56 protein-coding genes and 1 tRNA gene (2 of these 57 only partly in view) are annotated in these 55,528 nt (G+C 71.2%); 21 read left to right on the top strand and 36 right to left on the bottom strand.

What is annotated here, in order from left to right; genetic code table 11:
• The 6 genes in view from MSA03_RS10170 to MSA03_RS10195 are tightly spaced (at most 29 nt apart) and all read left to right on the top strand, a layout consistent with a single transcriptional unit that may run on beyond the window.
• Positions 1-551: the 3' portion of a ThiF family adenylyltransferase gene (locus MSA03_RS10170; protein ID WP_147050899.1), read on the top strand. It extends 550 nt beyond the left edge of the window; the window shows 551 of its 1,101 coding nt (coding positions 551-1,101); its start codon lies off the left edge, out of view; its stop codon occupies positions 549-551.
• Entirely contained in the window at positions 548-1,789 is a 1,242-nt protein-coding gene (locus tag MSA03_RS10175) for a molybdopterin molybdotransferase MoeA (protein ID WP_147050900.1), read from the top strand. Before MSA03_RS10170 ends, MSA03_RS10175 begins: the two co-directional genes overlap by 4 nt.
• Before the next feature lie 29 nt (positions 1,790-1,818).
• Positions 1,819-2,286 carry a cyclic pyranopterin monophosphate synthase MoaC gene (gene moaC, locus MSA03_RS10180; protein WP_147050901.1) on the top strand — a complete coding sequence of 156 codons (468 nt, stop codon included), beginning with the start codon at positions 1,819-1,821 and terminating at the stop codon, positions 2,284-2,286.
• Positions 2,283-2,885: a molybdenum cofactor guanylyltransferase gene (gene mobA / locus MSA03_RS10185; protein WP_147050902.1), complete on the top strand. Its 603-nt coding sequence runs from the start codon at positions 2,283-2,285 to the stop codon at positions 2,883-2,885. Before moaC ends, mobA begins: the two co-directional genes overlap by 4 nt.
• The gene (locus MSA03_RS10190) at positions 2,882-3,148 is read left to right on the top strand and encodes a DUF6457 domain-containing protein (RefSeq protein WP_147050903.1); all 267 of its coding nucleotides are present in this window, start codon (positions 2,882-2,884) and stop codon (positions 3,146-3,148) included. Before mobA ends, MSA03_RS10190 begins: the two co-directional genes overlap by 4 nt.
• The gene (locus MSA03_RS10195; RefSeq protein ID WP_147050904.1) at positions 3,145-3,378 is read left to right on the top strand and encodes a MoaD/ThiS family protein; all 234 of its coding nucleotides are present in this window, start codon (positions 3,145-3,147) and stop codon (positions 3,376-3,378) included. Before MSA03_RS10190 ends, MSA03_RS10195 begins: the two co-directional genes overlap by 4 nt.
• Before the next feature lie 27 nt (positions 3,379-3,405).
• Here the strand turns inward: MSA03_RS10195 and MSA03_RS10200 are convergent, their stop codons facing one another.
• The 7 genes from MSA03_RS10200 to MSA03_RS10230 form a co-directional block, all read right to left on the bottom strand.
• A complete protein-coding gene (locus tag MSA03_RS10200) occupies positions 3,406-3,834 on the bottom strand; it encodes a molybdenum cofactor biosynthesis protein MoaE (RefSeq protein ID WP_147050905.1) in 429 nt (142 codons plus the stop codon).
• Entirely contained in the window at positions 3,831-4,310 is a 480-nt protein-coding gene (locus MSA03_RS10205) for a MogA/MoaB family molybdenum cofactor biosynthesis protein (protein WP_147050906.1), read from the bottom strand. The genes MSA03_RS10200 and MSA03_RS10205 overlap by 4 nt, the downstream gene beginning before the upstream one ends.
• 4 nt (positions 4,311-4,314) lie before the next feature.
• Positions 4,315-5,868, bottom strand: a complete 1,554-nt coding sequence (locus tag MSA03_RS10210; RefSeq protein WP_147050907.1) for an SDR family oxidoreductase — start codon at positions 5,866-5,868, stop codon at positions 4,315-4,317.
• Positions 5,869-5,936: 68 nt separating this feature from the next.
• Positions 5,937-8,243, bottom strand: a complete 2,307-nt coding sequence (locus MSA03_RS10215) for an FdhF/YdeP family oxidoreductase (protein WP_147050908.1) — start codon at positions 8,241-8,243, stop codon at positions 5,937-5,939.
• A 22-nt stretch (positions 8,244-8,265) separates the two neighbouring features.
• Positions 8,266-10,137, bottom strand: a complete 1,872-nt coding sequence (locus MSA03_RS10220) for a helicase HerA-like domain-containing protein (RefSeq protein ID WP_147050909.1) — start codon at positions 10,135-10,137, stop codon at positions 8,266-8,268.
• 5 nt (positions 10,138-10,142) lie between these two features.
• On the bottom strand, positions 10,143-10,832 hold the full coding sequence (locus MSA03_RS10225; protein ID WP_147050910.1) for a phosphatase PAP2 family protein: 690 nt from the start codon (positions 10,830-10,832) through the stop codon (positions 10,143-10,145).
• A 21-nt stretch (positions 10,833-10,853) separates the two neighbouring features.
• Positions 10,854-12,185, bottom strand: coding sequence for a multidrug effflux MFS transporter (locus tag MSA03_RS10230; RefSeq protein ID WP_174799875.1), 1,332 nt, complete (start codon positions 12,183-12,185; stop codon positions 10,854-10,856).
• A gap of 212 nt (positions 12,186-12,397) precedes the next feature.
• Here MSA03_RS10230 and MSA03_RS10235 point away from each other — a divergent pair, with 212 nt between their 5' ends.
• On the top strand, positions 12,398-13,102 hold the full coding sequence (locus MSA03_RS10235; RefSeq protein ID WP_147050912.1) for a thioredoxin-like domain-containing protein: 705 nt from the start codon (positions 12,398-12,400) through the stop codon (positions 13,100-13,102).
• Complete coding sequence (locus MSA03_RS10240) at positions 13,099-13,791, top strand: DUF305 domain-containing protein (protein ID WP_147050913.1); 693 nt, start codon at positions 13,099-13,101, stop codon at positions 13,789-13,791. Before MSA03_RS10235 ends, MSA03_RS10240 begins: the two co-directional genes overlap by 4 nt.
• Before the next feature lie 96 nt (positions 13,792-13,887).
• Here the strand turns inward: MSA03_RS10240 and MSA03_RS10245 are convergent, their stop codons facing one another.
• The 3 genes from MSA03_RS10245 to MSA03_RS10255 form a co-directional block, all read right to left on the bottom strand.
• The gene (locus tag MSA03_RS10245) at positions 13,888-14,859 is read right to left on the bottom strand and encodes a carbohydrate ABC transporter permease (protein WP_147050914.1); all 972 of its coding nucleotides are present in this window, start codon (positions 14,857-14,859) and stop codon (positions 13,888-13,890) included.
• Positions 14,856-16,211 carry a carbohydrate ABC transporter permease gene (locus MSA03_RS10250; protein WP_081782628.1) on the bottom strand — a complete coding sequence of 452 codons (1,356 nt, stop codon included), beginning with the start codon at positions 16,209-16,211 and terminating at the stop codon, positions 14,856-14,858. The genes MSA03_RS10245 and MSA03_RS10250 overlap by 4 nt, the downstream gene beginning before the upstream one ends.
• 117 nt (positions 16,212-16,328) lie before the next feature.
• Entirely contained in the window at positions 16,329-17,636 is a 1,308-nt protein-coding gene (locus tag MSA03_RS10255) for an ABC transporter substrate-binding protein (protein WP_244946399.1), read from the bottom strand.
• 282 nt (positions 17,637-17,918) lie between these two features.
• Here MSA03_RS10255 and MSA03_RS10260 point away from each other — a divergent pair, with 282 nt between their 5' ends.
• The gene (locus MSA03_RS10260; protein WP_147050916.1) at positions 17,919-18,956 is read left to right on the top strand and encodes a LacI family DNA-binding transcriptional regulator; all 1,038 of its coding nucleotides are present in this window, start codon (positions 17,919-17,921) and stop codon (positions 18,954-18,956) included.
• A 63-nt stretch (positions 18,957-19,019) separates the two neighbouring features.
• On the opposite strand, the gene rplL is transcribed toward MSA03_RS10260, so the two are convergent.
• Positions 19,020-19,400, bottom strand: a complete 381-nt coding sequence (gene rplL / locus MSA03_RS10265) for a 50S ribosomal protein L7/L12 (protein WP_028494853.1) — start codon at positions 19,398-19,400, stop codon at positions 19,020-19,022.
• Positions 19,401-19,447: 47 nt separating this feature from the next.
• Complete coding sequence (gene rplJ, locus MSA03_RS10270) at positions 19,448-19,936, bottom strand: 50S ribosomal protein L10 (protein WP_147050917.1); 489 nt, start codon at positions 19,934-19,936, stop codon at positions 19,448-19,450.
• Positions 19,937-20,246: 310 nt separating this feature from the next.
• Here rplJ and MSA03_RS10275 point away from each other — a divergent pair, with 310 nt between their 5' ends.
• The 4 genes from MSA03_RS10275 (at position 20,247) to MSA03_RS10290 (ending at position 24,367) form a co-directional block, all read left to right on the top strand.
• Positions 20,247-20,921, top strand: coding sequence for a YqaJ viral recombinase family protein (locus tag MSA03_RS10275; protein WP_147050918.1), 675 nt, complete (start codon positions 20,247-20,249; stop codon positions 20,919-20,921).
• A gap of 146 nt (positions 20,922-21,067) precedes the next feature.
• The gene (locus tag MSA03_RS10280) at positions 21,068-22,756 is read left to right on the top strand and encodes an MDR family MFS transporter (RefSeq protein WP_147050919.1); all 1,689 of its coding nucleotides are present in this window, start codon (positions 21,068-21,070) and stop codon (positions 22,754-22,756) included.
• Positions 22,749-23,210 (top strand): MarR family winged helix-turn-helix transcriptional regulator, encoded by a 462-nt coding sequence (locus tag MSA03_RS10285; protein WP_028494849.1) that lies wholly within the window; start codon positions 22,749-22,751, stop codon positions 23,208-23,210. Before MSA03_RS10280 ends, MSA03_RS10285 begins: the two co-directional genes overlap by 8 nt.
• 125 nt (positions 23,211-23,335) lie before the next feature.
• Entirely contained in the window at positions 23,336-24,367 is a 1,032-nt protein-coding gene (locus MSA03_RS10290) for an NADP-dependent oxidoreductase (RefSeq protein WP_028494848.1), read from the top strand.
• A gap of 62 nt (positions 24,368-24,429) precedes the next feature.
• Here the strand turns inward: MSA03_RS10290 and MSA03_RS10295 are convergent, their stop codons facing one another.
• A complete protein-coding gene (locus MSA03_RS10295; RefSeq protein WP_028494847.1) occupies positions 24,430-25,314 on the bottom strand; it encodes a LysR family transcriptional regulator ArgP in 885 nt (294 codons plus the stop codon).
• 75 nt (positions 25,315-25,389) lie between these two features.
• On the opposite strand from MSA03_RS10295, the gene MSA03_RS10300 reads away from it, so the two are divergent.
• Complete coding sequence (locus tag MSA03_RS10300; RefSeq protein WP_170245486.1) at positions 25,390-26,031, top strand: LysE/ArgO family amino acid transporter; 642 nt, start codon at positions 25,390-25,392, stop codon at positions 26,029-26,031.
• Positions 26,032-26,037: 6 nt separating this feature from the next.
• Here MSA03_RS10300 and MSA03_RS10305 read toward each other — a convergent pair whose 3' ends face one another.
• On the bottom strand, positions 26,038-26,385 hold the full coding sequence (locus tag MSA03_RS10305; protein WP_147050921.1) for an iron chaperone: 348 nt from the start codon (positions 26,383-26,385) through the stop codon (positions 26,038-26,040).
• A 45-nt stretch (positions 26,386-26,430) separates the two neighbouring features.
• On the opposite strand from MSA03_RS10305, the gene MSA03_RS10310 reads away from it, so the two are divergent.
• The gene (locus tag MSA03_RS10310; RefSeq protein ID WP_147050922.1) at positions 26,431-26,706 is read left to right on the top strand and encodes an acylphosphatase; all 276 of its coding nucleotides are present in this window, start codon (positions 26,431-26,433) and stop codon (positions 26,704-26,706) included.
• 162 nt (positions 26,707-26,868) lie between these two features.
• Here the strand turns inward: MSA03_RS10310 and rplA are convergent, their stop codons facing one another.
• The 12 genes from rplA to gabT form a co-directional block, all read right to left on the bottom strand.
• A complete protein-coding gene (rplA, locus tag MSA03_RS10315) occupies positions 26,869-27,558 on the bottom strand; it encodes a 50S ribosomal protein L1 (RefSeq protein ID WP_028494841.1) in 690 nt (229 codons plus the stop codon).
• A gap of 13 nt (positions 27,559-27,571) precedes the next feature.
• The gene (rplK, locus tag MSA03_RS10320) at positions 27,572-28,003 is read right to left on the bottom strand and encodes a 50S ribosomal protein L11 (protein ID WP_028494840.1); all 432 of its coding nucleotides are present in this window, start codon (positions 28,001-28,003) and stop codon (positions 27,572-27,574) included.
• Between the two features lie 81 nt (positions 28,004-28,084).
• Positions 28,085-29,140 carry a transcription termination/antitermination protein NusG gene (nusG, locus tag MSA03_RS10325; RefSeq protein WP_028494839.1) on the bottom strand — a complete coding sequence of 352 codons (1,056 nt, stop codon included), beginning with the start codon at positions 29,138-29,140 and terminating at the stop codon, positions 28,085-28,087.
• Positions 29,141-29,202: 62 nt separating this feature from the next.
• A complete protein-coding gene (gene secE, locus MSA03_RS10330) occupies positions 29,203-29,466 on the bottom strand; it encodes a preprotein translocase subunit SecE (protein WP_028494838.1) in 264 nt (87 codons plus the stop codon).
• A 48-nt stretch (positions 29,467-29,514) separates the two neighbouring features.
• Positions 29,515-29,587, bottom strand: a tRNA-Trp gene (locus MSA03_RS10335).
• A gap of 136 nt (positions 29,588-29,723) precedes the next feature.
• Positions 29,724-30,161 carry a pyridoxamine 5'-phosphate oxidase family protein gene (locus MSA03_RS10340; protein ID WP_028494837.1) on the bottom strand — a complete coding sequence of 146 codons (438 nt, stop codon included), beginning with the start codon at positions 30,159-30,161 and terminating at the stop codon, positions 29,724-29,726.
• 77 nt (positions 30,162-30,238) lie between these two features.
• Positions 30,239-31,603, bottom strand: coding sequence for an NAD-dependent succinate-semialdehyde dehydrogenase (locus MSA03_RS10345; RefSeq protein ID WP_147050923.1), 1,365 nt, complete (start codon positions 31,601-31,603; stop codon positions 30,239-30,241).
• 19 nt (positions 31,604-31,622) lie between these two features.
• Positions 31,623-33,077 (bottom strand): NAD-dependent succinate-semialdehyde dehydrogenase, encoded by a 1,455-nt coding sequence (locus MSA03_RS10350; protein WP_028494835.1) that lies wholly within the window; start codon positions 33,075-33,077, stop codon positions 31,623-31,625.
• Positions 33,078-33,084: 7 nt separating this feature from the next.
• Entirely contained in the window at positions 33,085-34,635 is a 1,551-nt protein-coding gene (locus tag MSA03_RS10355) for an APC family permease (RefSeq protein WP_147050924.1), read from the bottom strand.
• Positions 34,632-35,519: a universal stress protein gene (locus MSA03_RS10360; protein ID WP_147050925.1), complete on the bottom strand. Its 888-nt coding sequence runs from the start codon at positions 35,517-35,519 to the stop codon at positions 34,632-34,634. Before MSA03_RS10360 ends, MSA03_RS10355 begins: the two co-directional genes overlap by 4 nt.
• On the bottom strand, positions 35,516-36,874 hold the full coding sequence (locus tag MSA03_RS10365; protein WP_028494832.1) for a flavin monoamine oxidase family protein: 1,359 nt from the start codon (positions 36,872-36,874) through the stop codon (positions 35,516-35,518). Before MSA03_RS10365 ends, MSA03_RS10360 begins: the two co-directional genes overlap by 4 nt.
• 28 nt (positions 36,875-36,902) lie before the next feature.
• On the bottom strand, positions 36,903-38,252 hold the full coding sequence (gabT, locus tag MSA03_RS10370) for a 4-aminobutyrate--2-oxoglutarate transaminase (RefSeq protein WP_147050926.1): 1,350 nt from the start codon (positions 38,250-38,252) through the stop codon (positions 36,903-36,905).
• Between the two features lie 92 nt (positions 38,253-38,344).
• Here gabT and MSA03_RS10375 point away from each other — a divergent pair, with 92 nt between their 5' ends.
• Positions 38,345-39,907 carry a PucR family transcriptional regulator gene (locus MSA03_RS10375; RefSeq protein ID WP_147050927.1) on the top strand — a complete coding sequence of 521 codons (1,563 nt, stop codon included), beginning with the start codon at positions 38,345-38,347 and terminating at the stop codon, positions 39,905-39,907.
• 7 nt (positions 39,908-39,914) lie between these two features.
• Here MSA03_RS10375 and MSA03_RS10380 read toward each other — a convergent pair whose 3' ends face one another.
• Positions 39,915-41,381 carry a helix-turn-helix transcriptional regulator gene (locus MSA03_RS10380; RefSeq protein WP_147050928.1) on the bottom strand — a complete coding sequence of 489 codons (1,467 nt, stop codon included), beginning with the start codon at positions 41,379-41,381 and terminating at the stop codon, positions 39,915-39,917.
• A gap of 137 nt (positions 41,382-41,518) precedes the next feature.
• On the opposite strand from MSA03_RS10380, the gene aceA reads away from it, so the two are divergent.
• The 3 genes from aceA to MSA03_RS10395 all read left to right on the top strand — a co-directional run bounded on the left by aceA (position 41,519) and on the right by MSA03_RS10395 (position 45,031).
• On the top strand, positions 41,519-42,835 hold the full coding sequence (gene aceA / locus MSA03_RS10385; RefSeq protein WP_028494829.1) for an isocitrate lyase: 1,317 nt from the start codon (positions 41,519-41,521) through the stop codon (positions 42,833-42,835).
• Positions 42,836-42,896: 61 nt separating this feature from the next.
• A complete protein-coding gene (gene aceB, locus MSA03_RS10390; protein WP_147050929.1) occupies positions 42,897-44,546 on the top strand; it encodes a malate synthase A in 1,650 nt (549 codons plus the stop codon).
• 149 nt (positions 44,547-44,695) lie between these two features.
• Positions 44,696-45,031 carry a YciI family protein gene (locus MSA03_RS10395; RefSeq protein ID WP_028494827.1) on the top strand — a complete coding sequence of 112 codons (336 nt, stop codon included), beginning with the start codon at positions 44,696-44,698 and terminating at the stop codon, positions 45,029-45,031.
• 20 nt (positions 45,032-45,051) lie between these two features.
• Here the strand turns inward: MSA03_RS10395 and MSA03_RS10400 are convergent, their stop codons facing one another.
• Entirely contained in the window at positions 45,052-47,778 is a 2,727-nt protein-coding gene (locus MSA03_RS10400; protein WP_147050930.1) for a helix-turn-helix transcriptional regulator, read from the bottom strand.
• Positions 47,779-47,803: 25 nt separating this feature from the next.
• On the opposite strand from MSA03_RS10400, the gene MSA03_RS10405 reads away from it, so the two are divergent.
• Both MSA03_RS10405 and MSA03_RS10410 read left to right on the top strand, forming a co-directional pair.
• On the top strand, positions 47,804-48,838 hold the full coding sequence (locus MSA03_RS10405) for a class I SAM-dependent methyltransferase (protein WP_147050931.1): 1,035 nt from the start codon (positions 47,804-47,806) through the stop codon (positions 48,836-48,838).
• A 76-nt stretch (positions 48,839-48,914) separates the two neighbouring features.
• Positions 48,915-50,114, top strand: coding sequence for a pyridoxal phosphate-dependent aminotransferase (locus MSA03_RS10410; RefSeq protein WP_028494824.1), 1,200 nt, complete (start codon positions 48,915-48,917; stop codon positions 50,112-50,114).
• Positions 50,115-50,129: 15 nt separating this feature from the next.
• Here MSA03_RS10410 and MSA03_RS10415 read toward each other — a convergent pair whose 3' ends face one another.
• The 8 genes from MSA03_RS10415 to MSA03_RS10450 all read right to left on the bottom strand — a co-directional run.
• On the bottom strand, positions 50,130-51,266 hold the full coding sequence (locus MSA03_RS10415) for a UDP-N-acetylmuramate dehydrogenase (protein WP_028494823.1): 1,137 nt from the start codon (positions 51,264-51,266) through the stop codon (positions 50,130-50,132).
• 5 nt (positions 51,267-51,271) lie between these two features.
• Positions 51,272-51,679, bottom strand: coding sequence for a MaoC/PaaZ C-terminal domain-containing protein (locus MSA03_RS10420; protein WP_147050932.1), 408 nt, complete (start codon positions 51,677-51,679; stop codon positions 51,272-51,274).
• Positions 51,676-52,122 (bottom strand): MaoC family dehydratase N-terminal domain-containing protein, encoded by a 447-nt coding sequence (locus MSA03_RS10425; RefSeq protein ID WP_036272094.1) that lies wholly within the window; start codon positions 52,120-52,122, stop codon positions 51,676-51,678. Before MSA03_RS10425 ends, MSA03_RS10420 begins: the two co-directional genes overlap by 4 nt.
• A 44-nt stretch (positions 52,123-52,166) precedes the next feature.
• A complete protein-coding gene (locus MSA03_RS10430; RefSeq protein WP_036272088.1) occupies positions 52,167-52,958 on the bottom strand; it encodes a sulfite exporter TauE/SafE family protein in 792 nt (263 codons plus the stop codon).
• A gap of 84 nt (positions 52,959-53,042) precedes the next feature.
• Positions 53,043-53,264 carry a hypothetical protein gene (locus MSA03_RS10435; RefSeq protein ID WP_028494819.1) on the bottom strand — a complete coding sequence of 74 codons (222 nt, stop codon included), beginning with the start codon at positions 53,262-53,264 and terminating at the stop codon, positions 53,043-53,045.
• A 116-nt stretch (positions 53,265-53,380) separates the two neighbouring features.
• Positions 53,381-53,872: a hypothetical protein gene (locus MSA03_RS10440; protein WP_147050933.1), complete on the bottom strand. Its 492-nt coding sequence runs from the start codon at positions 53,870-53,872 to the stop codon at positions 53,381-53,383.
• Positions 53,869-55,206 (bottom strand): serine/threonine-protein kinase, encoded by a 1,338-nt coding sequence (locus tag MSA03_RS10445; protein WP_147050934.1) that lies wholly within the window; start codon positions 55,204-55,206, stop codon positions 53,869-53,871. The genes MSA03_RS10440 and MSA03_RS10445 overlap by 4 nt, the downstream gene beginning before the upstream one ends.
• Positions 55,207-55,267: 61 nt before the next feature.
• On the bottom strand, positions 55,268-55,528 hold the 3' portion of the coding sequence (locus MSA03_RS10450; protein ID WP_147050935.1) for a YaeQ family protein. The gene runs 279 nt beyond the window's last position; the window shows 261 of its 540 coding nt (coding positions 280-540); its start codon lies off the right edge, out of view; its stop codon occupies positions 55,268-55,270.

Raw genomic sequence — 55,528 nt, forward strand, 5'->3', positions numbered from 1 at the left:
TGCGCCTCCGCGACCTGCACCGGCCCGACGAGGTCGGCGAGCTGCCGACCTGCTCCGCCGTCGGCGTCCTGGGCGCGCTGTGCCTGCAGGTCGGCGGCCTGCTCGCGGCGGAGGCCGTCAAGCTCGTCTCCGGCATCGGCGAACCCCTCCTCGGCCGGGTCGCCGTGATCGACGCCCTCGCCGGCACGCAGCGCGACGTGCCGCTGCGCGCCGCGACGGGCGCGGCCGCCGATCCGCCGCCGGCGGACCCCGCGCCGGCCCGGGAGGAGATCCCGCAGGTCACGGCCGCCGAGATGCTGGCCGCGCAGGAGGCGGGCGCGACCCTCCTCGACGTGCGGGAGCCCTTCGAGACGGACGCCGGCATCGTGGGCGGATCGGTCCTCATCCCCCTCGCGGACTTCCTCGCCGACCCGGGCCAGATCGACGAGGGCCCCGTCGTCGTGATCTGCGCGCACGGCATCCGCGCCCTGCGGGCCGCCGAGGTCCTGCGGGACCGCGGTGTCGCGGCGTCCGTCCTCGCCGGCGGGCTCGCGGCCTGGACACCGGCATGACGGGCCTCCGCACGGTCGAGGAGCAGCAGGCGGTTGTGCTGGCCGCCGTGCACCCCCTCCCCGCCGAGACCCTGCCGCTCGGCGCCGCCGCCGGTCGCACCCTCGCGGCGCCGGTCCGTGCGGCCGTGGACATCCCCGCGTTCGACAACTCCGCGATGGACGGGTTCGCCGTGCGCGCGGCCGATGTCGTACACGCCCGCGCGGAGCAGCTGGTCCCGCTTCGCGTCGTCGCCGATCTGCCGGCCGGCACCCCCGACGACCCGGCGCTGTCCCCCGGCGAGGCCGCCCGCATCATGACCGGCTCGCCCGTGCCGACCGACGCGGATGCCATCGTCCCTTTCGAGGACACCGTCGGTGGGCTCGCGGACTCCCTCGACACCGTCACCGTCCTCGCGGCACCGCGCGCCGCCGCCCACATCCGGCGCCGCGGCGAGGACGCGCGCACGGGCGACGTCATCCTTCCCGCGGGCGTCGCGCTCGGCGCCTGGCAGCTCTCGGCGGCCGCCGCCGCCGGCGTCCCGGAGGTCGAGGTCGCGCGCGCCCCGCGGGTCGCCGTCGTCTCGACCGGCAGCGAGCTCGTCGAACCCGGCCGCCCGCTCCGGCGCGGGCAGATCCCCGAGTCCAACAGCATCCTGCTCGCCGCGCTCGTCGCCGCCGCGGGCGGCGACGTCGTGGCCAGGGAGAGCGTCGACGACGACGGCGAGGGCCTCCGCACCGTTCTCGCGGCCGTGACCGGCGGACAGTCGCCCGCCGACGTCGTCGTGTTCTCCGGGGGTGTGAGCGCGGGCGCGTACGAAGTGGTCAAGAACGAGCTGGCGGGCACGATGGCGTTCAGCAAGGTCGCGATGCAGCCCGGCAAGCCGCAGGGGTTCGGCGTGCTGCCCGGCGGCACCCTGCTGTTCGGCCTGCCCGGCAATCCCGTGAGCGCCGCGGTGTCGTTCGAGGTGTTCGTCCGTCCCGCGCTCCTGGCCCTGCAGGGACGCACCGACATCGCCCGGCCGGTGCTGCGGCTGCCGGCGGCCGCGGCCTGGCGCACGCCGCCCGCGCGCCGCCAGTACCTCCCCGCCGTCATCGACCGGACCGACCCGTCCCGCTGGACCGTCCGACCCGCGACCGCCGGCGGGTCGGGCTCGCACCTGGCCGGAGGCCTCGGCGCCGCCGAGGCGCTCGCGGTGGTGCCCGCCGAGACGGATGCCGTCGCCGCGGGCGACTTCGTCGACGTGCTGCTGCTCGGCTGACCCTCCGCCGCCGGTGCCATGCTGGGGGCATGGGTTTCACGCATCTGGATGCCGCGGGCCACGCCCGCATGGTCGACGTCACCGCGAAGCAGCCGACGGTGCGCTCCGCGACGGCGCGCGGGTTCGTCCGCTGCGCGCGGGAGGTCGTCGCGGCGCTGCGCGACGGCGCGGTCCCGAAGGGGGATGTGCTCGCGGTGGCACGGATCGCCGGCATCCAGGGGGCGAAGCAGACCCCCGCCCTCCTGCCCCTCGCCCACGTCATCGGCGTGCACGGCGCGACCGTCGATCTCCTGGTGACCGACGACGGCGTCGAGATCGAGGCCACGGTCCGCACAGCCGACCGCACGGGCGTGGAGATGGAGGCGCTCACGGCGGTGTCGGTGGCCGCCCTCGCCGTGGTCGACATGGTCAAGGGCATCGACAAGGCCACGGCGATCGAGAGCGTGCACCTCACCCGCAAGACCGGCGGGAAGAGCGGGGACTGGGAGCGCCCGTGACGCCGTTCGGCGCCATCCTGCTCGCGGGCGGCCGGGCGACGCGGCTGGGCGGGGCGGCGAAGCCGCTGCTGGAGATCGGCGGACGGACCCTCCTGCAGCTCGCGCTCGACGCGACGCGCGGCTGCGCACCCGTGACGATCGTCGGCGACCCGGTCGCCGGCGTGGACGGCGCCCAGTGGGTCCGCGAGGACCCGCCGTTCGGGGGACCGGCGGCCGCCATCGTGGCGGCGCTGCACACCTGGGACGACGACCCGGAGTGGACCTTCGTCCTGGCATGCGACCTGCCGGGCGTCGTCGACGCCGCCGCACGCCTGAGCCGCGACCTGCCGCTGCTCCCGGCCGACACCGACGGCGTCTGCCTCGGCGATGCCGGCTCCCGTCCGCAGTGGCTCACCGGCCTCTACCGCACGGCGCCACTCCGCCGCGCGGCGGCATCCCTCCCCGATCGCGGCGACGGCGCGTCCGTGCGCGCGCTCCTCGACGACCTCGCGATCACCGTCCTCGCGGCGCCCGCGGCCGAGACGGAGGACGTGGACACGTGGGAGGATCTGGAGCGGGCCCGCACCCGGCTGGGCGGGCCGGAAGCGGAGCGATCGTGAGCGAGCGGACACTGCCCTCCGAGGCGCTGGACGAGTGGGCGGCCGCGCTGCGCGACCTGCTCGGGCTCGGCCCCGACGACCTTCCGGTGGCGCTCATCCTGGATCTCGCCCGCGATGTCGCCAACGGCGTCGCGCGCCCGGCGGCGCCGCTGAGCGCCTTCGCCGCCGGTCTCGCCGCCGGCCGCGCGGGCGGCTCCCGCGCCGACACGGAGGCGGCCGTCGCCGCCGTCACGACGCGCGCGCAGGGCTGGGCCGACCGGTGACCCTCGTCCGGTACTTCGCCGCCGCGGAGGAACGCGCCGGGGTGGCGGAGGAAACCCGCGCCGAGGCGACGCTCGGCGCGCTGCGCATCGCGCTGGCCGCCGAGCGACCGGGGCTCGCGGCGATCCTCCCCCGCTGCGCCGTGCTCGTGGACGGGGCACGGGTCGACGACGCGCATCCGCTCGCCACCGACACCACCGTCGACGTGCTGCCGCCGTTCGCAGGCGGCTGATCGCGGGGCACGGCCCCAGGGACGACGTCAGCCGCCGATGCCCTTCCACGCCGTCGTGCCGTCGGCCTCGATCTGCCGCTTCCACACCGGCAGCTCGCGCTTGACGGCCTCGATGACCTCGCGGCACACGGCGAAGGCCTCCGCCCGGTGCGGGGCGGCGACGGCGATGACGACGGCGGCGTCGCCGACGCTCAGCCGCCCGACGCGGTGACTGACGGCGACGATCGCCCCGGTCTCCCCGATCGCGCGCATCGCGATGCCGTGCAGCGTGGCCTCGGCGTCGGGATGGGCGGAGTACTCCAGCGCCACCACGGCGCCCTGCGCGTCGGGGTCGTGGTCGCGGACCCGGCCGAGGAAGGTCGTGACGGCGCCGGCACGGTCATCGTCGACCGCCGCAAGGTGCGCGGCGAGATCGAGGGGCTCGTCGCCGATCCGGGCGAGGCGGACGGGGTTCATGCGTGGTCCTCCCCCGCGAGCTGACCGATCGTGTGCGCGGCGACCTCGACGATAAGGGGCATGCCGGATGCCACGGCCCGGGGCGAGCCCGGCAGGTTGACGATGAGCGCGCCGGATGCCACGCCCGCAAGGCCCCGGGACAGCAGGGCGGTCGCCTTCTCCGTCGCGCCGCGACGCCGGAGCTCCTCCGCGATCCCCGGCACGTCTCGCTCGAGCACCCGGGCGGTGCCTTCCGGCGTCCGGTCGCGCGGTCCCACCCCGGTGCCGCCCGTCGTGACGATGAGGTGGGCGCCGCGGGCGAGGGCGTCACGCAGCGCCTGCTCGACGGCATCCGCCCCGTCCGGGACGATGACGGCGTCACCGCACGCATAGCCGGCGTCGCGCAGCGCCGCCACGGCGACGGGGCCGGCGGCATCCTCCCGCTGCCCCGACGCGGAGCGGTCGGACACGGTGATCACGACGGCGGTGCGGCTCATCCCTTCAGGGTAGTTCCGCGGGGGACGTGCGCACGTCGGCCTCGGCGGCCGCCGTGATGCGGTTCGCCATGCCGCGGAACACGAACCCGTGGAACGGCAGCACCGCCAGCCAGTACAGGCGGCCGGCGAGTCCGCGCGGGAAGAACACGGCGCGCTGGTCGTAGCGGGAGCCGGTGCCGTCGGGTTCGACCTGCAGGTCGAGCCACGCGAGACCCGGCACCTTCATCTCCGCCCGCAGGCGCAAGAGGCGCCCGGGCTCCACGGCCTCGACGCGCCAGAAGTCGATGGCATCGCCGACGGCGACGCGGGTGCGGCTGCGCCGGCCGCGCCGGAGGCCGACGCCGCCGACGAGCCGGTCCATCCACCCCCGGATGGCCCACAGGATCGGCGAGGAGTACCAGCCGTTCTCACCGCCGATGCCGGCGATGACGGCCCACAGCCGCTCCGGCGAGGCGGACGTGCCGGCGGTGCGCACGTCGGTGAAGACGGTGCGGCCCGCCCACTCCGGATCGCTCGGTAGCGGATCGCTCGGCAGCTGCGCGAACTCGGTGTCCTGCCAGCTGGTCTCGATCGCGTCGCCGTCCACCCGGCCGAGCGCGAGCGCCACCGCGCGGCGGTACGGGGTGAGTCCGCCCTCGGGTTGCGGGATGATCGCGTCGACGTCGTGGTCGTCCATGACGCATTCGTTCTGCAGCGAGGCGATGAGCGGGCGGGCGATCGCGCGGGGCACGGGGGTGACGAGGTTCACCCAGTGCGAGGCGAGACCCGGCGTGAGGACGGGGAGCGCCGCGATGGCGCGCTGCGGGAGTCCCGCCTCGACGGCGTACCCGTTCATCATCTGGCCGTAGCGCAGCACATCCGGTCCGCCGATGTCGGCGGCCCGGTTGACGTCGGGGTCGACGCGCGCGGCGCCCAGGAGGTAGTGCAGCACGTCGCGGACGGCGATCGGCTGGATGTGGTTGCGCACCCACTTCGGCGCCGGCATGTACGGCAGCACCTCGGTGAGATGGCGGATCATCTCGAACGATGCCGAGCCGGAACCGATCACGACGCCGGCCTGGAGGACGAGGCTCGGGACGCCGCTCTGCAGGAACACCTCGCCCACGTGCACGCGGGAGCGCAGGTGCGGGGAGAGCTCGCCGGTGCTCGGATGCAGGCCGCCGAGGTACACGATCCGCGCGACGCCGGCCTCGGCGGCCGCGCCCGCGACGGTCCTGGCGGCACGGAGGTCGGCGGCCTCGAAGTCGGCGCCGGCCGCCATCGAGTGGATGAGGTAGTACAGCACGTCGACGTCCGCGACGGCGGCGGTCACGGCATCCCGGTCGTCGGCGGAACCCTCGACGACCTCCACGTCGTCGCCCCACTCGAAGGCGGAGATGCGCGCGGCGTCGCGTGCGAGCACCCGCACGCGGTAGCCGGCGTTGCGCAGGCGCGGCACGAGGCGACCGCCGATGTACCCGGTGGCGCCGAGGACGAGCGCGCGCGGCGCCTCGCCGTCCGGGCGCGGGATCGCGCGGAGGGCCGTTTCGCGGCCGGTCGGGATCGAGGGTTCGCTCATCCCGGCACGCTACGCGGGGTGGCTGGGATCGCGCAGGGTGTTGCGTCGCCGGCGCGCGGCGGGTATGCCTACGCCCGCCGCTCCAGTCGGACGATGACGGCCTTCGACGTCGGCGTCCCCGAGACGTCGGCGACCGACTCGAGCGGCACGAGCACGTTGGTCTCCGGGTAGTACGCCGCCGCATTGCCCCGCGGGGTCGCGTACCGCACGAGCCGGAACGCCTCGGCCCGCCGCTCCTCCAGCCCGCCCGCCCCGTGCCACTCGGAGACGAGGTCGACGACGTCCCCGTCCGCGAATCCCAGGCCCATGATGTCGTCCGGGTGGATGAGGACGACGCGTCGCCCGCCGCGGATGCCGCGGTAGCGGTCGTCCTTGCCGTAGATCGTGGTGTTGTACTGGTCGTGCGAGCGCAGGGTCTGCAGCAGCAGGCGCCCCTCCGGGATCCGCGGGTACTCGAGCGGGTTCGCCGTGAACCGGGCCTTCCCGTCGACGGTCGCGAAGCGGCGTTCGTCGCGGGGGCCGTTGGGGAGGAAGAAGGTGCGACCCTTCTGGATGCGCCGGTCGTAGTCCTCGAACCCGGGGATCACGTTCTGGATGTGACCGCGGATGCCGGCATAGTCGCCCTCGAGCGCCGCCCAGTCCGCGTGCGGGGCGGCGGGGTTCTCGGCGAAGACGAGGGCGCAGAGACGCGCGATGATGGCGACCTCGCTCAGCAGGCCCTCGGCCGGCGGCGCAAGGCGACCGCGGGAGGCGTGCACGGCGCCCATCGAGTCCTCCACCGTCACGCGCTGGTCGGTGCCGCCGCGGCGGTCGCGGTCGGTGCGGCCGAGCGTCGGCAGGATGATGGCGCGCCGGCCCGTGACGACGTGCGAGCGGTTGAGCTTCGTGGACACCTGGACCGTGAGGTCGATGCGCCCCATCCCCTCCTCCACGACGGCGGTGTCGGGGGTCGCGGAGACGAAGTTGCCGCCCATGCCCAGGAAGAAGCGCACGCGGCCCTCGCGCATCGCGCGGATCGCCGCGACGGTGTCGTAGCCGTGTGCGCGGGGCGCGGCGAAGGAGAACTCGCGGTCGAGGGCGGCCAGGAACTCCTCGGACGGCTTCTCGTAGATGCCGACCGTCCGGTCGCCCTGGACGTTGGAGTGGCCACGCACCGGGCAGACGCCGGCGCCGGGCCGCCCGATGTTGCCCTGCAGCAGCAGCACGTTGACGACCTCGCGGAGGGTCGGGACGGAGTGCTTGTGCTGCGTGAGCCCCATGGCCCAGCAGACGATCGTCGAGCCGGAGCCGCGGACGATCTCCGCGATGCGGCGGAGCTCGGCCTCGTCGATGCCGGTGGCCGCCTCCAGCTCGGGCCAGACGGCATCCGCCATCGCCTGCCGGTACGCGTCGATGCCGCTCGTGTACTGCGCGATGAAGTCGTGGTCGAGGATCCCGCCGTCCCGCTCCTCCACCTCGAGCAGGTGCTTGCCGATCGCCTGGAACAGCGCCTGGTCGCCGCCGAGGCGGATCTGCACGAACTCGTCGGCGAGGGTCGTGCCGCCGAGCATCACGCCGCGGATGGTCTGCGGGTTGTCGAAGCGGATGAGGCCTGCTTCCGGCAGCGGGTTCACGGCGATGATCCTCGCCCCGCGCTGCTTGGCCTTCTCCAGCGCACCCAGCATGCGCGGATGGTTCGTGCCCGGGTTCTGCCCGGCGACGATCAGCAGGTCGGCGTCGTGGATGTCCTCGATGGAGACGGTGCCCTTGCCGATGCCGATGGTCTCGGTGAGCGCGGAGCCCGACGACTCGTGGCACATGTTGGAGCAGTCCGGCAGGTTGTTCGTGCCGAGGCCCCGCACGAGCAGCTGGTACAGGAACGCCGCTTCGTTCGAGGTGCGCCCCGACGTGTAGAACACCGCGTCGTCCGGGCTGTCGAGATCCTTCAGAGCGTCGGCGATCGTCGTCAGCGCGTCGTTCCAGGAGATCGGCCGGTAGTGGGTGGCGCCCTCTTCCAGGATGACGGGATGCGTGAGCCGCCCCTGCTGGCCGAGCCACCAGTCGTCATGAGCGCGGAGCTCGTCGACCGAGTGCGCCGCGAAGAACTCCGGGGGAACGCGCCGCAGCGTCGCCTCCTCGGCGACGGCCTTCGCGCCGTTCTCGCAGAACTCGGCGAGGTGACGCTTGTTCTCCTCGGGCCACGCGCACCCGGGGCAGTCGAAGCCGTCCTTCTGGTTGACGCGCAGCAGCGTCTCCACACTGCGCGTGATGCCCATCTGCTCCTGCGAGATCTGCAGGGCGTGCAGCACGGCGGGGACGCCGACCGCGTGGTCTGCGGGGGATGTGACCCGCAGCTGCCGCTCGTCGATGTCGGTGGTCGGGGCTTTCCTCACCATGGCTCGATCGTACGCTGGCCGGTCAGCGCCGGCCGGTGCCGAAGACGCCGCGGATGACGCTCGTGAGGATCGTCTGCGTCGCCTTGGAGCCGAGGATCTGGTCGATGGGCGACTTCTCCGTGCGACGCGTCGTCCGGGTGGTTCGCGACGTGCCGCCGGCGGCCTTGAGGAGCCGGTCGTACTCCTTCTGCCGCTCTTTCGCCTCGCGGTCGAGCTGCTTCTGGATAGCCGCCTGCTGCGTGGCGAACTCGGCATCCGCCTTCGCCTTCTCCAGTGCCGCCTGCTCGGCGGCGGCCGCCTGCTCCGCCGCGTGCATCTTCGCCGTGAGGATCTCGCGGGCGGACTCCCGGTCGATCGGCGTCCCGTACTTCGCCAGCAGCGGCGAGGCCTTGACGGCGCGCTCGATGTCGGGGTCGGGGGTCGGCGACATGAGTCCCTGCGGCGCGCGCAGCCTCGTCCAGGCGACGGGTGTCGGGGCGCCCTTCTCGCTCATGACGGTGACGATGGCCTCGCCGGTGCCGAGCTCCTGCAGCGTGCGCTCGAGGTCGTAGCCGGACTTCGGGTAGGTGCCGACGGTCGCGCGCAGCGCCTTCGCGTCGTCGGGGGTGAAGGCGCGGAGCGCGTGCTGGACACGCGAGCCGAGCTGCCCGAGCACGTCGGAGGGGACGTCCTTCGGCGTCTGGGTCACGAAGAAGACGCCGACGCCCTTGGACCGGATGAGGCGGACGGTCTGCACGATCGCGGACAGGAAGTCCTTCGACGCGTCCGTGAACAGCAGGTGCGCCTCGTCGAAGAAGAACACGAGCTTGGGCTTGTCGGCATCCCCCACCTCGGGGAGGATCTCGAACAGTTCGGCCAGCAGGTACATGAGGAACGTCGAGAAGAGGGCGGGCTTGTCGGCGACCCCGGGGACCTCCAGCAACGAGATGATGCCGCGCCCGTCGGCCGCGGTGCGGAGGAAGTCGCGCACGTCGAACTCCGGCTCGCCGAAGAAGACGTCCGCGCCGTCGTCGGCGAAGGTGATGAGCTCGCGCAGGATGACGCCGGCCGTCGCCGATGACAGCCCCCCGAGGTCCTTCAGCTCGGGCTTGCCCTCGTCGCTCGTGAGGTAGCTCAGAACGGCGCGGAGGTCGGCGAGGTCGACGAGCGCCAGGCCGTTCTCATCGGCGTAGTGGAACACGAGGCCGAGGCTCGACTCCTGCGTCTCGTTGAGGCCCAGCACCTTGCTCAGCAGCAGTGGGCCGAACCCGGAGACGGTGGCGCGGACGGGCACGCCCTTGCCGATGCCGCCGAGGGCGAAGTACTCCGTCGCCGTGGCCTCCGGCTTCCAGTCCTGCCCGAGGGCCGCGGTGCGCGCCAGCAGCTTGTCGTTGGCGGTTCCCGGGGTCGCGACGCCCGACAGGTCGCCCTTGATGTCGGCGGCGAACACGGGGACGCCCTTCGCTGCGAGCTGCTCGGCGAGGCCCTGCAGCGTGCGGGTCTTGCCGGTGCCGGTGGCGCCGGCGACGAGGCCGTGCCGGTTCATCATGGCCAGGGGGATGCGGATCTGCGCCGTCGGGTCGGGATCACCGTTGACCAGCGCGCCGAGGTCGAGCGTCTCGGCCTCGAACGTGTAGCCCTTCACGATCGCCGCGACCTGCTCCGCATCGAGCGGGCCGGTCTCCCCGGTCACGCCCGCGGCCGGGGCGTGCGCCGCCGCAGGCTCGGACGCGGCCGGCTCCGCCAGGGCACCGGCAGCTGCTCGCGCCGCCTCCGCCTCCGCGGCGGCCAGTGCGGCGCGTGCCTGGGCGGCCTTCAGCTGGGCCTCGGCGGCTTCCGCCTCGGCGCGCAGGCGCGCGAGCTCGGCGGCGGCGACAGCCGGATCGGACGCGGCGGAGGCTGCGGAGTCGGTCATGCCGCTCAGCCTAGCGACGCGCCCCGTTCGCGCTGCAGGAACATCGAGGTCCGTGCCGCGGCGCGCTCACGCTCCTGGAGGATCGGGATCGTGAAGGCGGCGGCGACCACGAGTGCGGCGCCGGCGCCGAGGATCGCGCCGCCGACGGTGTCGCTGAACCAGTGGGCGTGCACCTGCGTCCGGCTGAAGCCCATCAGCAGCGTCCAGACGAGACCGGCGACGAAGACCCACACGCGCGGGAAGATGATCACGAGCAGGACCGCCATCGTCGCCGCGTTCGCCGTGTGGCCGGACGGGAACGAGCCGTGATCGGAGATCACGAGCATGTCCTCCGGTCGCGCCCGGCCGAAGGCGCTCTTGAGCACCTGCACGAGGCCGGCGCTCAGGGCGGTCGCGACGAGGAACATCAGCGCGCTCCACGGCCGGCGTGCGAGGACGAGCGCGACGGCGACCGCGAGCGGCACGGCGTAGGTGGCGAACCACCCGCCGCCGAGGAAGTTCATGAGCAGCGAGAACGGCCGGATGCCCTGGTAGAACGTGCCCACCAGGGTGTTCCACCATCCGTCGATGTCGAGGATGTCGGTGCCGAGCGCGATGAGGATGCCGAAGAGGAATCCCACGACGAGAAGCGCGAGACCTCCGACGAGCCAGCGCAGGCCATGGGTGATCTCGAGATCGGTCGTCCGCGTCGTCATCGACCCATCATGCACGACGCACTACGGAGCGAGGCGCTCGACTGTCCGGGGACGCACGATGAGCCACAGCGACAGCACGCCGATGACCGCGCAGCCGACCATGACGGATGCCATCGTCGTCGCGGTGATGGCGGAGTCCTTCGCGATCCAGCCGACGAGCGGGGTGATGAGGCCCGCCACGCCGAAGTTCGTCGCGCCGATGATGGATGCCGCGGTGCCGGCGGCCTTGCCGTGCCTGTCCAGGGCGAGCACCTGCACGCACGGGAACGTGAAGCCGCACGCGGTCATGAAGACGAAGAGCGGGATCATGGTCCCCCAGACCCCGAGGTCCAGCTGATCCGTGACGATGATGGCGGATGCCGCGAGGACGAGCACGGCGGTCGAGACCGACAGCACCCACTGCGGCCCGAACCGGGCCGCAAGACGTGACGCGCTCTGCACGCCGATCACGACGCCGACGGAGTTCGCGGCGAACAGCAGGCCGTACTGCTGCGCGTCGAAGCCGTAGCTCTCCTGGAAGAGGAACGACGACGCGGAGAGGTAGGAGAAGAGACCGGAGAAGCTCATCCCGCCGATGATGAGGACGCCGATGAAGACGCGGTCCCGGAAGACGCTGCGGTACCGCTCGAGGACGGTCGTCGATCCCGCCTCGTGCCGGCGCGCCTTCGGCAGCGTCTCCGGCACGAACAGGACGGCGGAGATCAGCATGACGGCGCCGTACAGCGCGAGCACCACGAAGATGCCGCGCCACGGCATCACGGCCAGCAGCGCCGAACCGATGAGCGGGGCGACCACCGGGGCGACGCCGGACACGAGGGCGAGCCGGCTCAGCATGACCACGAGGCGGCGACCGCCGAACAGGTCACGGACGATCGCCATGGCGACGACGCCGCCGGCGGCGGCTCCCATGCCCATCGCGACGCGCGCGACGCTCAGCAGCTCCAGGCTGGGGGCGAGCGCGGCACCCGCGCTCGCGAGGACGTGCAGCGCCGTCACGGCGAGGAGCGGGATGCGGCGGCCGACCTTGTCGCTGAGCGGGCCGACGATGAGCTGGCCCAGGGCGAACCCGATCATCGTGCCGGTGAGGGTCAGCTGGATCGCCGCGGCGGAGGTCCGGAAGTCCTCCTGCAAGACGGGGAACGCGGGCAGGTAGAGGTCGACCGTGAACGGACCGAGGGCCGTCAGAGCGCCGAGCAGGATGATGTACAGCACCCGTCGCCGGGTCGACAGCGCGTCGCCGGGGTGCAGGACGACGGGCGCGGTCGCGGGGTCGCTCCCGAGCGTGCGGATGGCGCCGGTGGGCGAGGGCTTCTGTCCCGGCGTCGGGAGGCGGATCGTATCGGTGTCGCGCACGGCGTGGCCATTTCCGGTGGGGCCGCCGGACACCCGACGAGCTGAAGAAGAGGGTCGAAACGATTCGACCGACCTATGTTACCGGAGCCATCGGGACCCACGAGCGCCAGCGCCCGCCGATTCCACGTTCCCAGCCCTCACACACATGCTGTTGCATAGACTCGTGGTGCCCGCACCTGCCGGTCGGGCGCCCCTAGCCGAGATCGCAGCAGATGACCCCGACTTCGAAGCGCACCAGCGGAAACCCCGCGACGCAGGCGCAGATCAGCACGACCGTCAAGCAGCAGCGCGAGCATCAGAAGCAGCAGAAGCTCGCGGAGTATCAGCGCCAGCTCGCCAAGCGCCGCCGCAGCAAGCTGACCTGGTGGGTCGTCGGCACCGCCGCCGCCGTCGTCGTCATCGCGCTCGTCGTGGCCTCCTATGTCCTCACCCCGCGTCCGGTCTCGCTCGATCGCGGAGACGGCGACGGCTCGTCGATCACCGGTGTGGAGACGTACTCGCACACCGCGAACCACGTCGACGGCGACGTCGACTACGAGCAGACCCCGCCCGCCGGCGGCGACCACAACGCGATGTGGTTGAACTGCGGCGTCTACGCGCAGCCGGTGCCGGACATCAACGCGGTCCATTCGCTCGAACACGGCGCCGTGTGGGTCACGTACGACCCGGCCGTCGTCGGCGAGGCGGAGGTCGAGGCCCTCAAGGCTCAGCTTCCCTCGACCTACACGATCCTCTCGCCATACGAGGGGATGGACTCCCCCATCGCCCTGAGCGCCTGGAATGCGCAGCTCACGGTGACAGATCCCTCCGACGAGCGCATCGGCGAGTTCCTCGCCGCCTACTGGCGCAACGTCAACGGCCCGGAGCCCGGCGCGGCCTGCACCGGCGCGCTGGACGCGCCCGGAAAGCAGTCGTGACCGACGCACTCGCGACCGACGACCAGCGGCCTGTCCGCGTTCTGCCGCCATGGTGGGCGGTGCTCCTGGTCGCCCTCGGCATCGCCGGCGTCGCCTTCGCGATCGGCCGGTTCTCGACGTTCGACGCCGCCCCCGTCACGCCGGGCACCGACTCGGCGGAGGCGGGGTTCGCCCGCGACATGCAGGTCCATCACGCCCAGGCCATCGACATGGCCATGACGATCTACCGCAAGACCGCGGATGAAGACATCCGCGCCCTCTCCTACGACATCGCGACCGGCCAGTCGGCGCAGCGGGGCGAGATGTTCGACTGGCTCGTGCAGTGGGGGCTCCCCCAGGCGGGCGGCCCGACGATGGCGTGGATGTCGGCTTCCGACGGCGGGCACGGCCACGGCGCCGGCGCTGGTGCCGGCGACGAGCTCGACGAAGACGGGGCGCGTGAGGCGATGGGCATGGCGACGGAGGTCGAGCTCACCGAGCTCGCGCAGGCGGGCGGCACCGAAGCGGACTGTCTCTTCCTGGGCCTGCTGATCCGGCACCACGAGGGCGCCATCCCGATGGCCGACGCCGTGCTGGAGCTCGGTTCCGAGCCGCGCACGCTCGCGGTGGCGGAGGCGATGAAGAACGCGCAGCAGTTCGAGATCGACGCGATGACGTCGATGCAGCAGCGCCTGTCCTGCAGCGCCTGACCACCCCCGGGACGCCGCTGCACGCACGGAAGCGGCGGCGCAGCGCACTCCCCATCGCGCGCCGCACCGCCGCTGACCCGAGCGGAACTTCTGAGATCAGCCCTTCGTCGCGCCGGCGAGGAGGCCTCGCACGAAGAACCGCTGCAGCGCGAAGAACACGATGAGCGGCACGAGGATCGACAGGAACGTGCCCGCGGACTGCAGGAACCACTGGTTGCCCCACGTCCCCGACAGGGATGCCAGGGATTGGGTCATGGGCAGCGACGAGGATGGTGCGAAGATCGTTGCCACGAGCAGGTCGTTCCACACCCAGATGAACTGCAGCACCGCGAACGACGCGAGCGCGGGGGCAGCGAGCGGCAGAATCATCCGGAAGAAGATCTGTCCGTGTCCGGCGCCGTCCACGCGTGCCGCCTCGATCACCTCGGACGGGATCTCCGCGATGAAGTTGTGCAGCAGGAACACCGCGAGCGGGATCGAGAAGATCGTGTGCGCGATCCAGATCGTGGCGAAGCTCTGGTCCACATCACGCAGTTCGAGGCCCGGGAAGATCGACACCCCGTTGATCGTCAGGCCACGGGAGAAGAGACTCAGCAGCGGCACGAGCGCCATCTGCAGCGGGACGATCTGCAGCGCGAACACTCCGACGAACAGGAGGCTCTTGCCCTTGAAATCGATCCAGGCGAACGCATAGGCCAGGAGGGATGCAACGGCCAGCGCGAAGAACACGACCGGAATCGTGATCGCCAGCGAGTTGAGGAAGGACTGCCCGAGGGTCAGCGTCGTCCCGCCGGAGGTGAGGGCGAGCCGGTAGTTCTCGAAGGTGAACTCCGGGTCGACGAACACCGTCCACCAGCCGGTGGACTGCGTGTCGGCGCCGGGCCGGAACGAGGTGACGAGCAGCCCCAGCGTCGGGATCGTCCATAGGAAGGCGATCGCGATGGCCGCGATCGTGGCGCCCTTGGACGTCAGGCGCTTCTGCGCCATCTTCTCGTGCTTGCGCGTCTCCCGCGCGACCTGCCGAGCGGTGCGCGCATCGGCGACCGGTTCGATGACCCCGACGCTCATCGGATCTCCCTCTGCTTGCGGATCTGGATCACGTTGAAGACGATCAGCGGGATCACGAAGATGAACAGCACGACGGCGAGCGCGGCGGAGTGGCCGTAGCTCTGGAAGCGCTGCTGCTGGTTGACCATCTCGAACGCCAGCACCGTGGTGTCCGAGCGGCCGCCCGTCATGACGGCGACGATGTCGTAGACCTTCAGCGCGCCGATGGCGACGGTGGTGACCACGACGACGATCGAGGAGCGGATGCCCGGGACCGTGACGTTGCGGAAACGCTCCCACGCGTTCGCGCCGTCGAGCGAGGCCGCCTCGTTCTGCTCCGTCGGCACCGCCTTGACGGCAGCGGAGAGGATGACCATCGCGAGACCGGTCTGGCTCCAGATGAACACCACGAGCAACAGGAACGTGTTGACGAGGGGCTGCGCGGCGAGCCACGACACCGGCTCACCCCCGAACGCCGTGACGATGGCGTTCAGGAGACCGACCTGCTGCTCCTGCCGGTAGTCGTAGATGAACTTCCAGATGATGCCGGCACCGACGAACGAGATCGCGAACGGCATGAAGATGAGCACCTTGAGGATCTTCTCGCCGCGTGCCCGGTCGATGAAGACCGCGTAGGCGAGTCCGATGACGGTCGCCACGAGCGGCGCCACGATCACCCAGATGATCGAGTTGATGACCGACCAGAACCCCTGCGGGTTCGTGAACGCCCAGACGTAGTTCTCGAGCCCGACGAACTCCTTGCCGGTCTTGTCGAAGAACGACTGGACGACGGTCGCGATCGCGGGGTAGATGAGCCCGATGAGCAGCAGGATGGCGGCCGGCGCACCGAAGAGGATGAGCTGGAACAGATAGCCGGCCCCCTGGCGGGAACGGTAGTCGGCGTAGAACAGTGCGCCGCCGAGGATGATCGCGATCGCGAGGACGTAGATCACCGCGTTCTGGTACGGGCGGAGGAGCATGAACGCGATCACCGGGAGGAGGAAGCACGCCGCGAGCCGGAGCCAGAAGTAGAACCGGCCGGGCCTGGGCGCGTACTCGATCAGCAGCAGGAGCAGTCCGACCACGGCGCCGAAGACGAGGAGGACGAGGGGGATCTGGACGAGGGGTCCCATCCCGCCGAGCCATTGGAAGAAGGAGTTCAGCGAGAAGCCGAGCGAGGTCGGCCGCGCGCCCTCGACGGGTTCGCGCGTGACCATGAAGAGGAAGAGCGCCACCACGAGGATGAGGGCGATCGCGACGACGAGTGTCGTCCGGCGTTGCCTGCGCGCCAGACGGGCGTGCGCGCCGGCCGCGTCGGCGTCAGCGGTGACGGCGGCCTCCGCCGGGCCGGGCGCCTGAATTGTTCCAGTCATGAGTGCCTTCCGAGTTCTTCACTGGACTCCGGGAGGGCCGCGCCGTGAGAGCGCTGCCCGGGGGTGCGACGGGGCCGCTCGCTGTCGCGAGCGGCCCCGTGCATGTGCCTGCCGACCTCAGTTCTCGTAGCCGGCCTGGATGTCGCTGAGCACCGTGGCGGTGTCCTTGCCGTCGATCCAGTCGACCATGCCGCGCCAGAACGAACCGGAGCCGACGGTGGCCGGCATCAGGTCGGACGCGTCGAAGCGGACGGTCGTGTTCGGGTCCTGCAGGAGCTTCATGGCCTCCTGAAGGAACTCGCTGCTCGCGAGGCTCGGGTCGGCGTTCAGGTTCGCGGAGATGTTGCCACCGAGACCCACGCGGGTGTCCGCCCACTCAGCCGTCGACATGTACTCGAGCACCTTGACGGTGGCCGCGTCGTCGGAGAACGCCGTGACGAACTCGCCGCCGACCTCGATGGTCGCCGCGTCCGCCTCGAAGCCCGGGAGCACGAAGGCGTAGACGTCGCCGTCCGGAGCGACGACCGGCGTCTCACCGGCTGCCGTCTGCACGTCGAGGAAGTTCGCCGACAGGAACGACGCCTGGTGGGTGAGCGGGCAGCTGCCGTCCGCGACCTTGGCCGCGACGCCGCCGAAGGCGGTGGAGTTGATGCTCGCGACGTCGCCGAATCCGGCGTTGACCCACTCCGGGTTCAGGAGGATCTCGCCCACGGCGTCGAATGCGTCGGCGATCTCGGGGTCGGTGAACTTCACGTCACCGGCCACCCACTGGTCGTAGACCTCAGGGCCGGACTGACGCAGGACGAGGTCCTCGATCCAGTCGGTCCCCGGCCAGCCGGACGCCGCCTCGGACTCGAAGCCGGCGCACCAGGGCGCCTTGCCGGTCTTCTCCTGGATGGTCGCGGTGAGTGCGAGCATCTCGTCCCACGTCGTGGGAACCTCGACGCCCCATTCCTCGAACGACGCCGGCGAGTACCAGACGTAGCCCTTGATGTTGGCGAGCATCGGCGCCGTGTAGAAGACGTCGTCGAACGTGCCGTACGCCTTCCAGTCGGGGGACCAGTTCTCGTCGACGTTCTTCTCGACGCCCTCCGGGGCCGGCTTGACCTCGCCGGTGTCCACGAGGGTCTTCAGCAGACCCGGCTGCGGGACGATGGCGATGTCGGGGGCGTCGCCACCCTGCACCTTCGTGACGATGTTGCCCTCGAACGCCTTGTCACCGGTGTACTCGACGATGATGCCGGTGTCCTCGGTGAACGCGTCGAAGGACTTCTGCATGTTCTCGGCTTCGATGCCGGTGATGCCGCCGGAGATGCGGACGGTCTCGCCTTCGAGCGAGGCGCCGTCTGCGGGTTCGTCACCGCCTTCGGCGCAGCCGGCGAGAGCGATGGTCGTCACGGCTGCGACGCTCAGCGCCGTCAGCATGTGCCGCCGCCGAGGCGATCGGATTGAAGTCATTTGTTTCCTCCTCAGTGCTGCGGAAGGGGCGGACGCCCATCCTCCGCGTCAAAACGTAGGGAACCGTTTCCATGCTCACGCTAGGGGATCGGCGGACGCGGCACAATTCTCGGATCATCACAACTCGGTAAATGCCGCCACGAGGGTGGCGAAGACGGCGCCTACGCGCCACAATATCCCTGGAACCGGTTCCACAAATGCGACTCCCCGTCGCCGCGGACCGGGTCCCGGAACAGCCGAGGAGGACCGATGGCGGGAATCGCCGATGTCGCACGCGCTGCGGGCGTGTCGAAGGCGACCGCCAGCCGCGCCCTGACCGGTGCCGGGTACGTCTCGGAGGCGACGCGCACCCGCGTGCAGCACGCCGCGAAGGAGCTCGGCTATGTGCCGACGACCAGCGCGGTGAGCCTTGTGACCGGCCGCACCCAGACGATCGGCGTCGTCGTGCCGAACCTCGACCGGTGGTTCTTCGCGCAGGTGCTCGGCGGCGTGCAGGAGGCTCTCCTGGAACGCCGGTACGACCTGGCGCTGTACAGCGCCCCGCCGGAGTCCGACGCGCGGCGCGAGATGTTCACCCACTTCCTGGCCCGCAAGCGCTTCGACGGCGTCATCGCGGTCGGCATCGAACCCACGGCCCATGAGCTCGAGCGACTCGTCGATTTCGGGAAGCCCGTCGTGAGCGTCGGCGGCTACGACGCCGGCACGAGCGCCGTGTCGATCGACGACCACGCCGCCGCGCGGATCGCGACCGAGCACCTCCTCGGTCTCGGCCACCGCGAGATCACGTTCCTGGGCGGCGACCCGGACGGCCGGCAGATGAGCTTCGGAGACGCGCGGAGGCTCGCGGGCTACTGGGCGGCGATGGAGGCGGCGGGTGCGCGGGGCGGTGGGCGCCACATCCCCTCCGAGGTCACGATGCCGGGCGGGTACGGCGCGGCCGTCGAGCTGCTGGGCGACCGCCTCACGCGGCCGACCGCGCTCGTCGCGGTGTGCGATGAGGTCGCTGTCGGAGCGATCATCGCCGCGCGACGGCTCGGCATCCGCGTACCGGAGCATCTGAGCGTCGTGGGCATCGACGACCACGAGTACGCCGACATGTTCTCCCTCACGACACTGCAGCAGAAGCCGGACCAGCAGGGACGCACCGCCGTCCGGCTCCTGATGGCACAGCTCGAGGACCCCGCGACGCCAGGCAGCCACACGTACGAGCCGTCGCCGCTGATCATGCGCAACTCGACCGCCGCGCTCGACGACGCCACATCGGCGATCGTCACCATCGGACGCTGAGGCGCCTCGGGGACGACGAAGGCCCCCGGGTGAACCCGGGGGCCTTCGTGATGTGGAGCGTGATTACTTGAGGGTAACCGTCGCGCCGGCCTCTTCGAGAGCGGCCTTGGCCTTCTCTGCGGCCTCCTTGTTGGCGCCCTCCAGGACGGCCTTGGGGGCACCGTCGACGACGGCCTTGGCCTCGCCGAGGCCCAGCGAGGTGAGCTCGCGGACCGTCTTGATGACCTGGATCTTCTTGTCGCCGGCAGCCTCGAGGATGACGTCGAAGGAGTCCTTCTCCTCAACCTCTTCGGCAGCGGCGCCGCCGCCGGCGCCGGCCACGGCGACCGGGGCCGCAGCGGTGACGTCGAACTTCTCCTCGAACGCCTTCACGAACTCGCTGAGCTCGACGAGGGTGAGGTCGGCGAACTGCTCGAGCAGCTCGTCAGTGGTGAGCTTCGCCATGATGTATCTCCTAGTTTGTGGTTTGTGGGTAATCAGCCGCCGGTCGCTTACGCGGCCTGAGCGGTCTCCAGCTTTTCGCGAAGCGCGTCGATGGTGGCCGCAGCCTTGCCCATCGTCGCCTTCATCATGCCCGCCGCCTTCGCAAGCAGAACCTCACGGCTCTCGAGCGAGGCGTACTTGTTGACCTCGTCGGCGGTGAGGGGGTTGCCCTCGAACACGCCGCCCTTGATCACCAGAAGCGGGTTTGCCTTGGCGAAATCACGCAGAGCCTTCGCGGTGGCGACGAAGTCGCCGTGCACGAACGCGACGGCCGACGGACCCGTGAGGTCCTCGTCCAGCGCCGTGATCCCCGCGTTGTTCGCGGCGATCTTGGTCAGCGTGTTCTTCACCACGGCGTACTGCGCGTCCTGACGGATGGTGTTGCGCAGCTGCTTGAGCTGGGCAACCGTCAGACCGCGGTACTCGGTCAGCAGAACGGCGTTCGAGTTCTCGAATGACTTCGTGAGCTCGGCAACCGATGCATCCTTCTGCGCCATGGTCACTCCTTATGTGTACGTGACGCTCCGCGATGGCGGGGCGCCGGCCGCAGACCTCTGAACAGCAAAAAAGCTCCGGCGCAAGCGCACGGAGCTGAATTCCGGAGAATCTTCCTGTACACCTGCGTGGGCCCCTGCGATGCAGAGCTTCGATCGTCATGCGCATGCGCGCACACCGATGACCGACGGTCTTTGGCTTACCGATCAGTGTACGCGACCCTCGCCCCCTCACCCAAATCGGCACGGCGGGCGGGCCGGCGCGGGCGTGGCAGGCCACCGGATGGCACACCCCGGGGTTAGCCTCGTGGTCATGACCCCGCAGCTCGCCGCGCGCATCGTCGCCGACTCGCGCGACCGGGTGGCCTGGATCCGCGCCCGCTCGCGCGGCATCACCGCGACCGACGTCGCACAGCTCACGAGCGCCCGCTCGATCCCCCGCGCCGCCCACGCCAAGCTGATGGGCTCGGGGTTCAGCGGCAACGCCTATACCGATCACGGGCGGCGGCGCGAGCCGGAGATCGCCGCATGGGTGGCGGCGACCCATGGCATCCAGCCGTCGTCGGCGCTGTTCCACGCCGAGGTCGAGAAGCGGCACCTCGCGACACCCGACGGCGTCGCCGTCGACGCCGCGGGCCGCGTGACCCTCGCCGAGATCAAGACGACGAACAAGACGTGGCGATCGATCCCCCGCACCTACCTCCGCCAGGTGTGGTGGCAGCAGCACGTCCTCGGCGCCGAGCGCACCCTCGTCGTCTGGGAGGAGCACGACGACTTCGTCCCCGTGGGCGACGAGCCGCGCTGCGCGTGGGTCGACCGCGACGAGAAGGAGATCGCGACTCTCGTCGGCCTCGCGACGGACCTCATCGATGAGCTCTACCGGCGCACGACACTGCAGCGCAGCGGGACGCAGCCGCCTTCCGTGGCGGCACCGGCGGGTCCCCCACGGCCGCGAGAGCCGTTCCGCGCACTCGCCCTCGCCGACTGAGCTCGCTCGCCTCGCCGTCGCTCCGGTGACGCTTCCGCAGGGATTGTTGACGCCTGTCAACCATTGACGTATAGTTGACACATATCAACATTTGACCTTTGTCATCTTTCGTCGGCTCCGCCGCTCCACTCCCACGAAGGACCTGCATGACCTCCCCCACACCCACCGCCGGCCGCCCGGCCATGTCGCATCGCCAGGTGCTGCAGGCCCTCTCCGGCCTCATCCTCGGCATGTTCGTCTCGATGATCGCGACGACCGTCGTGTCGACCTCGCTCCCGGTCATCGTCCACGACCTCGGTGGAGACCAGAACGCGTTCACGTGGGTTGTGACGGCGACCCTGCTCACCACCGCCATCTCGACGCCCATCTGGGGCAAGCTCGCCGACCTCATGAACCGCAAGGTGCTGTATCAGGGCGCCATCGTGCTGTTCGTGCTGGCGACCGCCGCGGCCGGTTTCGCGCAGGACACCGGCACGCTCATCGCGTTCCGCGCCGTACAGGGGCTCGGGGCGGGCGGCCTCGCGGCGCTCAGCCAGGTCATCATGGCCGACATCATCAGCCCGCGTGAGCGCGGCCGATACATGGGCCTGTTCGGCGCGGTCATGGCCGTGGCCACCGTCGGCGGGCCGCTCCTCGGCGGCGTCATCACCGACGCCTTCGGGTGGCGCTGGAACTTCTTCGTCTCCCTGCCGATCGCCATCGCGGCGCTCATCCTCGTCCAGACGACGCTGCACCTGCCGAAGCGCGCGAAGGTCAAGGCGCGCATCGACTACCTCGGCATCGTCCTGCTCTCCGCCGCTGTCTCCCTCCTGCTCATCTGGGTCACGAGCGCCGGCACGAGCTTCGACTGGTGGAGCACCGAGACCGTCCTCATGGTCGGCGGCGCCCTGCTCGGCGCCATCCTCTTCGTGATCGTCGAACTGCGCTCGTCCGAGCCCCTCATCCCGCTGTCGCTGTTCCGCAACCGCACCTTCACCTTGTCCGTGATCGCCTCGATCGCGACCGGCATCGCGATGTTCGGCGCGTCGGTCTTCCTCGGCCAGTACATGCAGCTCGCCCGCGGCGCGACGCCCACCGAGGCCGGCCTCATGACGATCCCGATGATCGCGGGTCTCCTGCTGTCCTCCGTCGGCGTGGGCGCCCTCATCACGAAGTACGGGAAGTGGAAGCCGTATCTGCTCGTCGGATCGGTCTCCCTCATCGCCGGTGCGACGCTGCTGTCGACGATCAACTACGACACGAACTTCGCGCTGGTCTCGCTCTACATGTTCCTGCTCGGCGCCGGTGTCGGCATGACGATGCAGAACCTCGTGCTCGTCGTGCAGAACACCGCCAAGCCCACCGAGATCGGCGTCGCGAGCTCCGGCGTCACCTTCTTCCGCAGCCTCGGCGGCACGATCGGGGTCTCCGTCATGGGCGCCGCGCTGGCCACCCGCGTGGCCGACCTCGTCACCAGCACGAAGGACGACATCGCCGCGGCGATCGCCGCCCTCGGCGACAAGGCGCCGTACTGGGCGGAGCAGCTGCAGTCCGGCACGCTGCCGCAGGTCTCCTCGATGCCGGAGGGGCTGCGGGTCCTCTTCGAGGACATCTACGCGCAGGGCATCTCGCACTCGTTCCTCATCGCGGTGCCGTTCGCCGTGATCAGCCTCATCGCGATCATCTTCCTGCCCAACGCGCCGCTGACGAAGATGACGACGACGGAGCGTCTGCAGGCCGGCGAAGCCGACCTCGCGACCGTCTCCGTCCCCGCCGGGATGGGGACCCTCACCGCCACCGGATCGACCGCGGATGCCGCCGCGTCGAGCGCACCCCGTGCGCGTGACGATGGCTGAGGACACCCGCGAGGCCCGCACTGAGGCGGTGCGGGCCCTCGAGGCCGAGTTCGGCGAGCTGGTCAGCCGCTTCCGCAGGATCATCACCGAGAACGCCCACCGGGTCAGCCCGGGCCTTCTGCCCGGCGCGTACAAGGTGTTCACGACGATCGTGCGGCGCCAGCCGGTCACGACGTCGGCCCTCGCGGAGTGCCTCACCGCCGACAAGGGCCAGATCAGCCGCACGGTGCGCGAGCTCGAGGAGCTCGGGCTCGTCCAGCGCGCACCGGATCCGACCGACGGGCGTTCGAGCCTGCTCTCCCCCACGCCGCACGGCCTGGAGCGGCTCGCCGCAGCGCGCGCGCCGCACGAGGGCATCCTGGTCGACGCGCTGGAGCAGTGGCCCCTCGAGGACATCAGCAACCTCACCCGCCTCCTGCATGCGCTGACGAGCGGAGAGCGTCCGGCGCTCTGACGGCCTCGACCTTAGCCGCCCGGTAGCACCCGCGTAACACGGTCGAGACAATCGCCCTGTTGACTGGTGTCCAGACCCAGAGACCAGTGCCGCCGACGCCGGCCGGCGCGCGGAAGGAGCGACCGATGAGATTCCGGCCGCTGCGCACAGCACCCGCCCCCGACGCCCCGAGCATCGACGTCGCCGAGCCCCCCGCCACCATGCGTGCCGTCGTCTTCGACGCGCCCGGCGGCCCCGACGTCCTCCGCGAGGCGGCGGTCCCCGTCCCCTCGCCCGTCATGAGCGAACTGCTCGTGCGGATCGTGGCGGCCGGCGCCAACCCGATCGACGCGAAGACGCGCGCCGGCCGCGGTGTCGCAGGGGCCATCCCTGCCTTCCCCAGCACGCTCGGCTTCGACTTCAGCGGTGTCGTGGTCAAGGCTCCGTACGAGGCCCATCCGCTGCCGGTCGGCACCGAGGTGTTCGGCATGGCCTCGTTCCCGCGGTCCGGCGGCACGTACGCGGAGTACGCCGTGGTGCCCTCGCTCTCCGTGGCCCGGAAGCCCGCTTCGCTCTCGCACGTCGCGGCGGCCGGAGTTCCCCTGGCTGCCCTCACGGCGTGGGGGCTCGTCGTCGAGACGGCGCATGCGCACGAGGGCCAGCGGATCCTCATCCACGCCGGCAGCGGCGGCGTCGGCCATTTCGCGGTGCAGCTGGCCGCGTACTTCGGCGCCCATGTGACGACGACCGGCTCGGAGCGCAACCTCGCCTGGCTCCGCGAACTGGGGGCGTCGGTCGTCATCGACTACGCCACGACCCGGTTCGAGGACGTGACCGGCGACGTCGACGTGGTGATCGACCTCGTCGGCAACGTGCACGACGACACCGGCAGCCGTTCGCTCACCGTGCTCCGCCCCGGCGGCCTGTATGTCATGGTGCCCTCCGGCGGCTGGCCCGAATACGCCGCGGAGGCCGCTGCCGCCGGCGTGCGGGCGACGTCGTACAAGGTCATCCCGGACGGCGGCGTCCTGTCGACGATCGCCCGGCTGCTCGATTCGGGTGCCATCCAGGTGTACGTCGACCGCGTATTCGACCTCTCCGACGCGGCCGCGGCGCACCGGGAGCTCGAGCGCGGGCACTCGCGCGGCAAGATCGTGCTGGCGGTCGGCGACGCGTAGACCCGCGCCGCGGCCGGCGACGCGTGCGCCGGCCCCGCGCACCGGCGCCGGGCGCGGGCGTCTCAGGCCGCGAGGACCCGCCGCCCCTCCGTCACGATCGCCTCGGCGATCGCATCCAGGAGCGGTGACCGCAGGTTCCACTGCTGCCAGTGCAACGGGACATCGACCGCCGGACCGCCGAGCAGCACGAGTTCGCCGGCAGCCACCGCCCGCTCCCACTGCAGCCTGGGCAGCAGCGCCCAGCCGAGGCCGAGTCGCGCGGCGGTCGCGAAGTCGTGCGACGCCGGGATGTAGTGCCGCGGCGGCCGGGACGGATCGACGCCCCACGCGGCGAGCCACTGCCGCTGCAGGTCGTCGCGGCGGTCGAAGTCGATGAGCGGCGCCTCGGCCAGCGCCGCGGCATCCACGCCGCCGGGCAGCCACCTCGCGACGAAGGCGGGCGTCGCGACGGCCTCGTAGCGGAGCACCCCCAGCGGGCTCACGCGGCATCCCGCGACGGGGGCGGCCCGGGAGGTGACCGCGCCCATCACCGTGCCCGACTCCAGGAGCCCCGCCGTGAAGTCCTGGTCGTCGCGGTGCAGGTCGAAGACGACGGGATGCCGCTCCGCGAGCCGCGCGAGCGGGGGAAGGAACCACGTCGCGAGGGAGTCCGCGTTGACGGCCAGCGGCACCGAGATCCGCGCCCCGTCCTCGGCCCCGAGCTCGGCACGCGCATCATGCTCCAGGAGCGCCAGCTGCCGCGCGTACCGGACGACCGCATGCGCGGCCTCCGTCGGCCGGACGGGCTTCGTGCGCACGAGGAGCACACGGCCGACCTGCTCCTCGAGGGATTTGATCCGCTGGCTCACCGCCGAGGGGGTCACGTGCAGGCGGCGGGCGGCGGCATCCAGACTGCCCTCGTCCAGCACGACTGCGAGGGTCTCGGCCAGGTCGGCGGGAATGCGCATGCATCAGTTCTACTTCAGCGGCGTAAGAATCGTGAACTGGACTGCAGGTTCGGAGCTCCGTAGCGTTCAGGGGTGATCACCTCCGTCCTCGCCGGGTTCGGCCTCGGACTCTCCCTCATCGTCGCGATCGGCGCGCAGAACCTCTTCGTCCTGCGGCAGGGAATCCGGCGTGAGCATGCGCTCGCGGTCGCCGCAGTGTGCGCCGTGTCGGATGCCGCGCTGATCGCCGTGGGCGTCTCCGGGCTGGGCGCCGTCCTCCAGGCGGCGCCCTGGCTCGTCGACGCCGCCAGGTGGGGCGGGGCGATCTTCCTCGGCGGGTACGCCCTGCTCGCCGCGCGACGCGCCCTGCGGCCGTCCGGCGCGGCGCTGCGGATCGAAGGGGACCCTGCGGCGGCCGGCGGCGCACCGGGGGGCGCCGTCGCGACGCGGACCCGACTCGCGCCGGTCATCCTCACGTGCCTCGCACTGACGTGGCTCAACCCGCACGTGTACCTCGACACGGTCTTCCTGCTCGGCTCGGTGGCGAGCACGCATGGCGCGCTGCGCTGGTGGTTCGCCGCGGGCGCGGCGACGGCATCCGTCGTGTGGTTCTTCAGCCTCGCGCTCGGGGCGCGGCACCTCGGCCGCTGGCTGTCGAGCCCCCGCGCGTGGCGCGTGCTCGACGGGATCATCGCCGTCGTGATGCTGGCGATCGCCGTCTCGCTCGTTCTGGGCTGAGTCCGGTCACGACCCGTCGATCTGCGCCTTCCGCGCCAGCACGAGCGCGCGGAGGGTCTCGTCGGGCAGCGGCGTCTCGGGCGCGAGGCGGATCGTCCCCTTCGCCGTGTCGACGCCGTCCAGGAGCGGCGCGATCTCGATGATCGCCGCGGGGCTGAAGGGGTAGACCCCGATGTGATGCTTCGCCCGCATGAGCGAGAGGAGCGACTTCCCGCGGTAGGTCAGCGCCGGCATCCCGTAGCCGAGGCCCTGCTCCGCCTCGGGGACCGCCGCCCGCGCCACGTCGTAGGCGTGACCGATGACGGCGGCATCGGCCGGGTCGAGCTCCGCGAGGTAGTCGTCGATGGTTCCCATGGCGGCATCCTGTCATCTCGCGCCGCGGCGCGACAGGATGAAGTCATGAGGCGCGTGCGGGTGATCGTTCGAGGCGACGTGCAGGGCGTCGGCTATCGCTACACGATGCGGATGGTGGCCCAGGAGGCCGGCGTCGCCGGCTGGGTGCGCAACCGCCGCGACGGATCGGTCGAAGCCGAGGTCGAGGGAACGCCGACGCAGGTCGACGACGTGCTGGCGTGGATGGCCGAGGGGCCGCCCGGCTCACGCGTCGATGCGACGGAGGTCACCGAGCGCGCACCGACCGGGGATCGCGGTTTCGAGGTCCGTCGCGACGCCTGACCGGGCACTGACCTCCTCGCGGGCAGTGAGAAACCACATCCGGCGTGAGAAACCACGCCTCGCGTGATGTCTCGTGCTGGATGTGGTTTCTCGGGGTCACGCGCGACATCCGAGAACGACGAAGGGCCCCACCCGCAGGTGAGGCCCTTCGTGCGATGAGCGTCAGGCGAAGACGTTGACGTCCAGCGGGATGCCGGGACCGAACGTGGTCGAGACGGCGCCCTTCTGGATGTAACGGCCCTTCGAGCTCGACGGCTTGAGGCGGACGATCTCCTCGAGCGCGGCACGGAAGTTCTCGTTCAGCTGCTCGGCCGTGAAGGAGGCCTTGCCGACGACGAAGTGCACGTTGGCGTGCTTGTCGACGCGGAACTCGATCTTGCCGCCCTTGATCTCCTCGACGGCCTTGGCCGGGTTGGGGGTCACGGTGCCGGTCTTGGGGTTCGGCATGAGGCCGCGGGGGCCCAGGACCTTACCGAGTCGACCGACCTGGCCCATGAGCTCGGGCGTGGAGACGGCCGAGTCGAACGCGGTGTAGCCGCCGGCGACCTTCTCGATGAGCTCGGCGCCGCCGACCTCGTCCGCACCTGCGGCGATGGCCGCTTCGGCGGCCGGCCCGGTCGCGAACACGATGACGCGGGCGGTCTTGCCCGTGCCGTGCGGCAGGATGACCGTGCCGCGGACCATCTGGTCCGCCTTGCGCGGGTCGACGGCGAGCTTCAGGGCCACCTCGACGGTGGAGTCGAACTTCTTGGAGCCCGTCTCCTTCGCCAGGGCGACGGCCTCAGCCGACGTGTAGAACTTCTCGCGGTCGATCTTCGCCGCGGCTGCTTCGTAAACCTTGGACTTAGCCATTGTGCTCTTCCCCTCAGCCTTCGACCGTGATGCCCATGGAGCGGGCGGTGCCGGCGATGATCAGCGAGGCGGCCTCGATGTCGTTCGCGTTCAGGTCGGGCATCTTCTGCTCGGCGATCTGACGAACCTGCTCCTTGGTGAGCTTCGCGACCTTGACCGTGTGCGGCGTGCCGGATCCCTTGGGGACGCCGGCGGCCTTCTTGATGAGCTCCGCCGCGGGCGGGGTCTTCAGGATGAACGTGAAGCTGCGGTCCTCGTAGACGGTGATCTCCACGGGGATGACGTTGCCGCGCTGCGACTCCGTCGCGGCGTTGTACGCCTTGCAGAACTCCATGATGTTGACGCCATGCTGACCGAGCGCGGGGCCGATCGGCGGCGCCGGGTTGGCTGCACCGGCGTTGATCTGAAGCTTGATCAGGCCGGTCACCTTCTTCTTCGGTGCCATTCTTTTTCCTTTCAACGAGCGGATGCCGTCGGCATCCCTCTCTCCCGCGCACCCGGGCGGGTGGCGGTGTCCTTGGGTGAGCTACTGCTTGGTGACCTGGTCGAAGCTGAGCTCGACCGGAGTCTCGCGCTCGAAGAGCGAAACGAGGACGGTGAGCTTGCCGCTCTCCGGCTTGATCTCGCTGATGGAGCCCGGGAGACCCGCGAACGAGCCTTCCTTGATCGTGATCGTCTCGCCGACCTCGAAGTCGACCTCGGTGACGATGCTGCGCGCCTGCGTGGCGGAGCCCTTCGCGGAGCCCTTGGCCGTCGCGACCTCCTTGACCTCGACGAGCGACTTCAGCATGTTGAAGGCCTCTTCGAACCGCAGCGGCGTCGGGTTGTGGGCGTTGCCCACGAAGCCGGTGACACCGGGGGTGTGACGGACGACCGACCAGGTGTCCTCGTTGAGCTCCATGCGCACGAGCACGTAGCCGGGGATCCGGACGCGCGTGACCATCTTGCGCTGGCCGTTCTTGATCTCGACGACGTCCTCCATGGGGACCTCGACCTGGTAGATGTCCTCTTCGACCTCGAGCGTGTTCTTGCGCTGCTCGATGTTGGCCTTCACCTTGCGTTCGAAGCCCGCGTAGGAGTGGATGACGAACCACTTGCCGGGAAGCTCACGCAGCTCGGCGCGGAAGGCCTCGTACGGGTCCTCGGGTTCGGCATCCGCGGCCGCGTCGTCGGCATCCTCGTCGTCGGCATCCTCGACCTCGGCGCTGTCGTCACCGAGCTCGGGGCCGTCGTACGGGGTGACCTCGTCGGCCGCCTCGGCGGCGCGGTCGGCCTCCTCCTCGGCGATGGAGTCGTTCAGCACCTCTGCAGCGGCCTCAGCCTCGGCCGCCTCGTCGATCTCGAGTGCGTCGTTCACGATGGCGTCTGCCTCCGGGTCGTCGATGTCGATGTCGTCCAGGTCGCCGTCGACGTCGTCCTCGTCGTCGCCGTCCTCGTCCACGACGTGGATGGCGGCGTGCTCTGCGGCTTCGACCGAGCGCTCCTGATCGGCGAGGACGTTGCCCTCCTGGGCTTCGTCGTCCTCACTGGACTGCTCTGCGGCCGTCGCCCAGTCGGCGTCGTCGACATACTTTTCAGACACTTGCGTTCTCTTCCATTGGGGGTCTGGATGCCATCAGGCACCCGAGCGGTCTCCGGGGGAGATCAGCTCGGTACGCCGAAGACGATGGTCGTGATCCAGACGAACAGGACGTCGAGCCCGTACACGATCGCCATCATGACGACGACGAATCCGAGCACGACGGCCGTGAACTTCAGGAGCTCCTGGCGCGTCGGGGTGACGACCTTGCGGAGTTCGGCGAAGACCTGACGGATGAACAGGGCGATCCGCTGGAAGAAGTTCAGCTTCTTCTCGCGGGTGGCGCCGCTCGCGGCGACGACCTCGCCGTTCGGCTCATCCTGGACCATTCAACCCACCTGTTGTGACTTCATCCGTGCCAGCAAGATGCTGACGCGCAGGGCGGACAGGAATCGAACCTGCAACCTGCGGTTTTGGAGACCGCTGCTCTGCCAATTGAGCTACCGCCCTAAGGTCTTCCGACCCGGGTGTCCGTACTTCTACCGTAACCAGTTCCAGGGGGTTCCCGATCCGCGGGCACGGCGAAAGAATGCAGACAACTGCGTCCTCAAGTGTACGTCATCCACCCGGGAGGGCGCGAACCGGGTCAGTACTCCTGCACGCCGTAGCGATCCGGCTCCTCGCCCCGTCGGAACTCCCGGCCGGACAGGGAGGCCGCCTCGATGCGCACGTAGTTGTACTTGAGCGTGGGGATCCAGGGCTTCAGCGGCAGGGTGTCCGCGGCGGCGACTTCGGATGAGGTGTCCAGTCGTCGTGCATGGCCGCGCACGACGACACTCCAGGCGTCCTGCTCCGTGTACCGGTCGGCTTCGAAGAGCACCGCGTCGTTGATGGACAGCTCGGTCAGCTTGCTGCCTTCGGCCGTGCGGAACACGATCGACTGCCCGTCCACGACGTAGTTGACCGGGAAGATGTCGAACACCTCCCCCACATGCGTCACGAGACGACCCAGCTGCTGCTGCTCCAGGCGCTCCCAGCACTGTTCGTCGGTCAGATGGGTGACGACGTCGGCAATGTCCTCCATGGCTCCATCCTGCCCCTTCCGGACGCGTCCCGACAGGCCACCGGCCGTGGCAATCCCGGCATCCGGTCGTCGTCGCGTCAGGCCGTGCGGATGAGCTTCTTGTTGACGAACTCGTCCGCCGCCAGGAGACCCATCTCGCGTCCGGTGCCGCTGCGCTTGACGCCGCCGAACGGCAGCTCCGGCGAATCGGCGAGGACGACGTTGATGTAGACCATTCCGGCCTCGATCCGGTCGGCGACGCGCTTCGCCTGCTCGGCGTCCGTCGTGAAGACGTACGAACCCAGGCCGAACGGCGTGCCGTTCGCGACGGCGATCGCCTCGTCCTCATCGGCGACGCGGTAGACGACGCCGACGGGGCCGAAGAACTCCTCGCGGTACGCGTCCATGTCCTCGGTCACACCGGTCAGCACCGTGCCCGGGTAGTACGCGCCGTCACGCACGCCCCCCGTCACGAGCGTCGCGCCCTGTGCGACGGCGCGGTCGACCTGCTCCGCGAGCCGCTCGGCGGCCGTCAGCGAGGACAGCGGCCCGATGACGGTGTCCTCGGCGAACGGATCGCCCACGGTCGCGCCGCCGATGCCGGCGGCGAACTTCTCCACGAACTGCTCGTACAGGTCGTCCACGACGATGAAGCGCTTGGCGGCGTTGCAGGACTGCCCGTTGTTGTCCAGGCGCGCGTCGACGGCCATCTGGACGGCCCCGTCGAGATCGTCGGTGGACAGCAGGATGAACGGGTCCGATCCGCCGAGCTCGAGGGCGACCTTCTTGAGGTTCCTTCCCGCGACCTCGGCCACGGCGGCCCCGGCCCGCTCCGAGCCGGTGACCGACACGCCCTGCACGCGCGGGTCGGCGATGACCTCGGCGGCCTGCTCGTTGGTCAGCCGCACGTCGGCGTACGCGCCGGCCGGGAACCCGGCGTCGGCGTACATCTGCGCGATCGCGGCGGCCGACTCCGGGCACTGCGGTGCGTGCTTGAGGAGGATCGTGTTGCCGACCGCGAGGTTCGGCGCCGCGAAGCGGGCGACCTGGTAGTAGGGGAAGTTCCACGGCATGATGCCCAGCAGCGCGCCGAGCGGGGCGCGGCGGATGACAGCGGTGCCCTCCCCGAGGATGTCGATCGGGGTGTCCCGGGTGATCTCCTCGATGTGGTCGGCGTAATACTCGGTGATGTCGGCGGCGAAGTCGACCTCGCCCTCCGCGGCGGCGAGCGGCTTGCCCATCTCGCGGACGATGACGGCGGCGAGCTCGTCGCGTCGCTCGCGGTGCAGCTCGGCGACGCGGCGCAGCAGCGCGGCGCGTTCGGCCGGGGTCGAGGTGCGTCCCCAGGTGCGGGCGGCCTCGGCGGCCGCGGCGACGGCCGCCTCGACCTCGGCGTCGGTCGCGGTGGGGTAGGTGGCGAGGGTCTCCCCGGTCGCGGGGTTGACCACGGCGTAGGTGCTCATGATGCTCCGTTCCTCCCGCTCAGTCGGCGGGGATGAGGGTGTACTTCGTGGACAGGTACTCCTGGATGCCTTCCAGCCCGCCTTCGCGGCCCATGCCGGACTGCTTGACCCCGCCGAAGGGGGCGGCGGCGTTGGAGACGACGCCGGCGTTGAGTCCCATCATCCCCGTCTCGAGGCGGTCGATCATCCGGTGGCCGCGGGCGAGGTCTCGCGTGTAGACGTAGGACACGAGGCCGTACTCGGTGTCGTTCGCGAGGCGCACGGCCTCGTCCTCGTCGCGGAAGGTCGTGATCGCGAGGACGGGGCCGAAGATCTCCTCGCGCAGCAGCGCACTGCCGGAGGCCACCCCGGCCAGCACCGTCGGCGCGAAGAACGTGCCGGGCCCGTCGATCGGCGAGCCGCCGGTGAGGACGCGGGCACCGCGGCCGACGGCATCCTGCACGAGTTCCCCCGTCTTCACGACGGCCTTGTCGTCGATCAGCGGACCGATCTGCACGCCGTCGTCGGTCCCCGCCCCGACGCGCATGGCGGCGACGCGCTCGGCGACCCGGCGGGCGAACTCGTCGGCGACCGTCTCGTGGACGAGGAACCGGTTGGCGGCGGTGCAGGCCTGCCCGATGTTGCGGAACTTCGCCGCCATCGCGCCGTCCACGGCCTTGTCGAGGTCGGCGTCGTCGAACACGACGAACGGCGCGTTGCCGCCGAGCTCCATCGAGACGCGGAGCACACCCTCCGCCGCCTGCGCGATGAGCCGCTTCCCCACCGGCGTCGAGCCGGTGAACGACAGCTTCCGCAGTCGCCGGTCGGCGATGACGGGAGCCGAGACGTCCGCCGACCGTGTCGTGGTGACGACGTTGACGACGCCGGGCGGCAGCCCCGCGTCCTCGAGCAGCCGGGCGAACAGGAGGGTCGTGAGGGGGGTGAGCTCAGCGGGCTTGACGACGACGGTGCAGCCCGCGGCGAGCGCGGGCGCGATCTTGCGGGTGGCCATCGCGAGCGGGAAGTTCCACGGGGTGATGAAGAAGCAGGGACCGACCGGGTGCTGCGTGACGATCATGCGCCCGGTGCCCTCGGGATTGAGCCCGTAGCGCCCGGAGATGCGCACGGCCTCCTCGCTGAACCAGCGGAGGAACTCCCCGCCGTACACGACCTCCCCGCGGGCCTCCGGGAGCGGCTTGCCCATTTCGAGGGTCATGACGAGGGCGAACTCCTCGGCGCGCTCCTGCAGCAGGTCGAACGCCCGCCGGAGGATCTCGCCGCGGGCCCGGGGCGCGGTGGCGGCCCAGGACTCCTGGGCGGCGACCGCCGCATCGAGGGCGCGGATGGCGTCCTCCGCACTCGCGTCGGCGATCTCGGCGAGCACGGCGCCGCTCGCGGGGTCGAAGACCGGGAAGGTCTTCGACCCCGCGGCGTCGGTCCATGCGCCGTCGACGAACAGCTGCGTCGGCACGCCGACGGGCAGGGCGGTGGTCATGCCGTGCTCAGCCCTTCCGGCGGCGGCTGGGCGGGGCATCCATGGCGAGGGTCTCGCCGCGGAAGAACGCCGGTCGCCGGATCGCCTGCCAGATCATCACGATGACGCCGATGACGATGATCGCCATCCCGAGGATGAACACGATGCCCACCCCGCCGACCTCGGCACCGGAGCCGTACGCCGGGTCCATCGAGTCGATGAGCGTCGTCACGAACAGGACGAGGAGGATGACGCCGCCGATGAGCGGGAAGAGGAACGTGAAGAACACGTTCCGCGTCGAGTCGAACCACTGCTTGCGGAAGTACCAGACGCACGCGAACGCCGTGATGCCGTAGTAGAAGCAGATCATCATGCCGAGCGTGAGGATCGTGTCCCACAGCGTGTTCTCGCTGACGACGCGCATGACGGCGTAGAAGGCGGATGCCACGATCGCCGAGACGATCGTCGCGTACCCGGGCGTGAAGAACCGCGGGCTGACCTTCGCGTACGCGGGCGGCAGGGCCCCGTAGTGTCCCATCGCGAGCAGCGTCCGGGCCGGCCCGACGAACGTGGACTGCAGCGACGAGGCGGAGCTCGTGAGCACCGCGAGCGACACGAGGAACGCGAGCGGGCCGAGCACGGGGTCGGAGAGGAAGAAGAACACGTTGCCCTGGATGTCCTCGTTGCCGAGGCCCAGCTCCCCCGTCCCGACGCCGGCGAACATGATCATGGCGACGGCGAGCAGCAGGTACAGCGACACGATCGTGAGGACCGTGACGGTCGCGGCCCGCCCGGGCGTGCGCTCGGGGTCCTTCGTCTCCTCGTTCATCGTGAGCGTGACGTCCCAGCCCCAGAAGATGAAGATCGACAGCGAGAGCCCCGCCGCGAACGCGCTGAAGGAGGGCACCGCGAACGGGTTGAACCAGTTGAAGTCGAACGGGGTGTAGTCGAATCCGTTGCCGCTCACGGCCTGCACGATCGCCGCGACGGCGAAGATCAGCAGCACCGCGACCTGGAACGTGACGAGCACGTACTGCAGCTTCTGGGTGGTCTGCATGTCACGGTACGAGATGTATGTCGCTCCGAGCATGAAGAGCAGGCACACCGCGATGTTGATGAAGGTGTTCGTCGCGAGGTTCGCGATGTCGGGGTTCCCGGTGATCTGCGAGATCAGCAGGAAGAGGAAGTCCACGGCGACGCCGGCGAGGTTGGAGAGCACGAGGATCGTGGCGACGACGAGCCCCCAGCCGGCCATCCACCCGACCCACGGTCCGAAGGCGCGCGCGGCCCACGTGAACGACGTGCCGGCATCCGGCATCCGGTTGTTCAGCTCGCGGTAGCCGAACGCCACCAGCAGCATCGGGATGAAGCCGATGAGGATGATCGCGGGAACCTGCGCGCCGACGACGGATGCCGTGGGGCCGACCGCCGCCGTGAAGGTGTAGGCCGGGGCGATGCACGAGATGCCGATGACGACGGCGCCGAGGAGGCCGACGGTGCCGGCGCTCAGGCCCTTGTTCGACAGTCCGCCGGTCGGCTCGGCGGTGGGGGCCAGCGGTGCTGCTTCGGGTGCGCTCATCGCTGTTCTCCTTCCTGGGTGCGGGTGCGGGGCACGACGATCATCGGCACCGGGACTTCGTGGAGCATCTTGGCCGCCGTGGAGCCCAGGAACAGGCGCCGCGGCCGGGCGAGGCGGCTCGAGCCGACGAGGAGGACCTCGCCGGGCTGCCAGTCGAGGCCGCGCACGGCGTCCTCGATGCTGTCACCCTCGGCGACGACGACCTCCGCGCCCAGCCGGTCGGGCAGTTCGGCGCGCGCGGCGGCGAGGACGTCGGAGGCGGCGGTCGAGCCGGCCGTGCGGATCGCGGCCGTGTCGGCCGTCGCGGGCAGGTCGACGGGGAGGAGGGAGAGGAGCCGCACGGAGGCTCCCGTGGCGTCGGCGAGCGCGACGGTCTCCTCGATGAGGGCGTCGGCCCCGGGTCGGGTGCCGATGGCGACGGTCAGCCGACCGAGCGGGGTGTCGGCGGCGAGCTTGCGGGTGCCGCGCGGCACGAGCACGACGGGCACGTCCGAGGAGTGCAGCAGTTCAGTCGTGGTCGACCCCAGGCGGTGCCGGCCGCGTGCCCCGCCGTCGGCGGCTCCGACGACGATGTGCGACGCGCCGATCTCATCGGCGAGATCGATCAGCCCCTCCGCGAACGACTCCGCGGCGCGGATCTGCCGCGTGACGGGAGTCCCCTCCGGCAGGAGCGCCTCGGCGGCGTCCAGCCACTCCCCCGCCTGGGCACGCAGGTGCCGGTCGTAGGAGGCGTCCGGGGGTGTGATGACGCTGCGCCCCTCGGACGGGAGGATGATGGCGACGTGCAGCGGCGCGGCGCTGGCTGCGGCCAGACGTGCGCCGAAGGCGAGGGCGTCGCGCCCGGGTTTGGTGGCGGTATAGCCGACGATGACAGGTGCGCTCACGCGCGGACCTCCTCGAGGATGGTGTCGGCGACGAGTCGACCCATGCGGATCGCGCCGTCGACGTGCTGGTATCCCGCGCCGGCCAGATCGCTGCAGGCGAAGTGGACGGGTCCGACGGGGGTGCGCAGGTCTGCGCCGTAGCGGGAGAGCCCGCCCAGATCGAAGCTCGCGGCGTACGCGCCGCGGGTCCACTCCTCCGCACCCCAGTCGCTCTCGTAGTACACGACGGGGTTCTTCGCCTCCGGCCCGTAGTAGTGGGAGAGCGATTCGAGGATGCGCTCACGGCGCTCCTCGGCGGAGACCCGGAACACGTCGTCGGCGTTCCGGTCTGAGACGAAGCCGACGAGGGTCCCTCGTTCGTCGCCGTGGTTGGTGTTGTCGTAGGCCTCGTGCGACAGCTCGTAGGGGCTGAACGCCGTGCCGGACAGGCCCTGCTCGCGCCAGAACGGGCGGTCGTAGACCGCGTGCACCTTGATCACGAACCCCATCGAGAGGTGCTGGTGCATCTGGTGCTGGAGGCGGGGCAGGGCGGGGACGAACGAGATCCGGTTGTAGAGCACGGGCGCGAGCGCCAGGATCCCGTGGCGGGCGCGCACCGTCATGCCGTCGGCGATGGCCGTGACCCCGGCATCCGACCACTCCATCGTGCGCACCGGCTCGTTCAGGAAGACGTCGTCGCCGAGGCGCTCCGCAAGAAGGAGCGGCACCTGCTGGAGGCCGCCGACGACGCGTTTGTCGAGGATGAAGTCCGCGTCCACGAGGTTCGAGTAGCTGCCGGCGCTGGCCGCCATGAGGAGCGACTGCAGGAGCGAGAACGCGTGCGTGGGCTTCGTGAGCATGGCCGACCCGGTCGCGAACGCGAGGTTGCGCACCGCCTCGTCGTCGTCGGTCTGCGCGCGCAGCCAGGCATCCCAGGAGACCCGGTCCCACTCCTCCGCCCGCGGGTGCGCCCACGGGCGATCGGGGTCGATCTCGGCCACCATGGCGTCCAGGCGCTCCGTGATCTCGGTGATGACGGCTTCGGTCTCCGCGCTCACCGGGAAGACGTCACCGGTGAAGCGGGAGACGGTTCCGTCGGGACCGATGTAGACGCTGTCGCCCTCGCGGTACCGGCTGAAGGTCTCCAGGCCCAGGTCCGCGACCGTCTCGATGAGCGCGTCCTGGTCGGGCGAGACCCACTGGCCGCCGATCTCGAGCATGGCGCCCTCGATCGTGTCGGTCCACAGGCGACCGCCGACGCGGTCACGCGCTTCGAGGACCGCGACGGAGAGGCCTGCCTTGCGCAGCTGGTTCGCGGCGGTGAGGCCGGCGGCACCGGCCCCGACGATGACGACGTCCCGGGTGATCTCATTCATGACTTCTCCTTCTGCGACGTCTCGGACGTCACTGCGCGGTGAGGACGGCGGCGACGACATCCAGACCTTCATGCAGAAGGTCGTCGCCGATCGCGAGGGGCGGGAGGAACCGGATGACGTTGCCGTAGGTGCCGCAGGTGAGGACGATGACGCCCTCCGCGATGCACGCCTTCGCGATAGCGGAGGTCAGGGCGGCATCCGGCGCCTTCGTCGCGGGGTCGACGAACTCGGCGGCGATCATCGCGCCGTGACCGCGGACGTCGCCGATGCGCGGGTCACCGGCCTGCAGCGACTCGAGACGGGTGCGGAGGATCGTGCCGATCTCCTGCGCCCGCTCCAGCAGCCCTTCGTTCTCGTACGCGTCGATGGAGGCCAGCGCCGCGGCGCACGCGACGGGGTTGCCGCCGTACGTGCCGCCGAGCCCTCCGCTGTGCGAGGCGTCCATGATCTCGGAGCGCCCGGTGACGGCGGCGAGAGGCATGCCCCCCGCGATGCCCTTGGCGGTCGTGATGAGGTCGGGCACGATCCCGAACAGCTCGCTGGCGAACATGGCCCCGGTGCGGGCGAAGCCGGTCTGCACCTCGTCCGCGATGAACACGACGCCGTTGTCACGGCACCAGTCGACGACGGCCGGCAGGAAGCCCTCGGCGGGGACGATGAATCCGCCTTCGCCCTGGATGGGCTCGATGATCACGGCGGCGAGGTTGTCGGCGCCGATCTGCTTCTCGATCGTCGAGATGGCCTTGGCCGCGGCCTCCGCGCCGGTGAGCCCGTCGCGGTAGGGGTAGGAGGCCGGAACGCGGTAGATCTCGGAGGCGAAGGGCCCGAAGCCGCTCTTGTACGGCATGGCCTTGGCGGTGAGGGCCATCGTCATGTTGGTGCGCCCGTGGTAGGCGTGGTCGAACGCGACGACGGCCTGGCGGCCGGTGTGCTTGCGGGCGATCTTGACGGCGTTCTCGACGGCCTCGGCGCCGGAGTTGAACAGTGCGCTCTTCTTGGCGTGGTCGCCGGGCGTCAGGCGGTTGAGGGCCTCGGCGACGGCGACGTAGGACTCGTACGGCGAGATCATGAAGCACGTGTGGGTGAAGCGGGCCACCTGCTCCTGCACGGCGGCGACGACCGCGGGGTGGGCGTTGCCGACGGTCGTGACCGCGATGCCGGCGCCGAGGTCGATGAGCGAGTTGCCGTCGGCGTCGACGACGACGCCGCCCCCGGCGGCGACGGCCTCGATCGGCACCGTGTGGCCGACACCCGCCGCGACGGCGGCCGCCTTGCGGTCGAGCAGCTCCTGGGACCGCGGTCCCGGGATGGCGGTCTGAATGCGGCGCTCCTGCAGAAGAGAGGGGCCGCCGGCGAGAGAGGTGTCGGTGAGGCTCATGCGGGGAGCGTATGCCCGCCGTGGCGGCCACCACAGTGGCCGTCCGGTACATTTCGAGACGACAGGATGTACATCACGTACAGGGAGGTGCCATGTCCGTGGCCGAGCCGGAGCCCACTCTTCGCGAATTGCTGCGCCGCCGTGACCTGCGCCTGCGGCTCGCGCTGCCCGAAGCGGAGCTGGACCCGGAGGCCCTGGATCGCACGATCCGCTGGGTGCACGGCTCCGACCTCGCCGATCCGACGCCGTTCCTCGCCGACGACCTCATCCTCCTGACGACGGGGACCCAGTTCGTGTCCGGCGGTGCCGGTGCCGCGGAGGATCCGGCGCCGTACGTGGAGTACGTGGCACGCCTCGATGCGCGCGGGGTCCGCGGCCTCGGCTTCGGCACCGAAGTCGTCCGCGACGGCATCCCGCCCGCCCTCGTGGACGCGTGCCGGGCCGTGCGGATGCCGCTGTTCGAAGTCCCGTATCGGACGCCGTTCATCGCCGTGGCCCGCGCCAACGCGGAGGCGATCGCGGCGCAGGCGTACGCGCGCCGCAGCTGGGCCCTGTCGGCGCAGCGGGCGCTCTCCCTTGCCGCGCTGCGCGCCGGCGGGGTCGAATCGACCCTGGTCGAGCTCGGTCGTCAGCTCGGCACGTGGGCCGGGCTGTTCGACGCCTCCGGCACCGTCACGCGGGAGCACGCCGGCCCCCTGGAGCCCGAGACCGCGGCCGCCCTCCGCGAGGAGGTGGCCGGCATGCTCCGCCGCGGCGCGCGTGCCGGCGCCGCCGTCCGCATCGGCGGCACCGACTTCACGGTGCAGACGCTCGGGCGCGGCGGCCATCTCCGGGGCGCGGTCGCGCTCGCCGCCGGCGGACTCGACCATGAAGCCCGCGGCGTCGTCACCGCCGCGGTCGCCACGATCGGGCTGGCCCTCGAGCAGCAGGAGAGCGTCGAGCGGGCGCGGCGGGCCCTCCACCGCGGCATCGCCCAGCTGCTGGTCGCGGGGCAGGGCGCACTCGCGGGACGGACGCTCCGCGAGACGGGCATGGCGCTGCCCGCGGAGCCGGTGCTCGTCGCCGTCGCCGCGCTGCCGGCCCCTGCCCGTGCGGCGTGGGAATGGGTGGACGCGCGCTCGGCGGAGGCCCGCGGGGCGCTGTTCGCGGGCGGCGTCGAGGACGGCGTCCTGCTCATCGTCCCGGCCGGCGCGCGCGATCTCCTCGACGAGTTCGCGGCGCGCGTCGGCACGCGCGTCGGCGTCTCCGCGCCGACGCGGTACGCGGCGATGGCGGAAGCCGTCGTGGCGGCGCGGGTGGCGCGCGAGCGGGGTACGGAGCCCGTCACGCACTTCGGTGAGCTCATCGACCGGGGCATCCTGCCGGCCCTGGCCGGACCGGGCCCGCGCGCAGCCGCGGCGGCGCTCCTCGGGCCGCTGCGCGCCCACGATGCCCGCACCGGGTCCGACCTCACGCGCACCGTCCGGGGATGGCTGGATGCGGAGTGCTCGCACGAGCGCGCGGCGCGGGAGCTGGGGGTCCACCGGCACACCGTCCGCGCGCGCCTCGCGCAGGCCGAGACCCTGCTCGGCCGCGACCTGTCATCCTTCGCGGTCCGCGCCGAGCTGTGGACGGCATTCGCGTTGGACGCGGGCCCGAGCCACGCGGGCCCGTAGCGACGGTTCAGCCGCGCGGCGCGTGGCCGTCGAGGAACTCGTACAGGTCGGTCGTGTCCACGCCCGGGAAGGCGCCGCTCGGGAGCGTCGCGAGCAGCGTCCGCGGCGTGCGGACGTTCGGCCACGCCTGGTCGCGCCACTGGCCCTCGAGCTCGGCCGGGGCACGGCGGCAGCACACCTCGACGGAGTGCCGGGAGATCCCCCGGTTCGGGCTGTCCCGCCCGATGAACCACTTCGTGTCCTCGAACCGCACGCCGACCGACACCGAGTGTGCGCCCTCGCTGGAGGGCTCGACCCGCGCCGTGCACCAGTAGGTCCCGTTGCCGGTGTCGGTGTACTGGTAGTACGGGTTGAACTTGTCCGGGATGTCGAAGACGACGCGGCTCGTCCACCTCCGGCAGCACATCTGGCCCTCGATGGAGCCGAGCCGGTCGGAGGGGAAGTTCACGTCGTCGTTCTCGTACGCCTTCGTGATGGTGCCGGACTCGTGCACCTTGAGGAAGTGCACGGGGATGTCCAGGTGCTGCGTCGCGAGGTTCGTGAACCGGTGCGCCGCCGTCTCGTACGAGACCGAGTACGCGTCGCGGAGGTCTTCGATGGAGATCGCCCGGCGGGACTTGGCATCCTGCAGGAACGCCACCGCGTGGTCCTCCGGGATCAGCAGGGCGCCCGTGAGGTAGTTCGTCTCCACCCGTTGACGGAGGAACTCCGCGTAGGAGCGCGGCTCCGCATGCCCGAGGATGCGGCTGGAGAGCGCCTGCAGCACGGCGGTGCGCGAGTCGCCCTTGGCCGGGACGGTGCTGGAGAGGTACAGGCGGCCGTTCTTCAGGTCGACGACGCTGCGGGTGGACGGCGGCAGGTCGGGCACGTAGTGCAGTGAGAACCCCAGATGCGCCGCGATGTCCGATGCGGTGCGCTGGGTCAGCGGCCCGCCGGGGTGGTCGACGGCGTCCAGGATGCTGCGGGCCTGGGTTTCGAGCTCCGCGAAGTGGTTGTCCTGCCGGCGCATGAGGTGACGCAGCTCGACGTTGGCGCGCCGGGCCTCCTCGGGCGTCGCCGACCGCTCATCGTTGAGCCGCTCCACCTCGCCCTGCAGGGCGAGCAGGGCCTGCAGCGCCTCGTTCGGTACGGACTTGCCGATGCGGAAGGGCTCGATGCCCAGCGCCCGGAACGTCTGCCCCTTCATGGCGCGCTCGAGCGCGATCTCCAGCGTCGCGCGTTCGTCGAGGGGTTCCGCCTCCAGGAGCGCGTCGATCGTCGTGCCGAGAGCGCGCGCGATCGTCCGCAGGAGGGTCAAGCGCGGCTCGCGCTTCCCGGTCTCGATCATCGACAGCTGACTGGGCGCACGATCGACCGCCGCGGCGAGGTCGTCGAGCGTCATCCCGCGCGCCGTCCGCAGCTGGCGGATGCGGCGGCCGATAGTGAGCGCGTCGGCCGTGTCCGGCTCGACGGGGGCGTCTTCCACGATCGTCATGTCCGGAAGTGTGTCACAAGAACAGAAGATCCTGCAATCTTCACAGCTCGATCCGTCAAGTCACTGCCGAAAGTTCACGCAGAGTGGATCCACACCACCCCGCCGGAGGAACCGGCACCCGACGAAGGAGAACCGACATGACGATCCAGGCCACCCCCGGTCAGCCGCCGCTCCGCGCCGGCGACCAGACGCAGACCGCCGCCGAGCTGCAGGAGATCTGGGACACCGATCCCCGCTGGGACGGCGTCGAGCGCACGTACACGGCGGAGGACGTCATCCGCCTCCGGGGGTCGGTCCGCGAGGAGAACACGCTGGCCCGCCGCGGCGCGGAGAACCTGTGGAACCTCCTGCACACCGAGGACTACATCCGGGCCCTGGGCGCCTACACGGGCGGCCAGGCCGTGCAACAGGTGCGGGCAGGCCTGAAGGCCATCTACCTCTCCGGCTGGCAGGTCGCCGCCGACGGGAACCTCGCCGGGCAGACCTACCCCGACCAGAGCCTGTACCCCGCCAACTCGGTGCCGGCCGTCGTCCGCCGCATCAACAACGCCCTCATCCGCCAGGACCAGATCGAGCACGCCGAGGGCACCCTCACGCAGGACTGGCTGGCGCCCATCGTCGCCGACGCGGAGGCCGGGTTCGGGGGACCCCTGAACGCGTACGAGCTCGCGCAGTCGCTCATCGCCTCCGGCGCCGCCGGCATCCACTGGGAGGACCAGCTCGCGAGCGAGAAGAAGTGCGGCCACCTCGGCGGCAAGGTGCTCGTCCCGACCCAGCAGCACATCCGCACGCTCAACGCGGCCCGGCTGGCGGCCGACGTCGCCGACGTCCCGACCATCATCATCGCCCGCACCGACGCGCTGGCCGCCGACCTGCTCACGAGCGACGTCGACCCGCGCGACCAGGAGTTCACGACCGGTGAGCGCACGAGCGAGGGCTTCTACCGCGTGCGGCCGGGTCTGGAATCGGTCATCAGCCGCGGACTCGCGTTCGCCCCGTACGCCGACCTCATCTGGGTCGAGACCGGCGAGCCCGACATCGAGCTGGCCCGTGACTTCGCGAAGGCGATCCACGCGCAGTTCCCCGGTAAGCTCCTGGCCTACAACTGCTCGCCGAGCTTCAACTGGAAGCGCCACCTCGACGACGAGCAGATCGCGAGCTTCCAGCAGGAGCTCGCGGACCTGGGCTACAAGTTCCAGTTCATCACACTGGCCGGCTTCCACGCCCTGAACTACTCGATGTTCGACCTCGCCAAGGGCTACGCCGAACGCGCCATGAGCGCCTACGTCGAGCTCCAGGAGGCCGAGTTCGCGTCCGAGGCCCGCGGCTACACCGCCACGAAGCACCAGCGCGAGGCCGGAACCGGCTACTTCGACTTCGTCTCGACGGCGCTCAACCCCGACAGCGCCACGCTCGCCCTGGTCGGATCGACCGAGGCGCAGCAGTTCCACTGAACTGCGCATCCACATCTCTCCAAGTGACAGCACCGTCACCCACGCACAGGAAGACAGGGCAATGACTCCCACCGCCACGGGCATCGCGCCCACCACGACACCCATCCGCATCCCCGAGATCACGATCACCGGTCCCCTGCGGGACCGCTACGACGAGATCCTCACCCCCGACGCGCTCGCTTTCCTCGCCGCGCTGCACGACCGGTTCGCCGGCCGCCGGCACGACCGGCTCGCCGATCGCATGCGCCGCCGCTTCGAGATCGGCAACGGGCACGATCCGCGCTTCCGCGACGACACGGCCCACATCCGGGAGGATGCCGACTGGCGGGTCGCCGGCGCCGGTCCCGGCCTCGAAGACCGCCGCGTCGAGATCACCGGCCCGACCGACCCGAAGATGACCATCAACGCGCTGAACTCCGGTGCGAAGGTGTGGCTCGCCGACCAGGAGGACGCCACGAGCCCCACCTGGCGGAACGTCATCGAGGGGCAGCTGTCGCTGCGCGACGCGATCCGCGGGGAGCTCAGCTTCACGAGCCCGGAGGGGAAGGTCTACTCCGTCACGGCGGCGCAGACCCCGACCATCGTCATGCGTCCGCGCGGCTGGCACCTGCTGGAGAGCCACATCCGGTTCACCGACCGCAACGGCCGCGCCGCCTCGGCATCCGGTTCGCTCGTCGACTTCGGGCTGTACTTCTTCCACAACGCGCAGCAGCTGATCGCGAACGGACGCGGGCCGTACTTCTACATCCCGAAGATCGAGTCCGCCGAAGAGGCCAAGCTGTGGGACGACGTGTTCAGCTTCAGCGAGGAGTACGTCGGCATCCCGCACGGGACGATCCGCGCGACGGTGCTCATCGAGACCCTCCCCGCCGCGTTCGAGATGGAGGAGATCCTCTTCGAGCTCCGCGACCACTGCGCGGGCCTGAACGCCGGGCGGTGGGACTACATCTTCTCGATGATCAAGAACTACCGCGGCCGCGGCGCACGCTTCGTGCTGCCCGACCGCAGCCAGGTGACGATGACCGTGCCGTTCATGCGGGCCTACACCGAGCTGCTCGTGCAGACGTGCCACAAGCGCGGCGCCTTCGCGATCGGCGGCATGAGCGCGTTCATCCCGAACCGGCGCGACCCCGAGGTCACCCGCCAGGCGTTCGAGAAGGTCGCGGCGGACAAGAAGCGCGAGGCCGGCGACGGCTTCGACGGCACATGGGTGGCCCACCCCGACCTCATCCCGGTCGCGCAGGCCGAGTTCGATGCGGTGCTCGGCGACCGGCCGAACCAGGTCGACCGGCAGCGCCCGGAGGTGTCGGTGCGCCCCGAGCAGCTGCTGGACTGCCACATCGGCCTGCCCATCACGGCCGCGGGTGTGCACGGCAACGTCTCCGTCGCGATCCGCTACATCGAGGCGTGGCTGCGCGGCCTCGGTGCGGTGGCGATCGACAACCTCATGGAGGATGCCGCGACCGCCGAGATCAGCCGCTCCCAGGTGTGGCAGTGGATCCATCAGGACCGCGAGATCGAGGACGGCACCCCGATCACGCGCGGCTACATCGAGGGCCTCATCACGCAGGTGCTCGGCGAGGTGGAGCGACGCGACGGTGACCGCTTCGACGACGCCGCGGAGGTGTTCCGCGATGTCGCGCTGGGTGCGGAGTTCCCGACGTTCCTGACCCTGGGGGCATACAGCCGGTTCCTCGTCGAGAACGACTAGTCCCGGAGTACGAGGAGGGGGCGGGTGCCGGACGGCATCCGCCCCCTCCGTGCGTATGCTGCTCGCGCTCACGTCGTGAGCGGATGTCGATTCCGTCCGGTGCCGTTCGACGCCTTCACGTAACGTCACCCATAACGGAAGGAACAACGATGCGTTTTCTCATGCTGGTGCTCGCCGACCCCACTCTCACCGACGCCGACGAGGCTCCGGTCACGATCGAGCAGTGGGTCGAGGAGTCCTACGGGGCCGGCCGCGCGACGGAGGGCGATCGTCTGCGCCCCGGCGGCGAGGCCAAGACCATCCGTCGCCGCAAGGGCGAGGTCATCGTCAGCGACGGCCCGTTCGCCGAGGCCTACGAGCTCATCGGCGGCTTCGACGTGCTCGAGTGCGAGACGATCGAAGAAGCCGTCGAGCTGGCGTCGCGGCATCCGATGGCCAGCGGCGGCGTCATCCAGCTGCACCCGGCCTGGCCCCTCGATCTGTGACGCAGCCGGATCTCTGAGCGTCAATCGATTTCGGCGATCGCCCGGGCGAGTTCCGCACGCGACCCGATCCCGAGCTTCGTGTAGACCTTGCGCAGGTGGTACTCCACCGTCTTCGGGCTGAGGAACAGGGCGGCGGCCGCTTCCCGGGTCGTCCGCCCCTCGGCGAGGAGGACGCTGACCTGCAGCTCCTGCGGAGTGAGGCTCGCCGTGGCGCTCGCGGCTCCGGCGTGCACGTGCTCACCAGTGGCCGCGAGCTCCGCGACGGCCTGCGCGCGCCACACCTCGGCGCCGAGATCGGCGAACACCTCGAGGGCGGCCCGCAGCTCCCGGCGCGCGTCGACCCGCCGGCCCATCCGCCGCAGCCGCTCACCGAACGCGAGGTGGGTGCGCGCGTCCTCGAATCGGTCGAGCGTGCGCGCATGCGACACGAGAGCCCGCTCGAAGAGCCGCACGCACTCCTCGCCATCGGCCACGAGCGCCTGCGCCCGGTCGGCGCGAGCGAGCGCCCAGGGCTGACCCTTCTGCGCGGCGCGCCGCGCGAACGCCTCCGCCTCCGCGCGGGCCTCCCCCGGCCTGCCCAGGCGCAGCAGGGCATCGACGAGCTCGGGGGCCGGCGCGAGGTCGGGGTCGTCGAGCCCGCGTTCGGCGAGCGTCTCGGCGAGCGCGGCGAACTGCGTGACCGCCGCCTCGGCCCGCCCCAGGGACAGCTCGAGGTCACCGAGCGCGAAGGCGATCCAGACCTGGCCCATCCGGATGCCGCGGGCCCGGCAGAGATCGTCCGCGCGCGCCGCATGGGCGCGGCAGGCGTCCGCCTTACCGCTGCGCGATTCCAGCCACGCGAGGCCGGCAAGTGACGTCGCGAGCTCGGTGTCCTGCCCCGTCTCGACCGCGAGCCGGATCGCCTCCGCGTAGTTCGCCTCCGCGCGGGACCACGCGGCCGTGGTCGCCTGGTCGCGCGCGACGTGGAAGAGCACGGCCGGCAGCGCGCCGACTCCCGCCGCGCCGCGCACCTGGTCGACGAGCGTCCGGAGGCGGGCACCGGCGGTGGCGTCGCGCAGGAACAGCGGAGCCAGCAGCAGCCAGGACAGCCGCCGCGGATCGTCCCGCAGCCGCGAGCCCGATTCGAGGAGAGGCACCGCCGCACGGATGTCGTCCACGCCACCGTGACCGGCGAGGATCCGCGCGATGCCGGTCGCCATGAGACCGAGCGCCCGCGCCCGCGGGTCGGCGACGTGCGGCAGGAGCGCCTCGAGACGGCCCGCGAGTTCGGACGCCGTCCGGGCGTCGCCGAGGTAGTACGTCGCGTGGACGGCGTCGGCGGGGAAGACCGCCTGCTCGGCCGCTTCGGCGGGACGACCGGCAGCGGTGAGGAGGATGCCGAGCGCGTCGCGCACGGTGCCCGTGCGGGCGGCTACCGAGGCCCGCAGCTCGAGGTCGCGCAGGTCCGGGGACCCGCCCTGCGCCCGCATGTCCAGCAGGGTCAGCGCGCGATCCCCCTCACCGGCCGTCCAGGCGGCATCGGCGGCGCGCAGCAGCCGCTCCGCACGCACCCCCACGGCCGGCGTGAGCCGCGCCGACCGTTCGAACGCGCTCGCGGCCACGGCGAACGCCGCCCGGGAGACCGCGTGCTCGCCCGCCTCGGCGAGCAGATCGGCGACCGCGGCGTCCGGCTCCCAGACAGCCTCGGACAGGTGCCAGGCGCGGCGGTCGACGTCGCCGCGCGGCAGCGCGTCCGCCGCCGCGCGATGCGCGCGCCGGCGATCGTCCACCGGGGCCCCCGAGTAGACGGCAGCGCGCAGCAGCGGATGGCGGAACGCGACGCGACCCGCCGCCACGGCGATGAGGCCGGCGTCCTCTGCCGCTCCGAGCCGGCCGGCATCCACGTTCAGCATCCCGCAGGCGTCGGTGACGTGCCGCAGATCGGGACCGCACACGGCCGCGACGAGCAGGGCCGCGCGGGCCTCGTCGTCCAGGCGTGCGAGGCGACGCGCGAACGCGCCGGTGACGGCCCGGGACACGCGCACCGGCAGCCCGATCTCCATGCTCTCCACGACCTCGCGATCCGCCGCACCCAGCTCGAGCAGCGCGAGGGGGTTTCCGGCCGTCGCGCGGTGCAGGACCTCGACATGCTCTTCCGGCACCGGATGCGGGTGCGCCCCGGCCACGAGGGCACGGGCGGCGTCGAGATCGATCCCCTCCAGCCGCAGCGGGGGAAGACCGGCTGCCACCTGGTCGCCCTCCGGGACCCGCACCCCGCAGAGCACCACGATCGGGTCTGCGGCGAGGCGGCGGGCGGCGAAGACGAGCGCATCCACCGAGGGCGTGTCGACGAGCTGCAGATCGTCGACGACCACGGCGAGCGGGCCGTCCTCGGCATACCGGCACAGCACGCTCAGCACGGCGGCGCCGATCGTGAACCGGTCGCGGGACCCCGGCGCGGCGTCCGCGCGCGGCAGTCCCAGGGCCGCGGCGAGCGCGTCGGCCTGCACCGGCGGGATGCCCTCCCGTGCAGCGAGCGCGGGCCGCAGGAGCTGGAGCAGCGCCCCGAACGGCAGCTCGCGCTCGGACTCGAGCCCCGTCGCCCGCAGCACGCGCATGTCGCCCAACCCGGCAACAGCGGACGCGAGCAGCGCCGTCTTCCCGACACCGGCTTCGCCCGTGACGGCGAGCACCCCGCTCGTCCCGAGGCGAGCGGCGGCCACCAGGCGGTCGATCGCCTGCTGCTCGGCCTGCCGACCCACCAGCATGACCAGAGTCTAGGACCGGCCGCTCATGAGCTTCGTCTTCCGCGCGGTCGACGAAGTCGGGGCGACGCTCAATGCCGCGCTCGTCGTCATGGGCGACAAACTCGGCTACTACCGGGATCTCGCGGCCCACGGTCCCTCGACCCCGGGCGAGCTCGCCGAGCGCACGGGCACCGCCGAGCCGTACGCGCGGGAGTGGCTGAACGCGCAGGCCGCGGGCGGCTACGTCACCTACGACCCGGCCGTGCGACGCTACGAGCTCCCGCCCGAGCACGCACTCGCCATGACCGATCCGGACAGCCTGGCATTCCTGCCCGGCTGCTTCCAGATCGCGCTGGGGACCGTGCACGACACGCAGCACATCGTCGATGCCGCCCGCAGCGGAGCCGGCTACGGCTGGCACCAGCACGACACCGACGTGCACGTGGGCTGCGAGCGCTTCTTCCGGCCGAGCTACCACGCGAACCTCGTCGGCTCGTGGCTGCCTGCACTGGACGGCGTGACGGAGAAGCTCGAAGCCGGGGCGACAGTGGCCGATGTCGGCTGCGGGCACGGCGCGTCCACGATCCTCATGGCCCAGGCCTTCCCGAAGTCCACTTTCGTCGGCTCGGATTACCATGCCGCATCCATCGAGACCGCTCGGGAGCGGGCGGCGGAGGCCGGCGTGGAGGATCGCGTCCGGTTCGAGGTGGCATCCGCGCAGGAGTTCCCCGGCACGGGCTACGACCTCATCACGATGTTCGACTGCCTGCACGACATGGACGACCCGGTCGGCGCGGCGGCGCACGTCCGCGAGGCGATCGCACCGGACGGCACCTGGATGGTCGTCGAGCCGATGGCCGGCGACCGTGTCGAGGACAACCTCAACCCCGTCGGGCGGGCGTACTACGGCTTCTCCACGCTGCTGTGCACCCCCTCGTCGCTGTCGCAGGATGTCGGGCTCGCGCTCGGCACCCAGGCCGGTCCCGCCAGGATCCGCGACGTCACCGCCGCGGGCGGATTCACCCGGTTCCGGAGCGTCGCCGAGACGCCGTTCAACCGCGTCCTCGAGGTGCGCCCCTGACGGCGGCCGATCGGGGAGCACACGGCGTCACGCCGACGACCTGAAGTCCGCGCGCCTCCCGGGCTACGCTCTTCCTGTGACCGAACGCGCTCCTGTCTCCCGCAAGCTCTCCGCCATCGCCGAGTCCGCCACCCTCAAAGTGGACGCCAAGGCCAAGGCACTCCAGGCGGCGGGCCGCCCCGTGATCTCCTACGCGGCCGGAGAGCCGGACTTCGCGACACCCTCGTTCATCGTGGACGCGGCCGCCGAGGCCCTGCACGACCCCGCGAACTACCGCTACACGCCGGCGGCCGGACTCCCCGTGCTGCGCGAGGCGATCGCCGCGAAGACGCTGCACGACTCGGGCCTGGACGTCTCGCCCGCGCAGGTCGTCGTCACGAACGGCGGCAAGCAGGCCGTCTACCAGGCGTTCCAGGCAGTCGTGAACCCCGGCGACGAGGTGCTGCTGCCCGCCCCGTACTGGACGACCTACCCCGAGGCGATCGCGCTGGCCGACGGCATCCCCGTCGAGGTGTTCGCCGGGGCCGACCAGGAGTACAAGGTCACCGTCGCGCAGCTGGAGGCCGCGCGCACCGACAAGACGACGGTGCTCGTCTTCGTCTCCCCGTCCAACCCGACCGGCGCCGTCTACACGCCCGAGGAGACCCGCGCGATCGGCGAGTGGGCGCTGGAGCACGGCATCTGGGTCATCACCGACGAGATCTACCAGAACCTCGTCTACGAAGGCGTCCGCGCCGTCTCGATCGTCGAAGCCGTGCCGGAACTCGCCGGGCAGACGATCCTCGTCAACGGCGTGGCGAAGACGTACGCCATGACCGGCTGGCGGGTGGGCTGGATGGTCGGACCCGCCGACGCCATCAAGCTGGCCGCGAACCTGCAGTCGCACCTCAGCTCGAACGTCAACAACATCGCCCAGCGCGCGGCGCTGGCCGCGCTGACCGGCCCGCAGACGGAAGCGGAGCAGATGCGCCAGGCCTTCGACCGCCGCCGGACGCTCATCGTCGGCGAACTGTCGAAGATCCCCGGTGTCACGGTTCCGAATCCGCTCGGGGCGTTCTACGTATACCCCGACGTCACGGGCCTCCTCGGCCGTGAGTGGGCGGGTGTCACTCCCACGACCTCGCTGGAACTCGCCGACCTCATCCTCGAGAAGGCCGAGGTCGCCGTGGTCCCCGGAGAGGCCTTCGGCCCGTCCGGTTACCTGCGGCTGTCCTACGCGCTCGGAGACGACCAGATCCTCGAGGGCGTGCAGCGCCTGCAGGCCCTCTTCGCCTGACCCGGCGAACGCGGGCTAGAGTTCGACGCCGACGAGGACGGGTTCGGGCTGCAGGAGCAGACCGAACTCGGACTGCACCCGGCCCTGGATGAACCGGGCGAGCTCGGCGAGCTCCTCCGCAGTCGCATTCCCCCGGTTCGTCACCGCGAGCGCGTGCTTGCTCGACAGGGCCGCGCGGGAGCGGGGCAGCTTGAAGCCCTTCCGCAGCCCGGAGTGCTCGATGAGCCACGCGGCGCTCACCTTGACGTCGGGCTCGGACGAGACGATCGGCGCGACCACGCCGTCGAAGCGGTCGAGCGGGATCACCACGACGGGGTCGAGCTCGGGCGCCAGCGGCCAGCGCGGGCACTCCGCCGGAAGCGTCCGGGCGAACGCCGCGGAGACGATCGCGTTCTGGAAGAACGACCCCGCGCTCCACGTGTCGGCGTCGGCGTCGTCGAGCACCATGCCCTTCCGGGCGCGCGTGGCGAGCACGGTCTCGCGGATCCACTCCAGCGTCACCGCCTGATCGGCCTCCAGCCCCAGTGCGGCCCGCAGCTGCGGCCCGGTGACGACCCGTTCGCCATGGCCGCGGATCGGCAGGTCCAGGGTGATGGAGAGGACCACGGCAGGCCGCAGCGGCACCGAGCCGTAGTGGTGCTTCAGCACGGACGTGCGGAATCCGAGCGCCAGGTCGGCCGCGGGCACGGTCGAGACGTCGCCGGTGGCCTCGTCGAGCAGTTCCACCTCGGTCAGCGTCTGCACGAGCTCCTGCCCATACGCGCCGATGTTCTGCACGGGGGCGGCTCCCGCGGTGCCCGGGATGCCGGACATCGCGGCGATCCCGCCGAGCCCCTCCGCAACGGTGTAGGCGACGAGGGCATCCCAGTCGTGACCGGCCTGCACGCGCACCCGCGCGTAGCCGTCGCGGGGGTCGGGGAGCCGCTCGATGCCGTGGGTGCGGACGAGGACGACGGTCCCGTCGAACGGCTCGTCCCCGACGAGGAGGTTGGATCCTCCGCCGACGACGAGCCACGGCTCGTGCGCCGACCAGAGTCCGCGCATGATGTCGACGAGCTCCTCCGCGGTCGTGGCCTCGACCATGCGGGCCGGAGTGCCGCCGGCGCGCAGCGTCGTCAGCTCGGCCAGGGGGCGGGGTGCGATCTCAGGCATGCGGGTCATCCGTCGACGCGGACGCGTACCTGGGCCTTGCCCAGGACGGTCGTGTCCGCGTGGGTGACGGTGAGATCGATGCGCGCCGCGTCGGCGTCCACGGCGCCGACCTTGGCGACGACGGAGACGTCGGCCCCGTCCTCGGCGTGGACGACGACAGGGCGCGTGAACCGGACGCCGTACTCCAGGATGCGGCCGGTGTCACCGAGCCACGGCACGAGCGTCTCCACGGCGAGGCCCATCGTCAGCATCCCGTGCGCGAGGACGCCGGGCAGGCCCACCCGCGTCGCGACGTCGTCGCGGAAGTGGATGGGGTTGAAATCCCCCGAGGCGCCCGCGTAGCGCACGAGCGACTGGCGGGTCAGGTGCACAGTCCGCTCGGCGACGACGGCGCCGACCTCCAGGCCGGTCATTCCTCGCCCCCGATCAGCAGGACGGAGGTCGCCGTCACGACATGGCCGCCGTCGGCATCCGTGACCTCGGCTTCGCTCGTCACCATGGCGCCCTTCCCGAACGGCCGGACGCCGGTGACCTGCAGGCGCCCGGTGAGCTCGTCGCCGGCGACGATGGGACGCGTGTAGCGGAAGCGCTGCTCGGCGTGGACGGTGCGCTCGAGCACGATGCCCGATTCGGGCTCCGCGAGCAGTTGCTGCAGCGTCAGGTCCTGGATCACCATGGCGAAGGTCGGCGGAGCGACGACGTCGGCATAGCCGAGCGCCTGCGCGGCCGCGGGGTCGGTGTGCTGGGGGTCGGTCGCGAAGACGGCGCGGGCGAACTCGCGCACCTTCTCCCGGCCGACGAGGTACGGGTCGGTCGGCGGGAACACACGACCGACCAGCTCAGGGTTCACGGACACCCTCCGATCCTACCGAGCGGGGATGCCGGCGGCCGGGCGCGCGGTCAGGCGCGGCGCGCGCGCACCGCCCGCACGGCCATCTGGGCGGCGATGAACGTCATGAAGGCGGCGAACAGGATGGTGGCAGTGAACGGGTCGATGTTCGTCGCTATCCACGCGCCGAGCGCCGTCGTCGTGCACGCGGCCGCGCCGATGATGGCCGCGGCGACGAGGTCGACGTTGGCGCGGCGGATGTTGCCGACGGTCCCGGACAGCGCGGTGGGGATCATCATGAGCAGCGAGGTGCCCTTGGCGACGAGGTCGCTCGTCCCGAACAGCAGCATGAGCGCCGGCACGACGATGACACCTCCCCCGACGCCGAGCAGCCCCGCCATGACGCCGGTGAAGAGACCCAGGACGACCAGGCCCGCCCCCGTGAACCACGTCAGCGGCAGCTCGGCATCCCGCGACGGCACCTGGACGAACAGCATGACGATGACGATGACCAGGAAGGCGACGAAACCCCATCTCAGCGCGTTCTGCGCGATCCGCGGCAGCAGCCAGGTGCCGATCTGCGCACCCACCACGGCGCCGGCGGCGAGGATGAGCGCGGGGAGCCAGGCGACCGAGCCGTGCACGGCGTAGGAGATGACACCCACGGTCGCCGTCGGGACGATGGCCGCAAGCGAGGTCCCCGCGGCGCGACGCTGATCGAAGCCGAGCAGGAGGACGAGGAGCGGGACGATGACCGTGCCGCCGCCGACGCCGAAGAGCCCGGACAGCAGTCCGGCCGTCAGACCGATCCCGACGCACGCGAGGGAGAAGCGGGGTGGGCGCCCCGCGGCGGGCTTCATCATCGGTGCGGCTGCGCTCTCATGTCACACACGACGATATCGGACGGCGCGGACCGGAGCGTCCCGCCGCGCTCGACCGCTACCGGGTCAGGCGAGCTCCCAGGTGCCGGCGTACACGCGCCGATGCTCGGTCTCCGGCGCGGCGGCGCGCCCGGGGCACGTGACGGCGACGTGGAACGCCGCAGACGGCTGCTCGCCGAGGCAGCGGATCTCCCACGCCACGCGCTCGCGCACGCGTTCGGTGAGGGCTTCGTGGTTGTCGTGATCCGGGCAGCGATACACGGCCGGAACGAGCGTCAGCTGACTCATCGGACTCCCCTGGTCCTGTGGTGACGGAACCCCCCGGCCCCGTCGACGGAACCCCAGATCCCGTCATCCCTACAAGTACCACTTCCAGGCCACCGAGGGCAACTCCGGATGCGGCTTCAGTCGTTGCCCTTCCCGTTGCCCTTGCCGTTGCCGTTGCCGTCTTTGCCGTCGTTGCCGCTGTTCCCGTTCCCGCTGTTGCCCTTGCCGCTGTCGTCGGTGGTGTCGCCGTCGTCGGTCGCCGGATCGTCCGACGTGCTCCCGGTGCCGGCATCCTCGGTCGCAGGAGGGGCGGGCGTCGCGTTCTCGGCGAGGACACCCTCCAGGTCTGCACGGACGAGGTCGATCGACCGCTGCACGAGCGCCGCCCGGTCGGCGGTGATGTCGTCGGCGGCCAGCGCAGCGTCAAGACGCTGCTGCAGCGCGTCGAGCTCGGCGACCGCGGCCGCGGGGTCGCCCGCTGCCGCATGCTGCGCGATGGTGACGACGGTCTCCTGCATGTCGCGGGCGGCCGTTGCGGCGAGGCCGGGGGCCGGGCCCGCGCAGGCCGACAGGAGCAGGGCGACGGTCAGGACGGCGGCGGAGGCCGCAGCGCGAAGTGCGGAAGTCATGGTGTCACCGAATCCCAGAGCTGATCGAGGTGCGTGCCGAGCGGTCCGTCGATGCTCGGCATCAGCGGCTCGGCGGGCGGAGCGGCGAGCGCCCCCCAGATGAGCAGGCCGGCGACCACGAACGCGATGACCACGACGGCGGCCACCACATACGGGACCCAGCGGCGGCGCCCCGGCGGGGTCCGGGCCTCCTGCGGCTGCGGCCCCACCAGGGTCCTCGTCGCGGCGTCCTGGTCGACCGCCGCCGGCCAGGAGACGGCCGACTCGCTTGCGACCGGCCCGTCGGCGATCGTGACGTCGGGCGCGGACGCCGCTGCATACTGGGCGGCCTCGCTCGGTGTCACGACGCGGTCCAGTGCCGTCGCGATGGCCGTCGCCGTGGGGCCTGCGGTCGGTCCGTCTGCGCCGGAACCGCCGAAGGCGTTCACGGCGACGACGACGTCGAGCGCGGAGGGCCGGTCCGCGGGGTCGGTGGCCGTCATCCGCGTGAGCAGCGCGACCCACTCGGGTCCGAGGTGCGCGGGGATCGACGGAGCCTGCGACAGCCGGGCGAGGGCGGCCTCGTGCGGAGTGTCCTGCGCGAAGGCGCGGACCCCGGTGAGGGACTCGAGCAGCACGAGGCCCAGGGCGTAGATGTCCGCTGCCGACGTCGGCGCGACCCCGCGGACCTGCTCGGGGCTGACATAGGCGGCCGTGCCGATGAGAAGACCCGGTGTGGTCAGGCGGGTCGAGTCGACGAGGTACGCGATGCCGAAGTCCGCGAGCTTCGCGCGGAACTCCTCCCCCGGTACCGGCGAGGTACGCAGCAGGACGTTGGACGGCTTGATGTCGCGATGCACGACGCCCGCCGCGTGTACCACGTGGAGGGCGTCCGCGAGGTCTCGGGCCATGGTCGCGACGACGTCCTCGGGGATGGGGCCGCGCAGGATGCGGTCGGCAAGCGTCGGGCCGTCGACGAACTCCATGACGAGATAGTTGGGGGCGGCGCCGTCGACGTGAGCGTCGAACAGGGTCACGAGCGCGGGGTGGTTGAGGCCCGCGAGCAGCCGCGTCTCCGACGTCGTGCGCGCGGCATCCGCGGTCCCGTCGCGGAAGACCTTGATCGCCACGGTCCGGCCGAGGAGCTCGTCCTGCGCGAGATGGACGACCCCCATGCCGCCTTCCCCGATCGGAGACTGCAGCAGGTATCTGCCGCCGAGGCGCTCGCCCGCGGGCCCCGCCGCGGGCGGCGATGCGGTCGGAAGCGATCGTTCCATCCCCTCCGCCATGGCTTCCCCTCCCACGTGAGTGCGCTGCCGCCTCGTGTCCGCGGGCCGCCCTACCCGGTCAACCATACGAATGCGCTCCGCACCGGCCCAACGGGTTGACACAGCGCCGTCGCCGCGCAAGACGGCGTCACACGAGAGAGTGATCGTGGATGCCGGAGGTGGACGTCGTCCCGTTGAGCTCGAGGTAGACCTGGTGCTCGGTGACCGAGAGGGTCATCGTGTTCCGCCGTTCCACGACGCCGGCAGCGGCCTCGATGAAACCGGGGTCGAAGCTGTGCAGGACGATCGACTCCGGCCGGTGGATCGGCTTGCCGGCCCACGCCGCGGCGACCTTCGCCGGGTCGCGATGCGTATAGACGGTGGTGCGGTCGGCGAGCTTGCTGCCGTA

This window comes from Microbacterium saccharophilum (assembly GCF_007992455.1).
Lineage (GTDB): Bacteria > Actinomycetota > Actinomycetes > Actinomycetales > Microbacteriaceae > Microbacterium > Microbacterium saccharophilum.

Excerpts from the sequence above, each read along its gene's own strand:
- MSA03_RS10235 (WP_147050912.1), top strand. The coding sequence starts at position 12,398 with ATGACCCCGACTTCGAAGCGCACCAGCGGAAACCCCGCGACGCAGGCG.
- MSA03_RS10225 (WP_147050910.1), bottom strand. The coding sequence starts at position 10,832 with ATGACGACGCGGACGACCGATCTCGAGATCACCCATGGCCTGCGCTGG.
- rplK (WP_028494840.1), bottom strand. The coding sequence starts at position 28,003 with ATGGCACCGAAGAAGAAGGTGACCGGCCTGATCAAGCTTCAGATCAAC.
- MSA03_RS10310 (WP_147050922.1), top strand. The coding sequence starts at position 26,431 with ATGAGGCGCGTGCGGGTGATCGTTCGAGGCGACGTGCAGGGCGTCGGC.
- MSA03_RS10175 (WP_147050900.1), top strand. The coding sequence starts at position 548 with ATGACGGGCCTCCGCACGGTCGAGGAGCAGCAGGCGGTTGTGCTGGCC.
- MSA03_RS10245 (WP_147050914.1), bottom strand. The coding sequence starts at position 14,859 with ATGAGCGTCGGGGTCATCGAACCGGTCGCCGATGCGCGCACCGCTCGG.
- aceA (WP_028494829.1), top strand. The coding sequence starts at position 41,519 with ATGACGATCCAGGCCACCCCCGGTCAGCCGCCGCTCCGCGCCGGCGAC.
- MSA03_RS10445 (WP_147050934.1), bottom strand. The coding sequence starts at position 55,206 with ATGGTTGACCGGGTAGGGCGGCCCGCGGACACGAGGCGGCAGCGCACT.
- MSA03_RS10365 (WP_028494832.1), bottom strand. The coding sequence starts at position 36,874 with ATGAATGAGATCACCCGGGACGTCGTCATCGTCGGGGCCGGTGCCGCC.
- MSA03_RS10440 (WP_147050933.1), bottom strand. The coding sequence starts at position 53,872 with ATGACTTCCGCACTTCGCGCTGCGGCCTCCGCCGCCGTCCTGACCGTC.
- MSA03_RS10260 (WP_147050916.1), top strand. The coding sequence starts at position 17,919 with ATGGCGGGAATCGCCGATGTCGCACGCGCTGCGGGCGTGTCGAAGGCG.
- MSA03_RS10340 (WP_028494837.1), bottom strand. The coding sequence starts at position 30,161 with ATGGAGGACATTGCCGACGTCGTCACCCATCTGACCGACGAACAGTGC.
- MSA03_RS10395 (WP_028494827.1), top strand. The coding sequence starts at position 44,696 with ATGCGTTTTCTCATGCTGGTGCTCGCCGACCCCACTCTCACCGACGCC.
- MSA03_RS10400 (WP_147050930.1), bottom strand. The coding sequence starts at position 47,778 with ATGCTGGTGGGTCGGCAGGCCGAGCAGCAGGCGATCGACCGCCTGGTG.
- rplJ (WP_147050917.1), bottom strand. The coding sequence starts at position 19,936 with ATGGCGCAGAAGGATGCATCGGTTGCCGAGCTCACGAAGTCATTCGAG.
- MSA03_RS10280 (WP_147050919.1), top strand. The coding sequence starts at position 21,068 with ATGACCTCCCCCACACCCACCGCCGGCCGCCCGGCCATGTCGCATCGC.
- MSA03_RS10290 (WP_028494848.1), top strand. The coding sequence starts at position 23,336 with ATGAGATTCCGGCCGCTGCGCACAGCACCCGCCCCCGACGCCCCGAGC.
- MSA03_RS10295 (WP_028494847.1), bottom strand. The coding sequence starts at position 25,314 with ATGCGCATTCCCGCCGACCTGGCCGAGACCCTCGCAGTCGTGCTGGAC.
- gabT (WP_147050926.1), bottom strand. The coding sequence starts at position 38,252 with ATGAGCCTCACCGACACCTCTCTCGCCGGCGGCCCCTCTCTTCTGCAG.
- MSA03_RS10405 (WP_147050931.1), top strand. The coding sequence starts at position 47,804 with ATGAGCTTCGTCTTCCGCGCGGTCGACGAAGTCGGGGCGACGCTCAAT.
- MSA03_RS10435 (WP_028494819.1), bottom strand. The coding sequence starts at position 53,264 with ATGAGTCAGCTGACGCTCGTTCCGGCCGTGTATCGCTGCCCGGATCAC.
- MSA03_RS10220 (WP_147050909.1), bottom strand. The coding sequence starts at position 10,137 with ATGACCGACTCCGCAGCCTCCGCCGCGTCCGATCCGGCTGTCGCCGCC.
- MSA03_RS10200 (WP_147050905.1), bottom strand. The coding sequence starts at position 3,834 with ATGAACCCCGTCCGCCTCGCCCGGATCGGCGACGAGCCCCTCGATCTC.
- MSA03_RS10255 (WP_244946399.1), bottom strand. The coding sequence starts at position 17,636 with ATGCTGACGGCGCTGAGCGTCGCAGCCGTGACGACCATCGCTCTCGCC.
- MSA03_RS10275 (WP_147050918.1), top strand. The coding sequence starts at position 20,247 with ATGACCCCGCAGCTCGCCGCGCGCATCGTCGCCGACTCGCGCGACCGG.
- MSA03_RS10215 (WP_147050908.1), bottom strand. The coding sequence starts at position 8,243 with ATGGTGAGGAAAGCCCCGACCACCGACATCGACGAGCGGCAGCTGCGG.
- MSA03_RS10205 (WP_147050906.1), bottom strand. The coding sequence starts at position 4,310 with ATGAGCCGCACCGCCGTCGTGATCACCGTGTCCGACCGCTCCGCGTCG.
- MSA03_RS10250 (WP_081782628.1), bottom strand. The coding sequence starts at position 16,211 with ATGACTGGAACAATTCAGGCGCCCGGCCCGGCGGAGGCCGCCGTCACC.
- MSA03_RS10355 (WP_147050924.1), bottom strand. The coding sequence starts at position 34,635 with ATGAGCGCACCCGAAGCAGCACCGCTGGCCCCCACCGCCGAGCCGACC.
- secE (WP_028494838.1), bottom strand. The coding sequence starts at position 29,466 with ATGGTCCAGGATGAGCCGAACGGCGAGGTCGTCGCCGCGAGCGGCGCC.
- rplL (WP_028494853.1), bottom strand. The coding sequence starts at position 19,400 with ATGGCGAAGCTCACCACTGACGAGCTGCTCGAGCAGTTCGCCGACCTC.
- MSA03_RS10210 (WP_147050907.1), bottom strand. The coding sequence starts at position 5,868 with ATGAGCGAACCCTCGATCCCGACCGGCCGCGAAACGGCCCTCCGCGCG.
- MSA03_RS10380 (WP_147050928.1), bottom strand. The coding sequence starts at position 41,381 with ATGACGATCGTGGAAGACGCCCCCGTCGAGCCGGACACGGCCGACGCG.
- MSA03_RS10350 (WP_028494835.1), bottom strand. The coding sequence starts at position 33,077 with ATGACCACCGCCCTGCCCGTCGGCGTGCCGACGCAGCTGTTCGTCGAC.
- MSA03_RS10430 (WP_036272088.1), bottom strand. The coding sequence starts at position 52,958 with ATGATGAAGCCCGCCGCGGGGCGCCCACCCCGCTTCTCCCTCGCGTGC.
- rplA (WP_028494841.1), bottom strand. The coding sequence starts at position 27,558 with ATGGCTAAGTCCAAGGTTTACGAAGCAGCCGCGGCGAAGATCGACCGC.
- MSA03_RS10345 (WP_147050923.1), bottom strand. The coding sequence starts at position 31,603 with ATGAGCACCTACGCCGTGGTCAACCCCGCGACCGGGGAGACCCTCGCC.
- MSA03_RS10420 (WP_147050932.1), bottom strand. The coding sequence starts at position 51,679 with ATGACCGGCCTGGAGGTCGGCGCCGTCGTCGCCGAGCGGACTGTGCAC.
- MSA03_RS10285 (WP_028494849.1), top strand. The coding sequence starts at position 22,749 with ATGGCTGAGGACACCCGCGAGGCCCGCACTGAGGCGGTGCGGGCCCTC.
- aceB (WP_147050929.1), top strand. The coding sequence starts at position 42,897 with ATGACTCCCACCGCCACGGGCATCGCGCCCACCACGACACCCATCCGC.
- MSA03_RS10415 (WP_028494823.1), bottom strand. The coding sequence starts at position 51,266 with ATGCCTGAGATCGCACCCCGCCCCCTGGCCGAGCTGACGACGCTGCGC.
- moaC (WP_147050901.1), top strand. The coding sequence starts at position 1,819 with ATGGGTTTCACGCATCTGGATGCCGCGGGCCACGCCCGCATGGTCGAC.
- MSA03_RS10305 (WP_147050921.1), bottom strand. The coding sequence starts at position 26,385 with ATGGGAACCATCGACGACTACCTCGCGGAGCTCGACCCGGCCGATGCC.
- MSA03_RS10375 (WP_147050927.1), top strand. The coding sequence starts at position 38,345 with ATGTCCGTGGCCGAGCCGGAGCCCACTCTTCGCGAATTGCTGCGCCGC.